Raw genomic sequence first — 55525 nt, forward strand, 5'->3', positions numbered from 1 at the left:
GCCGACGCGACCAGGTTCTTGCCCGGGGACGGGACGACGGTTCCGCCGCAGAAGCGGTAGTCGTAGCGGTCCGGGTAGTCGTTGCCCGCCTTCTGCGCCCAGTAGAAGGTGCCGACTTCCTTGATGCCCTTGAAGGTGTGCGAGGGCGAGCGCAGCATGCCCTCGCGGGGCGCCGCCTCCTCGTCGCTTTCCTCAGCCGCAGCGGCCTCGCGGGCCTGCTGCTCCTCGACCGGCTTGGCCTCGGCCATGCGCTCCGGCGTCCAGAACTTCTCGAGCTCGCGGGCCAGATCCTGGGCAGGGTCCTGGGACGGCGACTTCGAGGTCTCCGACGGCGACTTCGACGGGGTCGGGGTCGCCGACGGGGTCGGAGTCGCGGACGGAGTCGGACTCGCCGACGGGGTCGGCGTGACCGCGGTGGTGGGCGTCGGCGTCGGGTCCGGGGCGGACCAGGCCGGTCCCGCGGCGGCCCAGAGGGCGGCCGCGGTAGCAATCGCCGTCAGGGTGCGTTTCGTTCTCACAGTGGTGTTCCCCCACAAAAAACGGACCCCACTCATCCGGGGCCCGATTGGTACAGATCAATCAAGAAGGTACGTTACGCATAGATCGAACGATGTGTCGATTGGGGCGGTACTTGCTGCTTGCCCTGTAAGTGTTGTATTGCACCAGCTGGTTGATCGGAGAGACGCAGTGGGGAAGAGGACGCGTGCGGGAGCGCTCGCGGCGGGGGCGCTGCTCCTGACAGTGGGGTGTTCCGGAGGAGATGGGTCGTCGCGGAAGGACGGCCCGGACAACCCCAATCTGCTGCTCGGGTTCCGTACGTGGCTGAAGACGAATGACTCGAAGCGCGACGACGCCCTTGCGGGCCATGCCCGGAACGTCAGCCTCGACTACCGGTCCGGTGACCGCGACGGGGTCGTCGAGGTCCTCACCGACTACGGCCCCTGGGGCGGGGCAGAGGACCAAGTCGGCCCGCTCGCAAAGGCGTTCACGGAATGGTGGGACGAGGATCCGGCGGCCGGGAGCGCGCGCTTTCTCGGGCAGGGCGGAAAGACGGCGAAGAAGACCACACTGTACGACGGTGACAAGCCGTCGAACCTCCTGGAGGAATTCCGCTCCTGGGCCGCCAAGAACTCCCCGAGCGGCGAACGCCTCGCCCCGCACATCACCCAACTCACCATCGGATACGGGGCGAAGGGCTCCGGCGCCGTCACCGTCTCGACCGACTACCTCACGTACAAGGACAACAAGACCCAGCAGAATGTCGACGCTCTCAGCAAGGCATTCGCCGACTGGTGGGACGGCGACGAGGGTGCGGAAACCGTCACCGTGACCAGCGAGGACCAGGGCAGCCACGCCGAGAGGGAGCTGTGAACGGGACACCAGTGGTGGCCTGAACGAACTCGCACCAGACGATTTTCCCGGGATCGCGCTCCATGACCCCCCACTTGTCGGCCAGGGCCGCCACGAGCAGCAGGCCGCGCCCCGACTCGGCGGCGTCATCCCCTTCGCCGGCGAGTCGGGGCCATCCGTCGTCGCCGCTGTCATGCACCTCGACGCGGAGTACGTCACCGGCGAGGCTCAGCCCCAGCCGGAATCCGCGTCCGGGCGGGACGCCGTGCAGCAGGGCGTTGGTAGCCAACTCGCTTACACAGACGGTGATTTCGTACGCACGTCGCGCACCGATCCCCCAGTCCGCGAGCGCGGCGGTCGCGAAGGCGCGGGCGGCTGGGACGGACTGGCGTTCGCGCCGGTAGAGGCGTTCGCGTGGAGTTTCGTCGTTCACGTGACGAGGGTCACGCTCTGTGGCCATCATGAAGCAGTACGTGAACCCGTACAGCTGGGATGTACGGGTTCGCTGCGTGAAGGCACGGCCTCTGGTGGGGAGTTGGACCGCATGAGCAGCCCAAAGCGACGGTCACGGAGAAACGCGTCGGCGATGCGGATGGTGGGCGCGCTGCTCGCCGTCCACCGGGAGGCGGCCGGGTATACACAGAGGTCGCTGGCCGAGCGGTTCGTCATCGGCGAGGAGGCGATTGCCTCTATTGAGCAGGGGCGGCGGCCTCTGAAGATGGATCTGGCGGTGCAGTTGGACGAACTCCTGGGGACTAATAGGACGTTGGAGACTGCGGTCGACAATATGCCGGAGGTGGATTTGGTTCCTCGGTGGGCTGAGGAGTATCTGGATTGCGAGCGAGAGGCTATTGCGATCTCGTCCTACCAGAACCAAGTACTGCCCGGTCAGCTCCAGACCGAGGCATACGCGCGGGCAGTGTTTCGCAGCCGCATCCCGGTTCTCGACGCGGACGAGATCGAGCAGTACGTCGCCAAGCGCATCGAGCGACAGGAGATCCTGCACCGCAAGGTGCCACCAACCACCAGTTTCGTCATCTGGGAAGCGGTGCTGCACGACCAACTGGGCGGCCAGGAAGTGTATGTCGAGCAGCTGAGTCGTCTGCGCGAGTACGCCGAACTGCCGGGGCTCGCCCTGCAAATCCTGCCGTTCGGGCGCACCGCCCACTCCGCCCTCGATGGGCCGTTCGTACTCCTTGATACACCCGAACACCAAAGGCTCGCCTATACGGAGACCCAGCGCGGTAGCCACCTGATCGCCGATCCCGACGAGGTGGCGATCCTGACGCAGAGGTGTGCAATGCTGCGAACACAGGCCCTCAACGCCGAGGAAACCGAAGGCCTGTTGGACCGGCTACTAGGAGAGCAATGAGCGTCAGTGCCTCACTTGAGTGGTTCAAGTCGAGCTACAGCGGAAGCGACGGCGGCGACTGCCTCGAATTCGCCGCCCACCCCACCGCCGTACACATCCGCGACTCAAAGAACCCGGACGGCGGCCCGCAGCTCACCGTGGCGCCGGACGCCTGGACCGCCTTCCTGGCCCTCCCCCAGGACCGTGCCTGACCGCGCATGCGGTACTACCTCTACGTGTCCGGCGCCAAGCTGGACATGCTCTACGGGCAGATCCCGCAGAAGCTCCTGAAGCGGCTCGCAGTCGAGGCCAAGGTCGACCTCAAGGTGCTGAGCGTCGCCGTGCAGGCGCCGCGCGCGGAGGCCACCACGTATGACCAGCTCGACATCGTCGAGAAGTACCTGGAGCGGGAGTTCGACGTCAGCTGGATGACGGAGCCGAGACCCTGGTTCCGGGGTGATCTGGGGCTGCGGATCGCGGGGTACGGCACACCCGCCGGGCCGACGTTCATGACGGGGCGCGAGGGTGACACCGTCATCGCGCTCATCGGGTCGGCGCACCACCTGATCGGGCAGCGGACGGCCCTCGACACGATCCAGGCGTCCCACTCCAGCCTGCCCTCGCTGTTCCAGCTCCTGCGTGATGCTCCGGACCAACGGCAGACTGCGATCAGGTGGTCCCCTCAGGACCAAGTCCTCGAATTCTCTAAGTCGTTGACGGTGCCGCCCGTCTACAGCGACTTCCTCGCGCGGCTCCTGCTGCACGGCACCGTCACCGAGGAGGACGGGCGGGAGCTGAAGGTCGTCATCGGTACGCCGCTTTATGTGGCGATGTCGGACGGGGACCAGGGGCAGGGGGCCTGAATGGAGCAGGGTGCGGCACACGCCGACCTGGCCCGGATGCGGCTGGCCGGGGACGTGGAGGGCTTGTGCCGGGTCATGCGGTCCGGCGACTTCCACACGGCCCTACGGGCCGTCGAGCTGCTCGGTGACATCGGTGGTCCGCTGGCCACCGACGCGCTCCTCGACTGCCTGGAGCGACCGGACAGCTACCGCCAATACCTCTATATGGAGGCCCTTTCCTCCCTGGGGAGGCTGCGTGAGCGCCGAGCGGTCCCCTCGCTGCTGCGGCTGCTGCACGACGGGCGGCTGGAGCACTACAGCCAGCAGGAGAAGATGTTCCGGGCCCTGGGCGCCATCGGCGGGCCCGAGGTCGTCCGTGAACTGATCGACCGGCTGGCCGAGCCGCGCCTTTCATGGCTGGTGGTCGACGCGCTGGCCGAGCTGCGCCCGCCGGAGGCCGTGCCCGCGTTGCTGGAGGCGCTCTGGCCGTTGCCGCCCGGTGTCGAGGTGCACGCCGTCCGGGCGCTCGGTGCGATGCGTGATCCGCGTACGGGTGCGGCCCTGCTGTTCCTCGCGGCTGCGGAGGGAAGCTCTCCCGAACTGCGCAGGGCGGTGGTCGAGGCGCTCACAAAACTACCCGAGGAGTCCTGGCCGCCACCGGCCGGCCGGACGCCCGAGATCATGCTGCGGCGCGCCCTGCGCGATCCGGATGCCGCGACCGCGCGGCCCACGGCCGAGCTCCTCTCCAGGACCAAGACCGGCAGGGACGAGCTCCTGGGTGAACTGATGGATGCCGTGCCGGGGCATCCTCCCGCCCACCGGTCCCCCACCTGCGCCGCCGTGACGGTCTGCGCCTTCATCCAGGACCGCCCCGAACTCTTCGGCGAGGCACACGACTACCGGGACGTGCCGACCCTGATCAAGCTGCTCGACGAAGCGGTCGTGCCGACCCTGCGCAGGGCGGCGGCCTCGGCGCTCGGGGCCGTCGGGGGCGCGGAAGCGGCAGACGCATTGCTTGCCGTGCTCGGTGACGTACGGATCGGCGAGGCGGTCGCGCGGGCGGTGGCCCGGCTGCCGGAGCCGCCCGTGCGGGAGCTGCTCACACTGCTGTCCGGGAATGGCAGCGTGACCCAACGGCGTTGTTCCGCACTGGCGTTGGGGCTTCTGGGGTGCTTGGATGCCGCGCCGCCACTCCTTGCCGCCCTCGACGAAGAGAGCGCGCCGGGGCTGCGTACCGCCGCCGTCGACGCGCTCGCCGCGCTGCGCCACCGACCGGCTGCCGAACGCCTCGCGGCCCTGGCGGGAGACGAGGAGCAGCCCGGTTCGCTCCGGGCCCGCGCCCTGCACGCACTGGGTCTGGTCGGGGCGCGGGAGTCACTACCGGTGGTACTGGCCGCCGTGCGGGATCCGTCGAGTGCTGTGCGTCTCCAGGCGGCACAGGCTCTGGGCGCCTTCCCCGGGACGGAGGCGGCCGAGGCGCTGGGGGCAGTCGTCGCCGGGGACACGGACCGCGACGTCGCACGGGCCGCTGTCCGGGCCCTGGGCCGGATCGGCGCCCCTGCCGCACCGGTCCTCACCTCCCTCGCGCAACGCCCCCGGCAGGACGTCGTCAATGAGCTGATCACCGCGCTCGCCGGGTGCCCCGGACCCGAAGCGGTCGCCGGGCTCTGCCAGTTGGCGGGGGCGTCCCTGCCGGAGGACGACCACGTGGCGGTGGCCGAGGCGCTGGGCAGGAGGCGCGCGCCGGAGAGCGCCGGGGCGTTGGCGGCGCTGCTGGACGACGACCGCAGGTACGACTGTCGCGCGGCCGCCGTGCTCGCCCTCGCCGAACTGGGCACCGAGGAGGCCGACGAGTACGTGCTGGCGTACGACTGGACAACCGGCCCCGGGAGTGACGCGCAGCGTGCGGCCCTCACCGTCATCGCGGACCGCCGGAAAATCGAGCGCGCCCAGGGCCCCGGCCGACTACAGTCGCCCCCGTGTCCGTGACCAAGTAACTCCAGGTGCCCCACCCGCCCCGCGGCGGGTCCGTGGCACGGAAGCGTCCTGTCTTCCTCCGCCCCTGCCGCATCCCGGCTCGGGGCCGACCTGGAGTACCCGTACGTGAACACCTCTCTCCCTCCCCGGCGCACGCTCACGCTCGCTCTCCTCTCCCTCCTCCAGTTCCTCATCGCGATCGACGTCACGGTCGTGAATGTGGCGCTCCCCGCCATCGGGGAGCGGTTCAACGCCCGCCCGGCCGCCCTCTCCTGGGTGGTCACCGGCTACACCCTCATCGGCGGCGGCCTGCTGCTGCTCGGCGGACGGCTGACCGATCTGCTCGGCAGGCGGCGGATGTTCCTGCTCGGCGCCGCGCTCTTCGCCACCGCCTCGCTGGCGGCGGGGCTCGCGCCGAACCTGGAGACGCTGATCGCCGCCCGCTTCGCGCAGGGCGCGGGCGAGGCGCTCGCCTCACCCGCCGCGATGTCACTGATCGCGCTGCTCTTCCCCGGCCCCGAGGAGCGGGCCAAGGCGCTCGGCATCTGGGGTGCGATCTCGGCGGGCGGCCTCGTCGTCGGCGTACTGCTCTCCGGCGCGATCGTCCAACTCCTCGACTGGCGCTGGATCTTCGGCATCAATGTGCCGCTGACTGCGGCCGTCATCGCGCTCACGCCCCGCCTGGTGCACCCCGACGGCCGACGGGGACCCAACCACCACCTTGACCTGCCCGGCGCGGCACTCCTCACCGGCGGTCCGCTCGCCTTCGTGTACGGGGTACTGAGCGGCTCCGCGACGGCGGTGCTCGCCGGAGCGGCACTCATCGGCGCCTTCGTACTCGTCGAGGCACGCACCAAGAACCCCCTCGTACCACTCTCCTTCTTCGCGCACCGCACCCGCGCGGGATACGTCGCGGTGCAGCCGTCAGCTGCTCACCGCCGCCGCCCTCTCGCCCGACCCCTCATGCACTCCCACCCAGCGCCAACCGCAGCGGATCCCGCGTCCCCGCTCCCTCCGCGAAGGCCACCGCGTAGGCCCGCTCGCCGAGGGTGCGGCGTACCAGGTGCTCGGTCTCGACATGGGCCTCGTGGAGCGGCCGTAGGCCCGTGAGGGCGACGCCGGTCGTCCGCAGGAGCCGGTCCGCCGCCCCCAGCAGGCGGGCGGCTCGGCCGTGATCGCCGGTGGCGGCGACGGCCCAGGCCATGGCCTCCACGCCCCACACGGTGCCCCAGCGGTCGCCGATGGCCCGCTGCCGGCGCAGGGAGTCGCGGAACAGTTCCGCCGCCCGGTGCGGGTCGCCGTGCCGGAGTTCCGCGAGCGCCATGCCCCACAGGCCCCAGGAGTGTGCCCAGCCCGCGCCATGGGCCTCGGCCTCGGTCACGTACTCATGGCCGGCGGCGAGCGCGGGCTCCGGCTCACCGAGGAAGGACTCCGCCATGGACCAGAGCATGGTCGCCATGTGGGCGTCGCCCACCTGGCCCCCGGCCCGGAAACGCTCCCTGGCCCTCGCCAGGAGCGCGATGGACCGTACGTCCCCGTGGATGAGGAAGGCGAAGACGCCCTCCATGTAGGAGAGCACGCCCCGTGCTTCGCCGTCCGTGATCGATTCGCCCAGCCGCACGGCCTCGGCCAGGAAGCGCTCGGCGGCCGACTGGTCTCCCTGGCACAGTGCGATCCAGGCTGCGAGTGCCAGGCAGCCGATCCGCAGCGGTGCGGGGGCCTGGGGAGCGAGGTCGAGGCCGCGGGTCAGCCAGTGCCGCCCCTCCCCCAGTGAGCTGCTGAAGAACCAGTAGCGAGTACGGGTGAGGCCGGCGGCGATCCCGAGGGCGGCCGTGGCGTCGCCCTTTCCCGTGACGCAGAAGTCCAGGGCCGCCCGCAGGTTCGGCGACTCCAGGCGCAGCCGGGACAGCCAGGCGACCTCGTCGGGCCCGCACCACTGTTCCGCCGCCCGCGCCGCCATGTCCGCGTAGTAGGCGCAGTGGCGCCGCTGCAGAAGGATGTCCCGGCCGAGCTCCCTGAGCCTGCACTGCCCGTACTGGCGCAGGGTCTCCAGCATGCGGTACCGGGCCCGGGGGCCGGTGGTGTCGACGGTGAGCACCGACTTGTGTGCCAGCGCGGCGAGGACGTCCACGATGTCCTCGCGGGTCATACCCTCGCCCGGGCACACCGCCTCGGCCGCCGCCAGGTCGAAGCCGCCGGAGAACACCGACACCCCTGCCCACAGGCTCCTTTCGCGCTCGTCGCACAGGTCGTGGCTCCAGTCGACGACGCCGCGCAGGGTGCGTTGATGCCGAGGGCCGGTGCGTGCCCCGGTGTCGGAGAGGAGTCGGAAGCGGTCGTCGAGACGCTCCAGGATCTCCTCGGCCGAGAGCGCGCCGAGGCGCACTGCCGCCAGCTCGATGGCCAGAGGAATACCGTCCAGGCGGCGGCACAGGCGGCCCACGGCTTCCTCGTTGCGTGCGGTGATCCGGAAGTGCGGGGCGCAGGCCTCGGCGCGGTCGACGAGGAGGCGTACGGCCTCACAGCGCGTCAACGCCGAGGGTGCGCCCCGGTCTTGAGGGACCATCAGCGGCGGCACCGGCAGCAGGTACTCCCCCGGGACGCGCAGCCCTTGGCGGCTCGTGGCAAGGACCCGCAGGCCCGGGGCCGCGGCAAGGAGCGTGCTCAGGAGGTGGCCTGCCGCCTCGGCGACGTGCTCGCAGTTGTCGAGGACCAGCAGCAGCTGCCGCTCCCGCAGGTGCTCGACGAGCACCGCCGTGCCGGGGCGCAACGACTGGTCGGGGATGCGCAGCGCATCGGCGACCGCACGGTCCAGGAGCTGCGGCTCGGTCAGCGGCGCCAGGTCCGCGAGCCATGCCCCGTGCGGGAACGCCCATGAGGCCTCGGCTGCCGTGCGCAGCGCGAGGCGCGTCTTGCCGACTCCGCCGGGACCGGTGAGCGTGACGAGCCGGGCGTTCTCAAGCAGCTTCCGCGTTCTGCGCAGGATGCTCTCCCGGCCGATGAACGTCGTCGTCTCGGCGGGCAGGTTCCCCTCGGCCCGTGGACCATCCGGCGACGACGCCGGTGCGGTCAGGGACAGGTCCGCGGTGAGCACTCTCTGGTGCAGCTGCCACAACTCCGGACCCGGGTCGACGCCCAACTCGTCCTGCAGCAGGGCGCTGACGGTCCGATAGCACTCCAGGGCTTCGCCCTGCCGGCCCGAGCGGTAGAGGGCCAGCATGCGCTGCGCCCAGAAGCGCTCCTGCAGCGGGTGGGCGGCGGTGAGTTCACGCAGGCGCGGCAGTACGTCCGTGTGCCGTCCGAGCTGAAAATCGGCGTCGGTGCGCAGCTCCAACGCGCCGAGGCGGCGCTCGTTCAGCGCGGGAACGACCTCCAGGCGCAGGCACTCTGACGGAACGTCAGAGAACGGCTCCCCGCGCCACAGCGCCAGCGCCTCACCGAGGAGCGTCGAAGCCCGCTCCGCCGCCTGCGCCGTCGCGGCGGCGCGGGCCCGGGCGACAAGGGCATCGAATCGGTGCAGGTCCAGGGCCTCGTCGGGCACGTCGATGAGATAGCCGCCCGCGCAGGTGTGGATCGCGCCGCCGCCCAAGGTGCGGCGCAGCCGAAGCACGTAGTTCTGCAGGGCGTTGCGGGCCCCGTCCGGCGGCTCGTCCCACAGTCTGTCGATCAAGGTGTCGGTGGCCACGACCTTGTTGGCGTCCACCAGGAGCGCCGCAAGGAGGGCCCGCTGTTTGGCCGCCCGCATCGCCACGGGCCTGCCGTCGAACAGCACTTCAAGCGGCCCAAGAAGCCGGTACTCGAACTCCGCAACCCTCGCCCCAGTCACGTTGCGTAATGATCCCAGCACGAGAGGTGAGTGTCGAGTGACTATCGAGTGACCGGCGTGAGAGGGCGGCTCGGAAACATCAGAGCAGTGCCGATCGCGGGGCACGTCCGGTGCACCGCGACGGAGATCCAGAAGGAGAGCACACCATGAACAAGCCTCGCCGTCTCACCGGGCTCGCCCTCAAGCTCGCCTCGGTGGCGGCCGCCGCGCTGCCGGTGTTCGCCATCGCGCCGGGTGCATCGGCCGCGCAGCAGGCACTGGCCACTGCCGCCGGGGTTCTCGACTGCACCACGGACACCGACGGCTACTGGGGACACGCGCACTGCACCAACAACACTGGGGGCGAGGCGTCCTTCCGTGTCCGTGTGGTCTGTGGGATGTGGCCGGACGCATGGGGAGACTGGAAGAAGCTGGCTCCGGGTGCGACCGACGTGTCGAGTGCTCGCTGCTTCGGCGGCACGGGCGTCGGCAAAGTACTCGTAGAGGAGGGGTGACCCTCCCTCAGCGGTGATGACCGCCCACGGGAATTAGCTCGACAGAGCGATGTGGGACATCGCACTGCAGCACTACGCCTTCCTCATCTCCGAGGAAGAGTTCGACGCGGCGGCTGATAAGCGCCCCGTCAGGGGCGCGGGGAACTGCGCGACAAGCCCCCACGTAGCCGCAGACAAAAAGCACGAGGGCCGCACCCCCAGCAAAACGGGGGTGCGGCCCTCAACTGCCGTAAGGCTACTTACGGATCAGGCTGCGCAGCACATACTGCAGGATGCCACCGTTGCGGTAGTAGTCCGCCTCACCGGGAGTGTCGATGCGGACAACCGCGTCGAACTCCACCCCGGTGTCGGTGGTGACCTTGACCGTCCGAGGCGTAGAGCCCTCGTTCAGCTCGGTGAGGCCCGCGATGGAGAAGGTCTCCTCGCCGGTCAGGCCGAGGGCGTCGGCGGACTGGCCCTCCGGGAACTGCAGCGGGACGACGCCCATGCCGATGAGGTTCGAGCGGTGGATGCGCTCGTACGACTCGGTGATGACGGCCTTCACGCCGAGCAGGCTGGTGCCCTTGGCGGCCCAGTCGCGCGACGAGCCGGAGCCGTACTCCTTGCCGCCCAGGATGACCAGCGGGATGCCCGCGGCCTGGTAGTTCTGCGAGGCGTCGTAGATGAACGACACCGGGCCGCCCTCGACGGTGAAGTCGCGGGTGAAGCCGCCCTCGGTGCCCGGCGCGATCTGGTTGCGCAGGCGGATGTTGGCGAACGTGCCGCGGATCATGATCTCGTGGTTACCGCGACGGGAACCGTACGAGTTGAAGTCGCGGCGCTCGACGCCGTGCTCCGACAGGTACTTGCCGGCCGGGGTGTCGGCCTTGATCGCACCGGCCGGGGAGATGTGGTCGGTGGTGACCGAGTCGCCCAGCTTGGCGAGCACGCGGGCGCCGGAGATGTCCTGGACCGGGGCCGGCTCCATGCCCATGCCCTCGAAGTACGGGGGCTTGCGGACGTACGTCGACTGGGCGTCCCACTCGAAGGTGTTGCCGGTCGGGATCGAGAGCGCCTGCCACTGGGCGTCGCCCGCGAAGACGTCCTGGTAGGACTTGTTGAACATGTCCTCGCCGATGGAGTTGGCGACGACGTCGTTCACCTCGGCCTCGGACGGCCAGATGTCCTTCAGGTAGACGGGCTTGCCGTCCTGGTCGACACCGAGCGCGTCCTTGGTGATGTCCACCTTCATCGAACCCGCGATGGCGTACGCGACGACCAGCGGCGGGGACGCCAGGTAGTTCATCTTGACGTCGGGGTTGATGCGGCCCTCGAAGTTACGGTTGCCGGAGAGGACCGAAGTCACGGCCAGGTCATGGTCGTTGACGGCCTTCGAGACCTCCTCGGGCAGCGGGCCCGAGTTGCCGATGCAGGTGGTGCAGCCGTAGCCGACGAGGTTGAAGCCGACCTTGTCCAGGTACGGGGTCAGGCCCGACTTGTCGAAGTAGTCGGTGACGACCTTCGAGCCCGGGGCGAGGGTGGTCTTGACCCACGGCTTGCGGGTCAGGCCCTTCTCGACGGCCTTCTTCGCGACGAGCGCGGCGGCGACCATCACGTACGGGTTCGAGGTGTTGGTGCAGGAGGTGATCGCGGCGACCGTGACGGCGCCGTGGTCGATCTCGTACGTCGAGCCGTCGGGGGCGGTGACGGTGACCGGCTTCGACGGGGCGCCGTTGGGGTGGTTCACCGGGGCGTCGGAGGCCGGGAAGGACTCCTTGCCCGCCTCGTCGTCGTCCTCAACGTAGTTGCGCACGTCGACCGCGAACTGCTGCGCGGCGTTGGCGAGGACGATGCGGTCCTGCGGACGCTTCGGGCCTGCGATGGAGGGGACGACCGTGGAGAGGTCGAGCTCCAGCTTCTCGGAGAAGTCCGGCTCGGCGGCCGGGTCCAGCCAGAGGCCCTGCTCCTTGGCGTACGCCTCGACGAGCGCGACCTGCTGCTCGTCACGGCCCGTCAGGCGCAGGTACTTCAGCGTCTCGTCGTCGATCGGGAAGATCGCGGCGGTGGAGCCGAACTCTGGCGACATGTTGCCGATGGTGGCGCGGTTGGCCAGCGAGGTGGCGGCGACGCCCTCGCCGTAGAACTCGACGAACTTGCCGACGACGCCGTGCTTGCGCAGCATCTCGGTGATCGTGAGGACGAGGTCGGTGGCGGTGGTGCCGGCCGGCAGCTCGCCGGTCAGCTTGAAGCCGACGACGCGCGGGATGAGCATGGAGACCGGCTGGCCGAGCATCGCGGCCTCGGCCTCGATGCCGCCGACGCCCCAGCCCAGGACACCGAGGCCGTTGACCATCGTGGTGTGCGAGTCGGTGCCGACCAGGGTGTCGGGGTAGGCCTGGCCGTTACGGACCATGACCGTACGCGCCAGCTTCTCGATGTTGACCTGGTGGACGATGCCGGTGCCCGGGGGGACGACCTTGAACTCGTCGAAGGCGGTCTGGCCCCAGCGCAGGAACTGGTAGCGCTCCTTGTTGCGGCCGTACTCCAGCTCGACGTTCTGACCGAAGGCGTCGGCGGTGCCGAACTTGTCGGCGATCACGGAGTGGTCGATGACCAGCTCGGCCGGGGCCAGCGGGTTGATCTTCGCCGGGTCGCCGCCGAGCTCCTTCACGGCCTCACGCATGGTGGCGAGGTCCACGACGCAGGGCACGCCGGTGAAGTCCTGCATGATCACGCGGGCCGGCGTGAACTGGATCTCCTGCGACGGCTGCGCCTGGGAGTCCCAGTTGCCGAGCGCGCGGATGTGGTCGGCGGTGATGTTCGCGCCGTCCTCGGTGCGGAGCAGGTTCTCCAGCAACACCTTCAGGCTGTAGGGAAGGCGTGCGGAGCCCTCGACCTTGTCCAGCTTGAAGATCTCGTACGACTCGTCGCCCACGCGCAGCGTGCTGCGGGCGTCGAAGCTGTTCGCCGACACGACAGTCTCCTTCATATATGTGCGCGTTTCCGTCACATCCTGCCGCCACGACTCCTCGTCGATCCGCTAAGGTAAGGCTTAGTTAGGTAACCCTTACCGAGTGGCGGCTTCTGGTGCGCCTCGGCAGATATCTCGATGTCGAGATAACTCTAGTACATCACCCTGCGCCGCGACGAGGCGCGGGGTCTCAGACCTGCCGGGACAAGCACCCGGCCGGGCACTTCGGTCTGCGCTTCTTCGGCCCGCCCTCCTTCGATCAGGTCGACGAGCAGGGACACGGCCGTGCGTGCCGTGCGTTCCGGGTCGAGGGTCACCGTCGTGACGGGCGGCTCGGTCTCCGCGTACCCCGGATCCTCGCTCGCGCACACGAGCAGCAGATCGTCCGGGACCCGCAGGCCGTGCCGGGCCGCCGCCGCGAGGAGCTGGCGGCCGCCGGGGTCGTAGACGGCATGGACGGCGTCGATCCGTCCGAGCACCTCCCGTCCGAGCACCTCGTCGAAGGCATGACCTTCATCGTCGTACTCATCGAAGGGGACCACCAGCGGAGGCAGTGAGCGCTCCGCGCACCATGCCTCGTACGTCTCGGTCACCACGCGCGCGTAGTGCTCGCCGCCGCTGCCGGACTGCAGGGCGATACGGCGGGCGCCGGCCGCGGTGAGGTGGTCGAGGACCTCGTGGGTGGTGGCCACGTGGTCATTGTCGACCCAGCGGTCCGTGGGGTGCGGGTCGCCGGGGGCGCCGTCGAAGACGAGCGGGATGCCGCGGGCGCGCAGGGCGTGGACCATGGGGTCGCCACGCGGGCTGTCCATGATCAGCATGCCATCGACGGCGAGGCCGTGCCACGAGTCGTCCGCGGCACGGTCGGCGGGCAGCACAGTCAGCGCGTAGCCACGCGCGTGGGCCGCCGAGGTGGCCGCCGTGACGGCGCGCGAGAAGTAGGCGATCTCCGTGTAGTTCCAGGCTCTCGGATACGTGGTCACGGCTACGCCGATGGTCCGCGTGCGGGGCGTTGCGGCTGCGCTGTAGCCGAGGGCGGTGGCGGTCGCCCGTACCCGGCGGCGGGTCGATTCGCCCAGGCGGCCTGTGCCGTTCAGGGCGTGCGAGACCGTCGCGGTCGATACCTCCGCTGCGCGGGCTATGTCGGCGAGGGTGGGCCTTTGCACGCGGGGGATCCTACGGAATCCGTCGCGGGTGGGTGGTTCTGGTTAACGGGTTACTCGCGGAGTCTTTGTGCCGCCGCTGCGCGGCGGATCTTTCCCGCCCACCCACCCGATCACCCCGCGGGCCCATCATCGGCGCCCGAGGGGCCAGCCACTCAGGGAGTCTCCATGCCCTCTCCGCACACCTCCTCCCTCTCCCGGCGCGGGCTGCTCGCCGCCGCCGGGTCCGCCGGACTGCTGACCGCCGTCGGTGCACCCGCCGTCGCCGCTCCCACGCCCCGCCACTCCGCCGCCCTCGTCGTGCACAACGCCCGTGTCTTCAGCGGTACTCGGGGGCGCGGCCCCGCGCAGGCCGTCGCCGTGGGACGGGACGGAAAGATCCTTGCCGTCGGCCGTGACGCCGCGCTCAAGCGGTTCATCGGGCGGGACACCCAGGTGGTGGACGGGCGTGGCGGCACCCTCATGAGCGGGATCCACGACGGGCACGCGCACCCGACGGGCGCCGCCGACCGATCCCTGAAGCCCTCGCTCGCCGGGGCCGAGCAGACCGTCGAGGAGCTGCAAAAGACCCTCACGGGGTTTCTGAAGGACTCCTCCGACCAGGAGCCGGACGGGTGGCTCGTGGTGGAGGACTGGAATCCGGTCGGTCTGCTGCCGCACGGCACATCGCCGCACCACTCGATGCTCGACGCCCTGCCGACCCGGCGGCCCATCGCCCTGGTCGGCGGTGACGGGCACAACATCTGGGCCAACCAGCGGGCTCTCGACATCGCGGGGATCACCGCCGCAACCCCGGAGCCGCCCGGCGGAAAGATCGTCAAGGACAAGGACGGCAAGCCCAGCGGCGTGCTCAAGGACGACGCGCAGCCGCTGGTGACCCGGCACATCCCCGCACCGGACCGCGAGCAGCTCATCGCCGCCGCGAAGAAGACCTTCGCCGAGGCCGCCGCGTCCGGGATCACCACCTTCATGGAAGCGGTCGTCGGCGAGAACGAGTTGAGCCTCTATCAGGCGCTCTCCGAACGCGGCGCGTTGCCGCAGCGCATCGTCCCGGCGCTGCGGATCGACTCGGATCTGGCCAAGGACCCGGCGGCGGCCCTTGCGTTCGCGCGAGGGCTGCGGGACGACTTCGGCGGCGTACGCGGACTGCGGTTCGGCACGGTCAAGGTGTTCCTCGACGGAGTCATCGAGTACCCGGCGCAGACGGCGGCGATGCTCGATCCCTATCTGGACAAGGACGGGAAGCCGACCGACAACCGCGGTGAACTGTATGTGTCCGGCGCCGACTACGGCCGGCTGACCGCCGCCTTCAACAAGGACGGCTGGCAGATGCACGCGCACGCCATCGGCGACCGCGCCGTGCGCACCTCCCTCGACGGGTACGCGTACGCCCTGCGCAGGACCGGGATACGTGACGTCCGCAACACCACCGCCCACCTCCAGGTCGTCGACCCGGCCGACCTGCCCCGCTTCGCCGAGCTCGGTGTCATCCCCTGCATGCAGTTGCAGTGGGCCTCGCCGAGCACCTGGACCATGGAGGCGCTCCTGCCCTACATCGGTGCCGAGCGCCACCGTTGGCAGTATCCGGCGCGCAGCCTGGAGCGGCACGGGGCGCGGCTCGCCGGCGGCTCGGACTGGCCGGTCGATCCGCTCCAGGTGTGGAACCAGGTGCGCACGGCGGTCGACCGGTTCGGAGCGGAAGGCGAGGGCGATGGCGACCTCTACCGCGAGCAGGAAGGCATCAGCCGTACGTCGTCTCTGCTCATGCACACGCTCGGCACCGCGCGTCAGCTCCGCATGGACCACCTCTCCGGAACCGTCGAGCAGGGCAAGTCGGCCGATCTGGTGCTGCTTGACCGGGATGTGACGCGGTGTCCGGTGGCCGATATCAGCTCCGCCGAGGTGCGCCTGACGTTGACCGGGGGCACAGTGGTGCACGATGCCGAATCGTCGGCCGGGCGCGCTGCCGCCGCCCGGGTGACGCGGGCGGCGGCGGGACCCAGGCCCGACGCGCAGGCCGCGGTGCACGGCGGACGGCACGCTTCGTGCGGCTGCGGCTGACGCGCGTGCCGGAAAGGCGCAGGACGCACCAGAAGGGGAACTTCCGTACCCAATCGGCCGTTTCCCGTATGGCCTACCCCAGCGCGTTCGCCATCTCATATCTGAGATAACCTGCCCGCATGGCAGACGATTACCTCGTACGCATCGGCAAGCTCATCCGTGACGCCCGGCAGCACCGGGGCTGGACACAGTCGCAGCTCGCCGAGGCGCTCAGCACAAGTCAGAGCGCCGTGAACCGCATCGAGCGGGGCAACCAGAACATCAGCCTTGAGATGATCGCGCGGATCGGCGAGGCGCTCGACAGCGAGATCGTGTCGCTCGGGTACGCGGGACCGATGCACCTGCGGGTGGTCGGTGGGCGCCGTCTTTCCGGCTCCATCGACGTCAAGACGAGCAAGAACGCCTGTGTGGCGCTGCTCTGCGCTTCGCTCCTCAACAAGGGCCGCACGGTGCTTCGCCGGGTCGCCCGCATCGAGGAGGTCTACCGTCTCCTCGAAGTCCTCGGCTCCATCGGCGTACGCACCCGCTGGATCAACGACGGCATCGACCTGGAGATCGTGCCGCCCGCGGAGCTCGACATGGAGGCGATCGACGCCGAGGCCGCGATCCGGACCCGCTCGATCATCATGTTCCTGGGTCCGCTCCTTCACCGCATGGACCACTTCAAGCTGCCGTACGCGGGCGGTTGCGACCTCGGCACCCGCACCATCGAGCCGCACATGATCGCGCTGCGCCGCTTCGGGCTCGACATCGCGGCGACCGAGGGGCTCTACCACGCGCAGGTCGATCGGGACGTCACCCCCGACCGTCCGATCGTGCTGACCGAGCGCGGCGACACCGTGACCGAGAACGCGCTGCTCGCCGCGGCACGCAGCGCAGGCACGACCGTCATCCGCAACGCCTCGTCGAACTACATGGTCCAGGACCTGTGCTTCTTCCTGGAGGCGCTCGGCGTGAAGGTCGAGGGCATCGGCACCACGACCCTCACCGTGCACGGCGTGCCGACCATCGACGTCGACGTCGACTACTCCCCCTCCGAGGACCCGGTCGAGGCGATGAGCCTGCTCGCCGCCGCGGTCGTCACGGAGTCCGAACTGACCGTCAACCGCGTCCCGATCGAGTTCCTGGAGATCGAGCTCGCGGTCCTGGAGGAGATGGGGCTCGACCACGACCGCACGGCGGAGTACTTCGCCGACAACGGCCGTACGCGCCTGATCGACCTCACGGTCCGCCCCTCCAAGCTGGAGGCGCCGATCGACAAGATCCACCCGATGCCGTTCCCCGGTCTCAACATCGACAACGTCCCCTTCTTCGCGGCCATCGCGGCGGCGGCGCAGGGCAAGACGCTGATCCACGACTGGGTCTACGACAACCGCGCGATCTACCTGACGGACCTCAACCGCCTCGGCGGGCGCCTCCAACTCCTCGACCCGCACCGTGTGCTGGTGGAGGGCCCGACCCGCTGGCGCGCCGCCGAGATGATGTGCCCGCCGGCACTGCGGCCCGCCGTGGTCGTGCTGCTCGCGATGATGGCCGCCGAGGGCACGTCCGTCCTGCGCAATGTGTACGTGATCAATCGCGGGTACGAGGAGCTGGCCGAGCGGCTCAACTCCGTGGGCGCGCAGATCGAGACGTTCCGGGATATTTAAGGGCAGGGCCCGCTGATCGTCGCCCGCTACGACTGGGCAACGATCGGCAGCCGTGCCTGGAGTCGGGCGAGGGCGCGGTGTTGGGGTGGGCGCATGACAGACCGCACCTTCGTCCCCGGCACTCGCGCCCTCGTCGTATGCGCCGCACTCGCCCTCTTCGCGGCGGGCTGCGGCGACGGGACGGCGACGAAGGACAAGTCGTCCTCGCCGTCCCGCGACGGCAACCCCGTGTCGACTCCGTCCGCGGGCGGCCCGCCGCCGTCCGGCGGCAAGGGCTCCAAGGACCCGGACGACATCAACGGGGACGGGCATCGGGATCTGCTCCTGCCGGTGCCGTCCCGCGACAAGAACGGAGAGCCGCGGACCGGCGTCGTCTTCGGCTCCGCCAAGGGGCTCGATCCGTCGACGCATCAGGTGTACGACTACTACCCGGGCAGAGTCACCACCGCCGACCTCGACGGCGACGGCTACCCCGACTTCGTCTCCAGTGACACCGAGCAGCTGACGGGCGTGGCCTGGGGCGGGCCGAACGGGCCGAAGCCCGGGGCGGAGTCGACCCGGTTCCAGATACCGGGCGGCGGCTCGGGTGCGGGGCTGGGGCTGACCGGGCCCGTGCGGGGCGACTTCGACGGGGACGGGCACCACGACATCGCGGCTCTGCGGCAGGACGGGTCCGTGACCCTGCTGTACGGCCCGTTCACCCGCTCCGGCGCCCCGGCCCGCACCGACTCCCGGACGGGCAAGGGGAGTTGGCTGGCCGCGGACGACATCGTCCCGTCGGGCAAGCCGCGCGCGACCGGTCTCCTCGTCCATGAGGGCGACGACGGCGAGCAGACGGGCGGGATCCTCTATCCGGCAGCCGCGGGAAGCGGCCTCTCCCGCACCCCCGTCGAGCTGCGCGACGGCAACGCGGTGGCCTTCGGCGACTACGACGGTGACGGCGTCCGCGATCTGGCCATCGGTGACAACGGGAGCCGCAACAACGAGCCGGGCACGGGAGAGGAGCCGGAGGTGGCCGCCTCGCTCGCGGTCTACCCCGGCAAGGGCGGCGACCCGGTCACGCACAAGATCCCGAAGAGCACCAACTCCTACTACGGGCCCGGCGATTACACGTCCGCGGACCCGGACGGCGACGGCAAGGACGGCATCCTCGTCGCCACGGACGACGGCGCGCTGCTGATCGACGGCGAGCGGGACCGCACCGAGGTGCTCCGGGAAGGGCCCGCCCGAGTGAAGGGCAAGAAGACCCCGGCGCGGTGGCGGCACGCGCGCCCGTACGCCGCCGCCGACTTCGACGCCGACGGCAAGGAGGAGCTGATCCTGAACTGGGGCACGGGGACGCTCTTCGGTCTGTATGGCGAGGAGCCGACGCACTGGTGGATCACGGACGGCACGTCGTCGCGGGACAAGGCCGCGTTCACGACGGCGTCGTTCCCGCGGCCGAACTAGGGCCTGTCCGATGGGTCAGGCCGGTCTTCGCGCCGGGTGCCGATTCAGCAGGGCCGAGCGGGCCCTGGTGCGTGCAGCTGCAAGGCGGAGGAGGGCGACAACGCGGAGCGTTGGCAACCGACGACAACGCGGGAGGGGGCACCTCCCTGCTCGAGCGAAGCCGAGAGCTTGGGGGAGTGCGTGCCAGGGGTCGCGACCCCTGGCAGGACCCATCGGACAGGCCCTAAGCGCCCGCGCGGCTCAGTCGAGGACCGCGACCCCGTCCAGCTCCACCATGCACTGCTCGTCCCAGAGCCTGACCGCACCGATGACGGCCATGGCGGGGTAGTCCCGCCCCGCCAACCTCCGCCAGATCCGGCCCAGTTCGTGGGCCTGCTCCCGGTAGTCGGCGATGTCCGTGGCGTAGACGGTGACGCGGGCGAGGTCGGCGGGGGTGCCGCCTGCGTGGCGCAGGGCCGTTAGCAGGTTGGCGAGGGCCTGCTCGAACTGTTCGGGGAGGGTGGTGCCGACGATTTTGCCGTCGGCGTCGAGGGCGGTCTGTCCCGCGAGGAAGACGATCCGGCCGCCGGTGGCGGTGACGGCGTGGGAGAAGCCGGTGGGCGGGGAGAGTTCGGCGGGGTTGAGGCGGTGGAGGGGCATCGGGGGTACTCCTTTGCGTTGCGGCTGAGGGTTGTCTGCGGTCCGTTGCGCCTGCAGCGGGCTAAATGAGCTGCGGCCGGGCTGGAAGACGTACCGACGGGATGGGTCACCCGTCTGCAGCCGCACCCGCATACAAATCCTTCGCGATGATCCCCCGCTGCACCTCGCTCGCCCCCTCATAAATCCGGGGCGCCCGCACCTCCCGGTAGAGGTGCTCCAGCAGATGCCCGCGCCGCAACGCGCACGCGCCATGCAACTGCACCGCCGCGTCCACCACGAACTGCGCCGTCTCCGTGGCCAGCAGCTTCGCCATCGCCGCGCGGCGAGCCACGTCCGGCTCGCCCCGGTCGTACGCCGCCGCAGCCGCGTACACCATAAGGCGGGCCGCCTCCGTCCGCATCGCCATCTCCGCGACCTGGTGCGACACCGCCTGCAGATCGCTCAACTTGCCGCCGAACGCGTCCCGTTGAGCCGTGTGAGCGAGCGTCGCGTCCAGCGCGGCGCTCGCCATGCCCACCGCGAACGCGCCCACGCTGGGGCGGAAGCGGTTCAGCGTCGTCATCGCGACGCGGAAGCCACGGTCCGGCTCGCCGAGCAGGTCATCGGTCGTGACGCGTACGCCGTCGAAGGCGAGGGCGCCGATCGGGTGCGGGGAGAGCATGTCGAGAGGGGTGCCCGAAAGACCCGCCCGGTCGGCGGGGACCAGGAACGCCGTGACGCCGCGCGCGCCCGCGTCCAGGGTCGTCCGGGCGAAGACCGTGTAGAAGTCGGCCTCGGGGGCGTTCGAGATCCAGCACTTCTCCCCCGTAAGCCGCCAGGACGACGTCCCGTCCCGCGACGCCCGCAGCGCCAGCGCCGCCGCGTCCGAGCCCGCGCCCGGCTCCGAAAGGGCGAACGCCGCCACCGCTCGCCCGGCGCGGGCCGGGGTGAGCCACCGCTCCCGCTGGGCCGCCGACCCGTACTCGGCCACCGGATGCGCGCCGAGCCCCTGCAGGGCAAGCGCCGTCTCCGCCTCCGTGCAGGCGTGGGCGAGCGACTCGCGGAGGAGACAGAGGCCCAGGGCGCCGCCGCGCGCGGGTCCGTCACCCGCGGGTCCTTCACCCGTGCCGAACAGGCCGTCCAGCAGGCCGAGTTCGCCGAGGGCCGCCACCAGTGGACGGTTCACCCGGCCCGGCTCGCCCTTCTCCGCCAGGGGCCGCAATCGCTCCGCGGCCAGCGCACGCAGCTCCGTACGCCAGGCGATTTGTTCTGGATTGAGCGAGAATGCCGTCATGCCGGGCCCCTCCTCTATCGCGGACCGTTGACTGTCGTCACCATCACGATACGCTCGTTGTGCGAGCTCACCACAAGCCCGAACGGCAACCCGAACGGCAAGGGGGCGACCCGCTGTGGACGCCAAGAGTGCACCCCGACTCCACCCATCGGCTCACGTCGACACCTTCGCCCGCGACCATCTCCCGCCGCCGGCGCAGTGGCCCGCGTTCGTCCACGACCGGCCCGAACTGCACTACCCGCAGCGTCTCAACTGCGGCGCCGAGCTCCTGGACCGTACGGTGGAACGACTGGGCGCGGGGCGTACGGCGTTCCGTTCGGGGTCCGGCGAGGCCTGGACGTACGGCGAGCTGCAGCGGCACGTCGACCGGATCGCGCACGTCCTGACGGCCGAGCTCGACGTGCTGCCGGGTCATCGCGTCCTGTTGCGCGGGCCCACCACACCCTGGCTCGCGGCCTGTTGGCTCGCCGTGATGAAGGCGGGGGCGGTCGCGGTGACGGTCCTGGCCCAGCAGCGCTCGCAGGAGCTGGCCACGATGTGCGAGATCGCCCAGGTCAGCCATGCGCTGTGCGACGTCCGCGCCGTGGACGATCTGATCAAGGCCGGGATTCCGGGGCTGAGCGTCACCACCTTCGGGGGTGAAGGCGATGACGATCTGCTGGCGCGCGCGGGCCGGCAGCCCGATGTGTACGAGCCCGTCGACACCTCCGCCGACGACGTCGCGCTCATCGCCTTCACCTCCGGCACCACCGGGCGCCCCAAGGGGTGCATGCACTTCCACCGTGATGTGCTCGCCATCGCCGACACCTTCGCGCGGCATATCCTGAAGCCGGGGCCCGACGACGTCTTCGCGGGCAGTCCGCCGCTCGGTTTCACCTTCGGGCTCGGCGGCCTCGTCATCTTCCCGCTGCGGGTCGGCGCCTCGTCGCTGCTGCTCGAACAGGCGGGCCCCAAGCAGTTGCTGCCCGCCGTCGCCGAGCACGGTGTCACCGTTCTCTTCACCGCCCCGACCGCGTACCGCGCCATGCTCGACGAGCTGCGCAAGCCGGACGCGTGCGACATCTCCACGCTGCGCCGGTGCGTCTCCGCCGGGGAGAATCTGCCCGCCGCCACCTGGCAGGCGTGGCACGAGCGCACCGGGCACCGCATCATCAACGGCATCGGCGCCACCGAGCTCCTGCACATCTTCATCTCCGCCGCGGACGAGGAGATCAGGCCCGGCGCCACAGGGCGGCCCGTCCCCGGGTGGCACGCGCGCGTGGTCGACGATTCGGGGGCTCCGGTACCGGACGGCGAGCCGGGGCTGCTCGCCGTGCGCGGGCCCGTCGGGTGCCGGTATCTGGGCGACGAGCGGCAGTTGCAGTACGTACGTCATGGCTGGAACGTCACCGGCGACACGTACGTCCGTGACGCCGACGGCTACTTCCGGTACGTCGCGCGCGCGGACGACATGATCATCTCTGCCGGGTACAACATCGCGGGCCCGGAGGTCGAGGAGGCGCTCCTGCGGCACCCTGACGTCCAGGAGACGGCGGTGGTGGGGCGGCCCGACGAGCTGCGCGGCCAGATCGTCGTCGCGTACGTCGTGGCGCGCGCGGGCACGGCACGCGACCCCGAACGGCTGCGCGAATTCGTGAAGGGTGAGCTGGTGCCGTACAAGTGTCCGCGCGAGATCGTCTTCCTGGACTCGCTGCCGCGTACGGCGACGGGCAAGCTCCAGCGGTTCCGGCTGCGGGAGCCCGGGCACGTAGAGTGATCACGTGTCCGAGCAGCACACTCCCCGGTCCCTGATCGTCACCTTCTACGGCGCCTACGGGCGCGCGGCCCCCGGCCCGGTGCCCGTCGCCGAGCTGGTCAGGCTCCTCGCCCCCGTCGGCGTGGACGCCCCGTCCGTGCGCTCGTCCGTGTCCCGGCTCAAGCGGCGCGGCCTTCTCGTGCCCGCGCGGACGGCGGCGGGCGCCGCGGGGTACGCCCTCTCGCCCGACGCGCGGCAGCTCCTGGACGACGGCGACCGCCGCATCTACGCGAATCCCCCGGCCGCGCGGCAGGGCGGCGGCTGGGTGCTCGCCGTGTTCTCCGTACCGGAGTCGGAACGCCAGAAGCGGCACGTGCTGCGCTCCCGGCTTGCCGGGCTCGGCTTCGGGACGGCCGCTCCGGGGGTGTGGATCGCCCCGGCGCATCTCTACGAAGAGACCCGGCACACCCTGGAGCGCCTCCAACTCGCCGGGTACGTCGACCTGTTCCGCGGCGAGCACCTGGGCTTCGCCCCGACGTCCGAAGCGGTGGGCCGGTGGTGGGACCTGGCGGCGATCGCCAAGCAGCACGAGGCATTCCTCGACCGCCACGAGCCGGTGCTCCGCTCCTGGCAGGGCCGCACGGACACGCCCCCGGACGCGGCCTACCGGGACTATCTCCTTGCCCTGGACTCCTGGCGTCGGCTGCCGTACGCCGATCCGGGCCTGCCGGCCGATCTGTTGCCGCACGGGTGGCCGGGCGAGCGGTCCGCCGAGGTGTTCGCGGCGCTCGACGAGCGGCTTCGGGCGGCGGGGGCGCGGTTCGTCAACCCCCCAGCGTGAGGCGGGGCTTGGGCGCGTCCGTACGTCCCGTCTGCGGGCGGCGGCTGCCCGCCCGGTACTGCTGCGGCCAGCTGACGCCCGGTCCCGAGTAGCCCTGCTCGGCCGCCGCGTGCAGCGTCCAGTGGGGGTCGTACAGGTGTGGCCTCGCCAGAGCGCACAGGTCCGTACGGCCCGCCAGGATCAGGGAGTTGACGTCGTCCCAGGAGGAGATGGCGCCGACCGTGATGACGGGGATGCCGGTTTCGTTGCGGATGCGGTCGGCGAACGGGGTCTGGTAGGAGCGGCCGTACGCGGGGCGCTCGTCGGAGACGACCTGGCCGGTGGAGACGTCGATCGCGTCGGCTCCGTGGTCGGCGAAGGCGCGGGCGATCTCGACGGCCTCTTCGGCGGTGGTGCCTCCGTCGGCCCAGTCGGTGGCGGAGATGCGGACGGTCATTGGTTTGTCGTCAGGCCACAACTCCCGTATCGCGTCGAAGACTTCGAGGGGGAAGCGCAGCCGGTTCGTGAGCGAACCGCCGTACGCGTCGGTGCGCCGGTTGGTGAGCGGCGAGAGGAAGCCGGACAGCAGATAGCCGTGCGCGCAGTGCAGTTCGAGCAGGTCGAAGCCGCTGTGTTCCGCCCGTCGCGCGGCGGAGGTGAACTGCTCGCGGATCTCGTCGAGTCCGGCCCGGTCCAGCTCGAGCGGGCGTTGGCTGTTCTCCTTGTACGGGAGCGAAGAGGGCGCCACCAGCGGCCAGTTGCCGTCGTCGAGGGGGTCGTCGATGCCTTCCCACATCAGCTTCGTCGAGCCCTTGCGACCCGAGTGGCCCAACTGGACACCGATCGCGGTGCCCGGCGCCTGGTCGTGCGCGAAGTCGGTGATCCGCCGCCAGGCGTCGGCCTGTTCATCGGTGTAGATCCCGGCGCAGCCCGGCGTGATGCGGCCCCGCTCGCTGACGCACACCATCTCGGTCATGACGAGGCCTGCACCGCCCAGCGCCCTGGCCCCCAGATGGACGAGGTGGAAGTCGCCGGGGACGCCGTCCTCGGCGGAGTACATGTCCATCGGCGACACGACCACGCGGTTGCGCAGGGTCAGATCGCGCAGCCGGAAGGGCGTGAACATCGGCGGTGTGCCTTCGGGGCAGCCGAAGTCGCGCTCGACGGCCTCGGTGAAGTGGGCGTCGCGCAGCCGCAGATTGTCGTGGGTGACGCGGCGGCTGCGGGTGAGCAGGTTGAACGCGAACTGCCGCGGCGGCTGGTCGAGATAGTCGGGAAGCCGCTCGAACCACTCCAGGCTCGCGCGGGCGGCGCGCTGCGTGGACTCGACGACGGGGCGTCGCTCCGTCTCGTACGCGGCGAGGGCCTCAGGGATTCCGGGCTGCTCCTGGAGGCAGGCGGCGAGTGCGAGGGCGTCCTCGACGGCGAGCTTGGTGCCGGAGCCGATGGAGAAGTGGGCGGTGTGGGCGGCGTCGCCCATGAGCACCGTATTGCCGTGCGACCAGCGCTTGTTGACGACGGTGCGGAAGGTGGTCCAGGCGGACTTGTTGCCGCGCAGAGCCCGTCCCCCGAGCGCGTCGGCGAAGATCTTGGCGCAGCGTTCGGTCGACTCCTGCTCGTCGAGCTCCGCGAACCCGGCGGCCTCCCAGACCTCTTCGCGCATCTCGACGATGACCGTGGAAGCGTCGGAGGCGTAGGGATAGCCGTGCAGCTGCATCACGCCGTGCTCGGTCTCGGCGATCTCGAAGCGGAAGGCGTCGAAGGCGAAGTCGGCGGCGAGCCAGATGTAGCGGCAGCGGTGCGTCTCGATGCTCGGCGCGAAGACGTCGGCGTACGCATCGCGGGTGAGGCTGTGCACGCCGTCGGCCGCGATCACCAGGTCGTACGCGGCGGAGAGTTCGGCCGCGGGCGGCGCCTCGGAGCGGAAGCGCAGGTCGACGCCGAGGTCGCGGCACCGCTCGTGCAGGATCTCCAGGAGGCGGCGCCTGCCGAGGGCCGCGAAGCCGTGCCCGCCGGAGGTGTGGCGGCCGCCCCGGTGCACGATGTCGATGTCGTCCCAGCGGACGAACTCGGCCTGCAGCGCGGCGTACACGACGGGGTCGGCGTGCTCGATGCCGCCGAGGGTCTCGTCGGAGAGGACTACTCCGAAGCCGAAGGTGTCGTCGGGGGCGTTGCGCTCCCAGACGGTGATCTCGCGCCGCGGGTCGAGCCGCTTGAGCAGGGCGGCGGAGTAGAGCCCGCCGGGCCCGCCGCCGATGACGGCGATGCGGTGCGCCGCGGGCGGCGTGGGCGGTGTGGGCGGTGTGGGCGGTGTGGACCTCCAGGCCGATGTGGGCGCTTCGGCGGAGCTCCCCGGCATCCCGGGCGCGGCCCCTGCGGCGAGCGTGGGTACCTCGGCCTGCTTGGGTGCCTCGACATGAGCGGCTGCCTCGGTCCGCGTCGGCCCGCCGCCCTTCGGCGTGCCCACGCTCATCGCCCCTGCCACTTCGGCGGGCGCTTCTCGGTGAAGGCGGCGTGGAATTCCTTGTAGTCCTCGCCGTTCATGAGCAGCGCCTGGGTCGCCGCGTCCAGCTCGACGGCCGCCGCGAGGGGCATGTCGAGTTCCGAGGTGAGCAGCGCCTTGGTCTGTGCGTACGCGAGGGCAGGACCGTCGGCGAGGCGGCGGGCGAGGGTCGCTGCGGCCTCGGCGGCCCTGCCCTCGTCGGTCAGCTCGCTGATCAGGCCGATCCGCTCGGCTTCGGGGGCGCGCACCGGCTCTCCCAGCATCAGGAGCCGCGTCGCGTGACCGAGGCCGACGACGCGCGGCAGCAGGTAGGCGGCCCCCATGTCGCCGCCCGACAGGCCCACCCGCGTGAAGAGGAAGGAGAACCGTGCCGAGGGGTCGGCCACCCGGAAGTCGGCGGCGAGCGCGAGGACGGCGCCCGCACCGGCGGCCACCCCGTGCACGGCGGCGATCACGGGGAAGGGGCACTCGCGGATCGCGCGCACGACCTGCCCCGTCATGCGGTTGAAGTCGAGCAGCTGCGCGGTGTCCATGGAGAGGGTCGCGCCGATGATCTCGTCGACGTCACCACCCGAGCAGAAGCCCCGCCCCTCTCCCCCGAGGACCAGGGCGCGCACGGATTTGTCGCGGGACAGCTCGGCCAGGAGATCGCGCAGGTCGGCGTAGGCGCCGAAGGTGAGTGCGTTGAGTTTGTCGGGGCGGGCGAGCGTGACCGTGGCGACCCCGTCGTCGACCTCGTACCGCAGGTGCTGCCAGTCGGGGGTGCGGGGCGCCGATCCGGTGAAGGGACTCATCAGGTGCGGCCTCCTCGGCCTGGGGCTGGAGTTCGCTACCCTTCGAAGTTATCACCGATCTGTGACTGTCGTCATGAGTGCGCGATAAGACCGCCGCCTCTCCCGTCCCACTGGGAACGAAGGTCACGAAATGCACGTCTTTTCACTCGGAGTCGCCTGGAGAACCCCAGGGTCGGACGTCCCGGATATGCCCGACCGACGACCCTGTCGTCATAATGCTTAAGATTCGTACGGTTGAAAGCAGGACCTCCTGCTGCCTGAACGGACCACCCGCCTTGCACGAATCTCCCGCTCCCGCCTCGTGGCGCATCGCGCTGCCGCACACCACGGCAGCCGTGCCGATTGCCCGCGCGCTGGTGCGTACGGCCCTCGCGGAGATCGAGTCGGCCGCGGACACCGACACCGCGGAGCTGCTCACGGCGGAGCTGGTGGCCAACGCGGTGGAGCACACGGCGGGGGATGCCCCCATAGAGCTCGTCATCGAGCTGCTTCCGAACGGCTGCCAGGTCGAGGTGCACGACTCCAACCCGCAGCCGCCCGGCGACCTCACGGCCCCCGCGCCGAACTCGGAGCCGGACCCCTGGCAGGAGCACGGGCGCGGACTGCTCCTGATCCGCACCCTCAGCTCGTCCTGCGGACACCGCCCCACCGACTCCGGCAAGGCGGTCTGGTTCACACTGCCTGCGGCGTAGGCACCTCGGCCTCGGTCTCAGCATCGGCCTCTGCCTGTGCGGCCGCCCTGCCGAGCCGCGAGTGCCCGCGGCCGTACAGCGCGTACACCAGAGCGCCCACCACGAGGAACACGGCGAACTGCACCCACGTCGTCCAGCCCGTGCCCCAGATCAGATAGAGGCAGAAACCCACGCCGAGCACCGGGCTCACGGGGTACAGCGGCACCCGGAAGGTGCGCTTCAGGCCGGGGGCCGAGCGGCGCAGCGCGATCACCGCGACATTCACCACGATCATGATCGCCAGCGTGCCGATCGTCGTCAGGTTCACCACCGCGTCCAGCGACGAGAAGGCGGCGGGGACGGCGAAGACCGCCGCGACGATCCAGGTGTTGGCGACGGGCGTCGACGTCTTCGGCGAGACGCGCTCGAAGACGCGCGGGACGAGCCCGTCCCGGGACATCGACATGAGGATGCGGGTCTGCCCGTACATCACGGCGAGTACGACGGACGCGATCGCCACGACCGCGCCAAAGGCGATGATGCCGCCGCCGACGGCCGAATCGGTGACGTGGTCGACGACCAGCGAGAGCGCGGCGGGCTTGTCGGCGACCGCGTCGCCGCCGAGCGCGCCGATCGCCCCGAGCGCCACGGCCACGTACAGCAGGGTGACGACACCGATGCAGATCATGATCGCGATCGGGATGTTCCGCCGCGGGTTCTTGACCTCTTCGCCGGCTGTGGTGATCGCGTCGAAGCCGATGAAGGAGAAGAAGGCGAGCGACGCGCCCGAGGTGATTCCGGCGACGCCCGCGCCCGCGAAGGGCGTGAGGTTGCCGTCCTTGAACGCGGTGAACGCGATCGCCAGGAAGAGCAGCAGGATCCCGATCTTGAGCACGGCCATCGCGGCCGTCGCCCCCGCGCTCTCGCGGATGCCGCGCACGAGCAGGGTCGCGGCGAGCAGGATCACGACGATGGCGGGCAGGTTCACGACGCCGCCCTCGCCCGGTCCGGCGGAGAGCGCGTCGGGCAGCTGCCGGCCGGTGAGGCTGTCGAGCAGCTCGTTCAGGTACTGGCTCCAGCCGACCGCCACGGCCGAGACGGAGACGCCGTACTCCAGGAGCAGGCACCAGCCGACCAGGAACGCGGTGCGCTCGCCTAGCGAGCCGTACGCGAAGGAGTACGAGCTGCCGGACACCGGTATCGCGCCGCCGAGCTCAGCGAACGAGAACGCGGTGAAGATGCAGGTCACGGCCGCGAGGACATACGAGACGGCGACCGCGGGGCCCGCCTCGGCGACGCTGTCGGAGAGGCCGACGAAGATGCCGGTGCCGACGATGGCGCCGACGCCGAAGCAGACCAGCTGGAAGAGGCCCATGGTCCGCTTCAGACCGTGCCCCTCCAGGTCTGCGCCCGATTCGGCGACGAGAAGTTCGGGGGACTTGATGCGGAGCCCTGCCGGGCCGGTCGAGCGCATGCGGTGGTTCTCATTTCGGTGGTGCTGGAAGCGGCGGGGGTGATGCCGCAAAAGAAGCGGGACCGGGGGAAGGTGTTCCCCGGCCCCGCTGGATCGAGCAGCAGGTCAGGCGAGCGTGGCGACGAGGATCGCCTTGATCGTGTGGAGCCGGTTCTCCGCCTCGTCGAAGACGACGGAGTGCGCCGACTCGAAGACCTCGTCGGTGACCTCGAGAGAGCTTAGACCGTGCCGCTCGTGGATCTCGCGGCCGACCTTCGTGCCCAGGTCGTGGTAGGCGGGCAGGCAGTGCAGGAACTTCACGTCGGCGTTGCCCGTGGCGCGCAGGACGTCCATCGTGACGGCGTACGGAGCCAGTGCCGTTATGCGCTCGTCCCAGACCTCCTTGGGCTCGCCCATGGAGACCCAGACGTCGGTCACGACGAAGTCGGCGCCCGCGACGCCCTCGGCGACGTCCTCGCTGAGCGTGATCCTGGCGCCGCTGGCCTCGGCGAGCTCACGGGCCCGGGCGACGATCTCGTCGGCGGGCCAGTAGGCCTTCGGCGCGACGATGCGTACGTCCATGCCGAGGAGCGCGCCGGTGACGAGGTAGGAGTTGCCCATGTTGAAGCGGGCGTCACCGAGGTAGGCGAAGGAGATCCCGGTGAGGGGCTTGCTGCTGTGCTCGGTCATCGTGAGCACGTCGGCGAGCATCTGCGTGGGGTGCCAGTCGTCGGTCAGACCGTTCCAGACGGGCACGCCCGCGTAGGCGGCGAGCTCCTCGACGGCGTCCTGGCTGTCCCCGCGGTACTCGATGCCGTCGAACATCCGGCCGAGCACCCGGGCGGTGTCCTTGACCGACTCCTTGTGCCCGATCTGGGAGCCCGACGGGTCGAGGTACGTGGTGGAGGCGCCCTGGTCGGCGGCGGCGACCTCGAAGGAGCAGCGCGTGCGCGTCGAGGTCTTCTCGAAGATCAGCGCGATGTTCTTGCCGCGCAGACACTGGGTCTCGGTCCCCGCCTTCTTGGCCGCCTTCAGCTCGGCGGCCAGATCGATCAGGCCGCGGAACTCCTCGGCGGTGAAGTCCAGCTCCTTGAGGAAGTGGCGGCCGGTGAGGTCGATGGCCATGGGGGCGCTCCAGGGGTACGCGTACGGGGGACACTGGAAGTCTATACGACGCTCCACATTTCTATACAGGCTGGATTTCCCTGCGGAACAGGCCTGGATTTCCCTGTGGCCCGCCGCCCCGCTCACTCCTCAGTCGACGGGATCCCGCTCCACGGGGCAACTCATGCACCGGGGCCCGCCCCGGCCCCGGCCGAGCTCGCTCCCCCGGATCTCGATGACCTCGATGCCCTCCTTGCGCAGATAGGTGTTCGTGGTCGAGTTCCGCTCGTACGCGACCACGACACCCGGCTCGACCGCGAGGACGTTGCAGCCGTCGTCCCACTGCTCGCGCTCGGCCGCGTGCACGTCCTGGGTGGCGGTGAGCACCCGGATGCGGCTCAGCCCCAGGGCCGCCGCGATCGCCCGGTGCATGTGCTCGGGCGGATGGTCGGTGACCTTCAGCTCGCGTCCGTCGACACCCGGCTCGATGGTGTACGAGCGGAGCATGCCGAGCCCCGCGTACTGCGTGAAGGTGTCGCCGTCGACCATCGTCATCACCGTGTCGAGATGCATGAACGCGCGCCGCTTCGGCATGTCGAGCGCCACGATCGTCTGCGCCGAACCCGCGGCGAACAGCTTGTGGGCGAGCATCTCGACGGCCTGCGGGGTGGTGCGCTCGCTCATCCCGATGAGCACCGCGCCCTGGCCGATCACCAGGACGTCGCCTCCCTCGATGGTGGAGGGGTAGTCGGACTGCCCCTGGGACCAGATGTGGAAGTCCTCGGCGCGGAACAGCGGGTGGTACTGGTAGATCGCCTCGAAGTGCACGGTCTCGCGCTGCCTGGCCGGCAGGCGCATCGCGTTGATGGAGACGCCGTCGTGTATCCAGGCCGAAGTGTCGCGCGTGAAGAGGTGGTTGGGGAGCGGACCGAGCAGGAAGTCGTCCAGATCCATGCAGTGGAAGCGTACGGACGTCGGCTCCGGATGCCGCTCCAGGAACTCCCGCTTGGTCATCCCGCCGACCAGCGCCTCGACAAGATCGGCGGAGGGCATCGTCTCGAACGCGGCCCGCAGATGGTCGGTGGCGAGCGGCCCGTACTCCTTCTCGTCGAAGACCCGGTCCAGGACGAGAAGGCGGGCCGCCGGTACGTCCAGGGCCTCGGTGAGCAGGTCGCCGAAGAGGTGGACGGTCACATCACGGTCCCGCAGCACATCCGCGAATCCGTCGTGCTCCTGGCGGGCTCTGCGGACCCACAGGACGTCGTCGAAGAGCAACGCGTCCTTGTTGGTGGGGGTGAGCCGCTTCAGCTCCAGATCAGGGCGGTGCAGTATCACGCGGCGCAGCCGCCCGGCCTCGGAGTCGACACGGAAGGTCATGAACTCAGCCTGCCACGGCGGGGCGGCCGGGACACCAGGACCGGCCATACCGCTCCCGGCACAGCACTTCCCCGACGATTTCTTCCAGTTCGCCATCCGCAGCTCCCGATCAGCCCCGCTCCGGCTCCCGTTAGGCTGGCCGGGCCATGCGACTCTCCTTCCGCCCGTTCCCCGCGCCGCAACGAGCCGCGGTCCGTGCGGCCGTGGCCGTCGTCGTCGCCGGAGTGGCCGGAGTCGCCGCGCTGACCGGATGCGCCGCGCAGAACGGCGGGGTCGAGGACAGGGGCGTCGCGCCGAGCCTCTCGGCGCCGGTCAGCTCATCGCCGCTGTGGCCGGACTACACGTCGCCTCCGTCCGAGGGCAATGGCCTGGACCCCGGCCCCACCAAGCCCTACCTCCCCGTCAAGGGAGTGTCGGTGCCCGCGGGAGGCCTGCGGAAGGTGCCCCTGGAGAAGCTGCTTTCGCACGACCCCAACGTGCCCGGGGTGGTGAGCGTCATGCCGAAGGCCTGTCCGGGAGCGAAGTGCGGCATCCGCACCCCCGCCTACCGTGACCTCACCGGGGACGGCGCCGACGAACTCGTCGTGGCCGTCGACGATCCGGGCACCGCAAGCACCGTCGTCGTGGTCTACCGGGCCACCGGCCACACCGTCCGGCCCATCCTCGTCTCGTACGGCCAGCTGGGGCTCACCGGCGAGACGCTCGGCCGGGACCTCGTGCTGACCTGGGCCGGCGCATCCGGCGAGTACATCACCCGCTACCGATGGAACGGGAAGGGAATGGCGCCGTACCTGCAGGACGACGAGCCCGGCCGCCCCGCCGCAAGCCCCAGCATCGCCCCCGAACCGCAGCGCCCCACGGCCACTCCCAGCGCCGGCCCCGACCCGCAGCGCCCCGCGAGACCCGACCCGAGGCCCACGCCATGACGACCCCCCACTCAGCTTCACCGACGCGGCCCGCGCCCCGCCCCGCGGCCGAGGCCCACCTCCTCCTGGTCGAGGACGACGAGGTCATCCGCAACACCGTGCGGATGGTGCTGGAGCGCTACGGCTTCACCGTCTCCACGGCCGCCGATGGCCTGACCGGGCTTGAGATCTTCCGCGAGAGCCAACCCGACCTGCTCCTCCTCGACGTGATGCTCCCCGAGCTCGACGGCATCGGTCTCTGCCGCCGGGTCCGCGAACTCAGCCTCGCGCCCATCCTGATGATGTCCGCGCGCGGCGACTCCCTCGACGTGGTCTCGGGACTTGAGGCGGGCGCCGACGACTACGTCGTGAAGCCCATCGAGAGCGCCGTGCTGGTGGCCCGGATACGTTCCCTGCTGCGCCGCTCCTCCTTCTGCCCCGCCACCGCGGGCCTTCCGGAGGCCGCCGACACCCCGGACGTCGTCCTGGTCTTCGGTGAGCTGACCATCGACACGAAGGGCATGGAGGTGCGGCGGGCCGGGGAGCCGCTCGCGCTGACCCCGACCGAGCTGCGGATGCTCCTGGAGTTCGCCGCATCGCCCGGCGTCGTCCTTGAGCGCCGGACCCTTCTCAGCCGGGTGTGGGACCACGCCTGGCACGGCGACACCCGCGTGGTCGACCTGCACGTGCAGCGGCTGCGCGCCAAGATCGGCGCCGAACGGATCGAGACGGTCCGCGGCTTCGGCTACAAGCTGCGGCGCTGACCATGGCATTGCGCTGGCGGATCGTCGCACTCGTGGCCGCTGCCATCTGCACCGTGGCCGCGGCCGTCGGCGTGCTCGTGCACAACGCGTCCCGTGCGCGGGAGCTGTCCCAGGCCCGCGACGCCGCGAGCACCACCCTCGACAGGGCCGCCGTCACCTACGCCCGCACCGGAGTCGTTCAGGGGTCCGGCGCCGCGCTCGACGCCCGCGACCTGCCCGCGGGATTGCGGCGGCTCGTCCACAAGGGGCGGCAGGGTACCGAGTTCACCGGCGGCCCCGGCGGACCCGCGATGTGGGCCGCCCGGCCCGCGGGCGGCCGGGTCCTCTCCGTACACATCGACATGTCGGCCAGCATGCGCAACATCAGCGCCCTGGACACCAACATCGTGCTCGCCGGTCTTGTCGTCACCGCCGTGGTGCTTCCGCTCGGGGTGCTCACCGCGGGGCGGATGAGCCGCCGCCTTCGGATGGCCGCGGGCACCGCGCGCCGGATCGCCGCGGGCGACCTGGACGCCCGGATCGCCTCCCGGCCGCGGCCGCGCGACGAGATCGCCGAGATCTCCGGTGCCGTGGACTCGATGGCTTCCGCGCTGCAGGAGCGGCTCCGCGCCGAGCAGCGCTTCACCGCCGACGTCGCGCACGAGCTGCGCACCCCGCTCATGGGCCTGGTCACCGCGGCGGAACTGCTGCCCGACGACGACGAGGCCGTGGGGTACGTACGGGACCGGATCCGGGTCCTGAGCACCCTCGTCGAGGACCTGTTGGAGATCTCCCGGCTCGACGCGGGCGCCGAGCAGGCCGACCCGTCGCCGTGCCCGGTGGCACCGCTGGTCGAGGCGGCGATAGCCCGTACGGAGCTGCCCGCGAGCGTGCGGGTGGACGCCGCGCCGGAGCGTGCCACGGTCTGGACCGACCCGCGGCGGCTCGAGCGCATCGTGGCCAACCTGCTCGTCAACGCGCACCGCCACGGCCACCCCCCGGTCGAGGTCACCGTGGCCGCGGACGGCAGGACCGTGACCGTACGCGACCACGGCGGCGGCTACCCCGATGAACTCCTCGATGACGGCCCGCAGCGGTTCCGCACCGGCGTCCGCGAGCGCGGCCGGGGCCACGGTCTGGGGCTGACCATCGCCCGTGGCCAGGCCGAAGTGATCGGCGCCACCCTTGAGTTCGGCAACGCGCCGGACGGCGGAGCCGTCGCCACCCTCCGCCTTCCCGCCGGATCCGAGCCGCGGCCGATACACAGCTGATACAACCCCGCGCCTCGGCCGACACCCCGCTTTGAGCCGCCCAAGATCTTCTCTGCCGAAGATGCCGTCATGCGTATCAGGCAGGCAAAACGAGAGCCACGGGACGCGGAGGAGGCGGAGGTGGCGGCTGGCGAAACCGCCGCCGGCCGTAGGCGCCGGCACGCGACCGTCCGCCCCAAGAGCCGCCTCCGCCGCCTCTTCAGCTGGAAGAGGATCCTGATAACGGCGCTCTCCTTCGTCCTGCTCGTCGTGGGCGGCTTCACCGTCCTGTACTTCGCCATCGACGTCCCGCAGGGCAACGCGCAGGCCAAGGCGGAGAGCAACGTCTACCTGTACAGCGACGGCACCCTGCTGGCCCGCACCGGCGACGTCAACCGCGAGTCCGTCCCCATCAGCCGGGTGTCGAAGCCTGTCCGGCACGCCTTCGTCGCGGCCGAGAACAAGTCGTTCTACGAGGACTCCGGCATCGACCCTGCCGGGCTCACCCGGGGCCTGCTCAGCACGGTGTCCGGCGGAGGCACCCAAGGCGGCTCGACGATCACCCAGCAGTACGTCAAGAACTACTACCTCAGCCAGGAGCAGACCCTCACCCGCAAGGTGAAGGAGATGGTCATCTCGCTCAAGGTCGACCGGCGCGAGTCCAAGGACGACATCCTCGCCGGGTATCTCAACACCAGCTACTTCGGCCGCGTCGCGTACGGCATCCAGGCGGCGGCCCGCGCGTACTACGACACGGACGTCTCGGACCTGACCGTCGAGCAGGGCGCGTACCTCGCGGCACTGCTGCAGGCCCCCAGCCAGTACGACTGGGCGGTGGCCGGGCCCACCGCCCGGCGGCTGGTCAAGGCCCGCTGGAACTACGTACTGGACAACATGGTCGGCCAGGGCTGGCTCGACAAGGCCGAGCGGAAGCGGATGCGCTTCCCCGCACCCAGGGAGCCCCGGCCCACCCCCGGCCTCGACGGACAGGCGGGCTATCTGGTCGACGTCGCCAACCGCGAACTGGCCGCCACCGGCATCAGCGAGCAGCAGCTCGCGGCGGGCGGCTGGACCATCACGCTCAACATCGACCGGAAGCGGCAACGGGCCCTGGGAACAGCCGTCGACGCGGGCCCGCGCGGGCCCGGCACCCAGTCCGGCGCGGTGTCGGTCGACCCCAGGGACGGCCGCATCGTCGCCCTGTACGGCGGCCGCGACTACACCAAGCACTACCTCAACAACGCCACACGCTCCGACTACCAGACGGGCCCCGCCTTCCTGCCGGTCGTCAGCGCGGGCAAGATGGAGCATCACGCGGACCGTCCCGATTCGCCCTCCCGAGAACCCTTCGCCGGGGTCGAGAAGACCGCTGTGGACCTCGGCATCGACCCGCACGCCGGCGACTTCGACGACCCCGAGGCGATGTCCCTCGGCCTGCTCGGCACCAGCCCGCTCGAACTCGCCGGTGTCTACGCCACCCTCGCCCACCACGGCAAGAAGGTCACCCCGTCGATCGTGAAGTCCGCCCACCGCGACGACGAACACGCCGACCTGCGCAGCCCGGTGGGCGGGCAGACGGTCTCCCGCACCACCGCCGACACCGTCACCGCCGACCTGCAGACGGACTTCGACGGGCTGTTGGCCGCCCAGGGCACCGCCTCCGACTCCGCCCCCCGCTCAGCGGCCACCGTCCAGCAGCCCGTGGCGGGCGTCTCGGGCGCATCCGACGACGACAAGGCGGCCTGGCACATCGGCTACACACCCCAACTCCTCACCGCCGTCGGCCTGTTCGGCGAGGACCCCAAGAGCGGCAAACAGGCCCGCCTGGCCGCGGACGGCGAGAAGCGCGCCGGGCAGATCTGGACGGACTACATGAGCCAGGCACTACAGGGTGAGCCCCCGGCGCAGTTCGAGCTGGAGTGGGGGCAGTACTGACGGACGCCTGTGCAGAGGCGGAGGGCGGGGAGTCCTTGGTGGCCCGGGCCAGGACGAGTGCGCCGAGCATCGTGCACAGCCGGGCGATGCCGTCGACGGGCTCGCCGCCCGCCGCCGAGTGATCGCCTTCGACAACCGCGGAGTCGGTGCGTCAGGCGGCTCGACGCCCAGGTCATCGCCGCGAAGGAACCCCGCCTCGTACGCAGGATCATCCGCGCCGCTCTCAAGGGCGCACTGACGCGCGAGGATCCGAAGCAGTTCCTCTTCTTCACCGACACCGAGGACGGCCGACGGTGGGCGAGGCCGGCGGAGAAAAATCCCTGACTGTGCATCCGGTGTTCGCTGTACGTTGTAGAGGCGCGCCCGAGGGACGGCGTGTCCCCAGCTCAGATCCCGTTTCGAGGACCCACCGTGTTCCTGACCATCAGTACCACCGGCACCCCTGAACGCCCCGCGACCGACCTCGGGTTCCTGCTGCACAAGCATCCCGACAACGCGCAGCGTTTCTCCACATCGCACGGCACGGCGCACGTCCTCTACCCCGAGGCGACCGCCGAGCGCTGCACCGCGGCGCTGCTGCTCGAGGTGGACCCCGTGGCGCTCGTGCGCCGCGGCAAGGGCAAGGGGCGCGGCGGCGCGGCGGACGCGGCACTCGCGCAGTACGTCAACGACCGGCCGTACGCCGCGTCCTCGCTGCTCTCCGTCGCGATGAGCACGGTCTTCAAGAGCGCGCTGCGCGGGGTGTGCAACGCGCGCCCCGAACGGGCCGCGGCCCCCATGCCGTTGCGTATCGAGGTGCCCGCGCTGCCCGCGCGCGGCGGCGCCGATCTGGTGCACAAGCTGTTCGGTCCCCTTGGCTGGGACAGCGTGAGCGCCGAACCGGTCGCCCTCGACGAGCAGTTCCCCGAGTGGGGCGACTCGCGTTACATACGCCTTGTCCTGGAGGGCGAGTTGCGGCTCGCCGACGCGCTGCGGCAGCTGTATGTGCTGCTGCCGGTCCTCGACGACGCCAAGCACTACTGGGTGGCGCCCGACGAGGTCGACAAGCTGCTGCGGGCGGGCGAGGGATGGCTGGCCGAGCACCCCGAGCAGAAGCTGATCACCAGCCGCTATCTGTCGCGCCGCTGGGGTCTGACCCGGCAGGCGATGGAGGCCCTGGAGCTGGTGCGGCTCGCGGAGGCCGACGACAGCGAGGTCGAGGAGATCGACAACGCGGTCGACGAGACGACGGACACCGAGGAGAAGCCGGTGCCGCTCGCGGTCCAGCGGCGCACGGCGATCGTCGAAGCCCTGCGCGCCGCCGGGGCGGGCCGGGTGCTCGATCTCGGCTGCGGGCAGGGGCAGTTGGTGCACGAGCTCCTGAAGGACGTGCGGTTCACCGAGATCGTCGGCGTCGACGTCTCCGTGCGGGCGCTGACCATCGCCGCGCGCCGGCTGCGGATCGAGCGGATGGGCGAGCGCCAGGCGGACCGCGTGCGGCTTGTGCAGGGCTCGCTCGCCTACACCGACAAGCGGCTCAAGGGGTACGACGCCGCTGTGTTGAGCGAGGTGATCGAACACCTCGACCTGCCCCGTCTCCCCGCCCTGGAGTACGCCGTGTTCGGATCCGCCAGGCCTCGGACCGTGCTCGTGACGACGCCCAACGTCGAGTACAACGTCCGCTGGGAGACGCTCCCCGCCGGGCATGTGCGCCACGGCGACCACCGCTTCGAGTGGACGCGCGAGGAATTCCGCACCTGGGCGGGCGAGGTCGCCGAACGGCACGGATACGAGGTGGAGTTCGCCCCCGTCGGGCCCGACGACCCCGAGGTGGGGCCGCCCACCCAGATGGCCGTGTTCACGATGATCGCCGACACAAGCAACACCAACGACAACACAAGCAACACCAACGACAAGCAGACCGCGAAGGAGGCGAAGGCCGCATGACCAGTACCGAAACCAGCACGGGTGCCAGCACGAAGCGCACTCTCCCGGTGACCGACCTCTCCCTCGTGGTCCTCGTCGGCGCCACCGGATCCGGCAAGTCCACGTTCGCGCACCGGCAGTTCAAGGCGACCGAGGTGATCTCCTCGGACTTCTGCCGCGGGCTCGTCGCCGACGACGAGAACGACCAGAGCGCGAGCCGGGACGCCTTCGACGTCCTGCACTACATCGCGGGCAAGCGCCTCGCCGCCGGACGCCTCACCGTGGTCGACGCGACCAATGTGCAGGCCGAGAGCCGCAAGCAGCTCGTCCAGCTGGCCCGGCAGTACGACGTGCTGCCGATCGCGATCGTCCTCGACCTGCCCGAGGACATCTGCGCCGAGCGCAACGCCGCGCGCCCCGACCGGGCCGGCATGCCCCGCCATGTCATCTCACGCCACCGCCGCGAGCTGCGCCGTTCGCTGCGCGGTCTGGAGCGCGAGGGCTTCCGCAAGGTGCATGTGCTGCGCAGCGTCGATGAGGTGGAGAACGCCGAAGTCGTCCTGGAGAAGCGGTACAACGACCTCACCCACCTGACCGGTCCTTTCGACATCATCGGCGACATTCACGGCTGCAGCTCCGAGCTGGAGACCCTGCTCGCCAAGCTGGGGTACGTCGACGGGGCGCACCCCGATGGCCGCACGGCCGTCTTCGTCGGCGACCTCGTCGACCGCGGCCCCGACAGCCCCGGCGTCCTGCGCCGTGTCATGTCGATGGTCGCCGCAGGCAACGCCCTGTGCGTGCCCGGCAACCACGAGAACAAGCTCGGCCGCTACCTCAAGGGCCGGGGCGTCCAGCACACCCACGGCCTCGCCGAGACCATCGAGCAGTTGGAGAAGGAGGACGCCAAGGACCCGGACTTCCGGGAGCGGGTGCGAGAGTTCATCGACGGACTCGTCAGCCACTACGTCCTCGACGGCGGCAAGCTCGTCGTCTGCCACGCCGGCCTGCCCGAGAAGTACCACGGCCGCACCTCGGGCCGGGTCCGCTCGCACGCCCTGTACGGGGACACCACCGGCGAGACCGACGAGTTCGGCCTGCCCGTGCGCTACCCGTGGGCCGAGGAGTACCGGGGCCGGGCGACGGTCGTCTACGGCCACACGCCCGTGCCGAACACCAGCTGGATCAACAACACCATCTGCCTGGACACCGGCGCCGTCTTCGGCGGCAGGATGACCGCACTGCGCTGGCCGGAGCGTGAACTCGTCGACGTACCCGCCGAGCAGGTCTGGTACGAGCCCACCCGGCCCCTGGCCACCGAGGCACCCGGCGGCCACGAGGGACGCCCCCTCGACCTCGCCGACGTCAGCGGCCGCCGGACCGTGGAGACCCGGCACTCCGGCCGCGTCGCCGTGCGCGAGGAGAACGCCGCGGCCGCCCTGGAGGTCATGAGCCGCTTCGCGGTGGACCCCCGGCTGCTCGCCTACCTCCCGCCCACCATGGCCCCGACCGCTACGTCCCGGGTCGACGGCTACTTGGAGCACCCGGCCGAGGCCTTCGCCCAGTACCAGGCGGACGGCGTCGCGAAGGTCGTGTGCGAGGAGAAGCACATGGGCTCGCGAGCGGTCGCCCTGGTCTGCCGCGACGCGGACGTGGCGCGCGAACGCTTCGGCGCCGAGGGCCCGACCGGCGCGCTCCACACCCGCACCGGACGCCCCTTCTTCGACGATGCGTCCGTCACCGAGGAGATCCTCGGCCGACTGCGCGCCGCCGTCGCCGAGGCCGGGCTCTGGGAGGAGCTCGACACCGACTGGCTGCTGCTCGACGCCGAGCTGATGCCCTGGTCCCTCAAGGCGTCCGGCCTGCTGCGCAAGCAGTACGCCGCCGTGGGCGCCGCGTCCCGCGCCGTCTTGCCCAGTGCCCTCGCCGCCCTGGAGGCGACCGCCGCCCGCGGCATCGACGTCGGGGACCTGCTCGCCAAGCAGCGGGACCGGGCCACCGACGCGGCCGCGTTCACCGAGGCCTACCGCCGCTACTGCTGGCCGACGGACGGCCTGGACGGCGTACGCATCGCGCCGTTTCAGCTGCTCGCTGTCCAGGGCCGCTCCCTGGCGGCCGTACCGCACGACGAACAGCTCGCCTGGCTCGACCGCCTCGTCGAGCACGACCCGACCGGTCTGCTCCAGACCACCCGCCGTCTCGTCGTCGACACCGGCGACGAGGCATCGGTCCGGTCCGGCATCGACTGGTGGCTCGAGATGACCAGCCGCGGCGGCGAGGGCATGGTCGTCAAGCCGCTCCAGGCGCTCGTGCGCGACGGCAAGGGCCGACTCGTCCAGCCCGGCATCAAGGTGCGCGGCCGCGAGTACCTGCGGATCATCTACGGTCCCGAGTACACACGGCCGGACAACCTGGACCGGCTGCGGCAGCGCTTCCTGAACCACAAGCGCTCGCTCGCCCTGCGCGAGTACGCCCTCGGCCTCGAGGCCCTGGACCGGCTCGCCGACGGGGAGCCGCTGTGGCGCGTCCACGAGGCGGTCTTCGCCGTCCTGGCCCTGGAGTCGGAGCCGGTCGACCCGAGGCTGTGAGGCTCCGCCCGCCAACAGCGCCGTCGGCAGTGGCACTTACCGTGCCACTGCCGGCGGCGGCAACACGAATGGTCCAAGACTGAAACCGGATCCCGTATCCGGGCAAGATGGCTTTATGGACCTTCGAATCTTCACCGAACCGCAGCAGGGTGCGACCTACGAGACGCTGCTCCGCGTCGCCAAGGCCACCGAAGACCTCGGCTACAGCGCCTTCTTCCGCTCCGACCACTATCTCGTCATGGGCTCCTCCGACGGTCTGCCCGGCCCCACGGACGCCTGGATCACCCTCGCCGGACTCGCCCGTGAGACCCGGCGGATCCGCCTTGGCACGCTGATGACCGCAGGCACCTTCCGGCTGCCCGGCGTCCTCGCGATCCAGGTCGCGCAGGTCGACCAGATGTCGGGCGGCCGCATCGAACTGGGCCTCGGCTCGGGGTGGTACGAGGCGGAGCACACCGCCTACGGAATCCCCTTCCCGAAGGAGAAGTTCGGGCGCCTGGAGGAGCAACTCGCCATTGTGACGGGCCTGTGGGAGACGCCGGTCGGCGACCGCTTCTCCTTCGACGGCACGTACTACCAACTCTCCGATTCCCCCGCCCTTCCCAAGCCCGCGCAGTCGAAGGTGCCCGTCCTCATCGGCGGCCACGGCGCCAAGCGGACGCCGGCCCTCGCGGCGCAGTACGCGACTGAGTTCAACATTCCCTTTGCCTCTCTTACCGATACCGAGCAGCAGTTCAAGCGGGTGCGCGCCGCCGCCGACGAGCACGGCCGCAAGGCCGACGACCTCACCTACTCCAACGCCCTGGTGGCCTGCGTCGGCAAGACGGACGCGGAGGTGAAGCGCCGCGCTGCCGCCATCGGCCGCGAGGTGGAGGACCTGAAGGCGAATGGGCTCGCCGGGTCGCCCGCGGAGGTCGTCGAGAAGATCTCCGCCTACCGCGCCGTCGGCTCGCAGCGCATGTATCTGCAGATGCTCGACCTCGACGACCTGGACCACCTGGAGCTGATCTCCTCGCAGGTCATGCCGCAGCTGGCCTGAGCGACCTGCCGCCACCTCACGGCGTATCCGGGCGGGCCTGAACCGCAGGACCGCACAGGCCCAGGCCCGCTCGAACGTCCGTCAACTCCACCGGTCCCGCCGGTCCTCCCCCGCCCCGGCCGGGTGAAAATCCGTCAACCCGGAATCCGCCGGGCGCCCTCCCCAGTGACCCGCCGCCGCACGTGATCGTTGGCTCGGGCGGAGCCGGACCGCCCGGCACCCGCACCGGCGGTCGCTGCCGGCGCGTCGCCCGCACCAACTGCCCTTCCGCACCGGAGGGGCGAGGGCCGAGGAGGCCGTCATGTCCCACGAAGCCGTACCCGAGCAGGAGGCCGCGCGCGAACCGTCCGTGCCCGAGCAACAGGGCGCACCCAAGGGCCTGTTGCAGCAGATGGAGGAGCTGATGGCAGCGCTCAACGCCGATCTGACCCAGCTCGACGCCGACCTCCAGCAGTCCACGTCGACCGGGACCATGCCCCCTGGGCCCCCTGGCGGCAACCCACCGGCCGGCGAAGACCACCGCTCCGTGTGACGCACCCCGGGTCATGACGACCCCGCCGCCGAGTCGGGCTCGGGCAGGCTCTGTTCGCGCACCGCGAGCCTGCGCAGCATCTCGAGCACCCGGTCCCTCGACTCGTCGGCGGCGTCGATGGCTTCCATGCACTGCCAGTACACCCCCTCGTCGTCCGCGCCCATGGCGACACCGACGAGGGCGATGCCCACCTCGCCGAGCAGCTCGTCGAGTCCGTGCAGAACCTGCTGGGCATCGCCGATACCCGTCAGCCGCGCCGCCCGTATCCCCTCGCTCCCGAGCGACGGTGCGTCCAGGACCCCGCAGCCCCTGCCGCCGACCTCACTCAGGCCGAGCGCCTCCCCCCGTAACTCCGGCGGCCCCGCGACCGCGAGCCGGCTGCCGATCGCCTGTGCCAGGGCCTGGGACTGCCACACCTCCGCCACGATGTCCGGCGGTTCCTGGCTCTGCGCCAGAGCGTGCCTGCTCGCCTCGATGAGCCGCATCGCCTCCATGCGCACCCCCATCCATCCCGCGCGCACTCGCCGCACGTCGCCCGAACTCCCTTATCCACTACCTAGAGTGACTTCCATCGGAACGAAAAGCCAGAGCATCTCGGAAATCTGTGGACAAGCTATCGACTGTGGACAGCGCGTCCACTCCGGAGAGTGACGGATCTAGAGACGTGGCTGTGGCGGATCCAGCGGCGTGACCGTGACGGATCCAGCGGCTAGGTGCCCTTCACGGGAAAGCGCCGCTCGTTCCGGTCGATCTTCGCGTCAAGGGCCGCCAGCGCGTCGATGCCCAACACCTCGCAGAACTGCAGCAGATAGGCGAGCACGTCGGCGACCTCGTCCGTCACCCGGTGTGCCGAATCCGGGTCGTCCATCACCCGCGCCGACTCGTCGGGCGTCAACCACTGGAAGATCTCGACCAGTTCGGACGCCTCGACGCTGAGCGCGGCGGCCAGGTTCTTGGGCGTATGGAAGGGCTGCCAGTGCCGCGCCGCCGCGAACTGGGCGAGCCTGCGCTGGAGTCCCGCTACATCAAGTTCTGTCACGGCTCCAGGTCTACCACCGAGGCGCCGCCCTCCTCGGCGGCCCACGACGCGTCGCTCACCGCCGCCACCAGGCGGATGTGCCCGCGCTCGCAGGTGCGCGCCGCGAGTTCGGCGAGCGCGCGGCGCTGCCGCTGGTCGAGACAGTGGTCGAAGCCGTCGGCGAGCACGGTGAGGGTCTGGTACGCCGACGGCACCTCGGCCACCGGGTCGACCTCCAGCACTCCGGGGCCGGTGAGCAGCACAAGGGCGAGGGCCAGATACCTCAACTCGCCGTCACCGAGCCGTCCGACGGGAGAGCGGAATCCGCCGCCCCGGTCGATGAGCGCGCGCACCGACCCGTCATCCGCCACCTCCGAGAGGACATCGGCAACCGGCCCCGCGCACCCGGCGCGCACCACCTCCACCAGCCGAGCGTGCCGGTTGCCGCACTCCTCACGCGTACGCAGGAGCACTTCGGCGAGGTTGTCGCAACTGCTCAACAGGCGCCCCGCGCCGACGAGTCCGGGCGGCACCGGCAACCGCATGAGGCGCGGCGCGGGCGCGCACGGGAAGACCGAACGCAGCGCGACCACCACCTGCTCGGCCGCCGCGAGCACCAGGCGCTGCCCGTCCGTCTTGCCCGCCACCCGCAGCGGAAGCAGCGCGGTGCCGAGCCGGTCGTCCGGCAGCGGGCCGCGGGTGACCGGCGAGAGGCCCGCCGTGTGCCAGGCCGCCTGCACCGCGCGCCGCCCCGGGTCGCGCAGCGCCGTCTCGAACAGGGTGAGCCCGCCACGGGTCAGCCGCTCGCCGACGACGCGCAGTTCGGGTTCGGCCTGTACGGCGAGGTCCAGCCGCACCGCTCCGACGGGCCCCTCCACCGTGCAGCCGATGCGGAAGCCCCGCCGCCGCTGGCCGTCGGCCCGGGCCCGGTCGGGCACACAGGCCACCGGATCGGCGAAGACTTCGGTGAGTTCGTCCCCCGCGGCGAGCCGGGCGAGGGCCTCGTACGCAGCGAGCGCCGTCGACTTCCCGCTGCCGCTCGGCCCGGCCACGAACGTCAGCGGGCCGAGCGGCAGCACGGCGCCGCGGTGCGCGGCGAAGGCGGAGAGCCGGAGTTCGGTGACGCAGCTCCGGTCCGGGCCCGACGGTGGCCCGGCGGCCGCCCCCGGGTGGTGCACAGTCATGTCCGGACGGTAGGCGGCGGTGGGCCCGCCGAACCGTTCCGCCCTGGTGACCTTCCTACTAATGAGGGATTACCGCCGGAGCGGCCTCCCCCGCGGACCGGAGCGGCTATGCGCCCGGCCTATGCCTCGCAAACACGCCGTACGACTATGCCTGGAGACGCCTACGACTGGGCCGCCGCGACGAGCCCCTGCACCTCGGTGCCGGGCGGTGCGAGCAGGAAGACGTTCTTGTCGACCCGGTGCATCCCGCAGCCGAGGCCGAGGACCACGCCGCTGCTGAAGTCCAGGACGCGCTTGGCGACTTCCGTCTCGGCACCGGTGAGGTCGAGCAGGACCGGGATCTGGGCCATCACCGTCTCGGCGACCTCGCGGGCGTCCGCGAAGACATTGACCCGCATGACGACGAAGCGCCTTCGCGCCTCGGTCTCCGCGTCGGGCAGCGCGCGGTGACCGGGCCAGGAAGGCCATTCGTTGCGGCTGCGCAGCGGTACGACCTGGGCGAGCCCTTCCCACTGTTCGTCGGTGACGTCGTGGCTGTTCAACGCCCCACCCCGTCCTGACTCGCCTTCGGTATCTGCACCGGCCAATTCTTACGCGACCTCACCCGTTCAGCCCAACAGCGACACGGGCGGCTCAAGTCTGGCAGGGCTCCAGTGGCGGCGTCGAGAACGGTGCGCGCGGCCTGGGCGGCGGCTCGGCGGACGGCAGTTCAGCGGGCCAGCAAGGACGCCAGGCCGTCGGCGAGGCAGCCGCGCCAACAGGCGTGATCATGACCGCCGTTGTACGCGTTCCAGGTCACCGGGTAGCCACGGGAACGCAGTGCCTCGTACAGCCCACGGGTGTGGTCGACCAGGGTGTCCTCGTGCAGTCCGACGTCGATGTGCACGGTGATGGCGCGCCGTTCGGCGGCGTCGAAGCGTGAGATGAGCCACGGATTCTGCGCCGGCGGCACCTCGGGAACGCCCGGCGGAAGTCCGGGGCGCCACCACAGCGACGGGGACTGGGCCAGGACGTTGCCGAACCGCTCCGGGCGCAGGAACCCCGCGTACAGAGAAGTCAGTCCACCCAGGCTCTGGCCCGCGACGACGGTGCGCGCGGGGTCGGTGGTCAGCGGCCAGCGACCCGCGGCCCAGGGCAGCAGCTCGTCGGCGAGGAAGCCCACGTAGCCGTCGCGGGCGCCGAGTTCCCGCTGCCGCGTGGCGTTGTCGACGGCGTCCGGAGCGAGGACGGCGAGCGGCGGCAGGGCGCCGTCGACGACGAGGGCGTCCAGCGTGTCCTGGAAGCCGAGCCGCCCGAACCACATGTCGCCGTCGCACAGCACGAGTACCGGCAGATCGGCCGGCAGATCGCCCGGCAGATCGGCCGTGTCGGCGCCCGGCGACAGATACACCCATACGTCGCGCTCGGCACCGAGCACACCCGCGGGCAGCCGGTGCCGCTCGACCCTCCCCCGGGCCGCCTTGGCGCGCGGCTCGGCCCACGGCTGCGCGGGGGCCTGCGGGAGCGCGAAGACGGAGCTGTCGCGGGCGAGCCAACGCCCGGGCATCCGGCTGGAGTTGAGCGGATCGGGAGCGGCGTACGCGGACAGGGAGCGCAGCCGCTCCTGGAGGAGCGCGGCGGAGGCGGGCGGCCGACCGGGCGAGATGTCGGCGGCCATGCGGTACGAGCCACGGTGATCGGCGCGCAGCCGGTAGCCGACGTACCAGATGTCTGTGCCCGGCAGCAGGCTGAGGCGGGAGGCGGCGAGGTCGGCCGGGTCCCCGATGCGGTTGGCGAGCAGCAGTACCTGCCGGGTGACGCGGTGGCCGCGCCACAGGAACGTCACCGCGCGGTGCTCCGGGTCGCCGTCGACGGCCTCGACCAGGGGCGTGCCGCGGCGCCCGGCCTCCGCCCAGAACTCATCGAGCAGGGCGGCGCGTTCAGCGCTGAAGCCGCCGGATCCGCCGAAGCCGCCCGAGCCGCCCGAGCCGTCAAAGCCCTCGGCCCCATCGAGACCCCCGGAGGAGTCCGCGAGCCCCGCAAGCCGCGCGGCGATTCGCTCGATACAGGGCGTCGGCCCCACGATCCGGCGGGGCGTCACATCCGCCGTGAGCACGCCCGTGTCCGCGCTCGCCCCGGCATCCGTGCTCATCCGCACACGAAGAGGACCCGCATCGTTCCCCGCCTTCCTGGCCCGCCGCACCACACCATCATCACAACATCAACTTAGCTAAGCCTAACCTTATCTCAACGGGCGGAGGGCAGTGGGGACGCCTCGTCGAGTCGGCAAGTCGTCGAGTTCGTAAGTCGGCAAGTCGGCTGCTGGGCAAGGCACTCGACGGACACGGGCATCATGCGAACCGGCAGACTGAGGCCCATGGATTTTCTTCAGACGGACGCCTACCTGCGTCGCATCGACGCCGAGCGCCCGGCCGCGCCGACCACGCGGGCCCTGCACGATCTGCACCTCGCGCATCTGCGGGCCGTCCCCTTCGAGAACCTCTCCATCCATCTCGGCGAGGACATCGAACTCACCGACGATGCCCTCGTCGCGAAGATCGTGGACCGGCACCGGGGCGGGTTCTGCTACGAACTCAACGGCGCCTTCGCGGCGCTGCTCACCGCCCTCGGCTTCGAGGTGACGCGGTTGCAGGCCCGGGTGTACGAGCCGTCGGGGCGCCCCGGGATCCCCTACGACCACATGGCCCTGCGCGTACGCACCAGCGACGGGGGCGACTGGCTCGCCGACGTCGGCTTCGGCACCCACAGCCACTTCCCGCTGGCTTTCGGCGAGCGCGGCGACCAGTCGGATCCCGGCGGCACCTTCCGCGTCGAGGAGACCGAGGGGAGCGAGGAGAGCGAGGGGAGCGAGGAGAGCGGGAAGACCGCCGAGGGCGATCTGGACGTCCTGCGCGACGGCAAGCCGCAGTACGTCCTCGAACGCCGCCCGCGCGCCCTGGCCGACTTCACGATCGGCGCCTGGTGGCACCGCACCTCGCCGCTGTCCCACTTCACCCGGTCGCTGGTCTGCTCGCTGCTCACCGAGACGGGGCGGATCACCCTCAGCGGCCGCACCCTCACCACCACGGTGGCCGGTGAGCGCGAGATCGCAGAGCTGGCCACGGACGCCGATGTGCTCGCCGCGTACGCGACGCATTTCGGGATCATGCTGGAGCGGGTCCCCGAGGTGAAGAAGCCGGTGCCCAAGGCCGACTGAGAGGGCGCCGACCAGGCGAGGCGGCCTCTCGGGCCTTCCTCCAAGGAGAGTGGCATCTGCCATGGAGATTCGCCCAGATGTGTTGTAAATGCCAGGTGAGGTTGCCTATCGTGTCGCGTATGCAGTCCTACACCATCGGGCAGGCGGCCCGTCTGCTCGGCGTCAGCCCCGACACCGCACGTCGCTGGGCGGACGCCGGACGGGTCGCGACCCACCGGGAGGAGGGCGGCCGTCGGCTCATCGACGGGCGCGATCTCGCCGCCTTCTCCGTGGAGGTCGGTCAGGGGCAGGCGGGCGGTGACGAGGACGACGTCTCGTACACCTCGGCCCGCAACGCTTTCCCCGGCATCGTCACCGCCGTCAAGCTCGGCGACGTCGCGGCCCAGGTCGAGATCCAGGCGGGCCCGCACCGGCTCGTCTCCCTCCTGACCAGGGAGGCCGTCGAAGAGCTCGGCCTGGAGGTCGGCATGCAGGCCACCGCCCGCGTGAAGTCCACCAGCGTGCACATCGACCGCACCTGATCTCCGCTCCCCGGGGCCACGGCCCCGGGACCCACCTTGCGGCGTCGCCCCTCCCCGAGCTCGACTCCCGACGCGGCCCACCACCATCCGCCCGGACGGCACCGCCGACCGCGTCCCCAAGGAGCACCCCGCCATGTCCATCGCCCTCACCCCCGCCGTGCGGCGCACGGCCGCCGCAGTGCTGACGGCCGCCCTGCTCGTCCCGCTCTCCGCCTGCGGCAGCGACGACAAGACGGACGGCAGTGAGAACGCGGGCGCCGCGAAGGACGCCGCCCCGAAGGCCGAGTTGACCGTCCTCGCTGCCTCCTCGCTCACCGATGTGTTCGAGACCGCGGGCGCCGCGTACGAGAAGAAGAACCCGGGCACGAAGGTGAACTTCTCCTTCGCCGGATCGCAGGAGCTCGCCGCGCAGGTCAACCAGGGCGCCCCGGCCGACGCCCTGGTCACCGCCGACACCAAGACCATGGACGGCCTGACGTCGGACACCGGCAAGCCGACCGTCATCGCCAAGAACCGCCTGGTCATCGCGGTCGGCGAGGGCAACCCGAAGAAGGTCGCCGCCCTGAAGGACCTCTCGGACTCCGGCCTGAAGGTCGTCCTCGCCGCGTCCGAGGTCCCGGTCGGCCGCTACAGCAAGCAGATCCTGGACGCCCAGGACGTCGACGTGAAGCCGGTCTCCGAGGAGCCCAACGTCCGCGCGGTCCTGAGCAAGGTTGAGCTCGGCGAGGCCGACGCCGGTCTCGTCTACAAGACCGACGCCGCCACCTCCACCAAGAAGACCGACGCGGTGAAGATCCCCGACGCGCAGAACGCGATCGCCGAGTACCCCGCCGCCACACTGAAGACGTCGCAGCACGGCGAGGCCGCCGCGGCCTTCGTGAAGTGGCTCTCGACGCCCGAGGCGCAGAAGATCCTTCAGGACGCGGGCTTCGAGAAGCCGTAGCCGCCCGTCGCACCACTGCACCACTGCACCACTGCACCGAGGGAGCACCAGGGACCACCGATGAAACGCCTCCGCGCCCGCGCCCCTGGCCCTCGCACCCCCGTCGCCCTGGCCGTCCCCGCACTGCTCGCCGTCGCGTTCCTGATGCTGCCGCTGCTCGGGATCCTCACCCGTACGGAGTGGGGAGACCTCGGGGCGCATCTGAGCAGTGACGGGACGACCCAGGCGCTGCAACTCTCCCTCGTCGTCTCGTTCTGGGCGCTCGGGCTCTCGCTGCTGCTCGGTGTGCCGCTGGCCTGGCTGCTCGCCCGGGTCGACTTCCCCGGCAAGGCGATCGTCCGTTCCCTGGTCCTGCTCCCCATGGTGCTTCCGCCCACCGTCGGCGGCGTCGCGCTGCTGCTCGCCTTCGGGCGGCGCGGGCTGCTCGGACCGTGGCTCGAGGACGCGTTCGGGATCACGCTGCCGTTCCACACCTCCGGCGCGGTGATCGCGGCGACGTTCGTCTCCATGCCGTTCCTCGTCATCAGCCTGGAGGGTGCGCTCGGCGGACTTCGCCCGCGTTACGAGGAGACCGCGGCGTCCCTGGGGGCCTCTCCGGTACGGGTGTTCCGCACCGTCACGCTGCCGATGGTCGCCCCCGGGCTCATCGCCGGGGCGGCGCTGACCTGGGCGCGGGCCCTGGGCGAGTTCGGCGCCACCATCACCTTCGCCGGGAACCTGCCGGGCACCACGCAGACGCTGCCCCTCCAGGTGTATCTGCTGCTCCAGGACTCCCCCGAGGCCGCGACGTCCGTGTCGCTCCTTCTGCTCGCCATCGCCATGGCCGTACTGATCGCGCTGCGCGGCCGGTGGACGGGGCTGCCGGGTGACCGCGCACGGCAGCCGAAGCCGGTGCCGGACGACACGGCTGCGGGCGCGCCCGGGTACCCGGCGGACGAGGTGCCTTCCGAGGCCGGGGCCACCCCTGAGCTCTGGTCCCTGCGGGCCGATGTCACCGGCTTCAACCGGCTGACGCTGGACGCCGAACCCGGCACCACCATCGCCGTGGTGGGCCCCAACGGCGCAGGCAAGACCACCCTGCTGCGCGCACTCCTCGGCCTCACACCGCGCGCCCACGCCGAACTCCGCCTCGGCGGCACCGACGTCACCGACCTGCCGCCGCACCGCCGCCACGTCGCCTGGGTCCCGCAGGACGGCGCCCTGTTCCCGCATCTGAACGCCCTCGCCAACACGGCGTACGGTCTGCGCGCCCACGGCGTCCCGCGCGCCGAGGCCCGGCGCACCGCGCAGGAGTGGCTCGACCGGCTCGGCGTCGGCCACCTCGCGCACCGCAAACCGGCGCAGGTCTCCGGCGGGCAGGCCCAACGCATCGCGCTGGCAAGGGCGTTGGCCGCGCGACCCCGGCTGCTGCTGCTCGACGAGCCGCTCGCCGCGCTCGACCAGACGACCCGGGCGCAGGTGCGGCACACGCTGCGTACGCATCTGGAGACCTTTGGCGGCGTCTGCCTGATCGTCACGCACGACCCCGTCGAGGCGGTGTCCCTCGCCGACCGGGTCCTTGTCCTCGACGAGGGCCGTGCCGTCCAGGACGCACCGCCCGCGGAGGTCACCAGGCATCCACGCTCCACCTGGGTGGCCCGCATGCTGGGCCGCAACGCCTGGCCCGGCACGGCCTCCCCCGACGGCCTCGCACTGCCCGGCGGCGGCACCCTCGTGGTCGCCGATCCGCTCCCCGAGGGCGCCGACGCACTGGCGATCATCGCGCCGGAGGCGGTCTCGGTGCACCGGGACAGGCCGACCGGCAGTCCGCGCAACGTCTGGCCCGGCACCGTCCGCGAGATCACCACGAGCGGCAGCAGGCTGCGCCTCCTGATCACCTCGCCCCAGGCGCCCGACCTCGTCGCGGAGATCACCCCGCAGGCGGCCGCCGAGCTGGGCCTGACGGACGGCACGTCGGTGTGGACCAGCGTCAAGGCGACGGAGGCCACGGTCGTGACGCTGTGACAGCCACAGCCAAAGCCGCAGCCACATCCACAGCCACAGCCACAGCCGCGGCCTAGGACAGGCGCGACCCGCGGGCGACCCCGAAGCGGTCGTGATCGGCGAGGACCGCTTCGATCACGCGCCTGCACACGGCGGCCTGTACGGGATCGGTGTCGATGCACTCGGTCAGCGTCAGCAGGGTCTTCCACAGCGACCAGCCGCGCGCCCGCGCCCAGGTGTCGTCGTCCTGGCCGACCGCCTGCCGGAAGGCCTCCCGGCTTTCGCCCGAGAACATCCCCCACGCGATGACCAGGTCGCAGGCCGGGTCGCCGACCCCCGATGTGCCGAAGTCGATGACGGCGGTCAGCCGGCCGTCGGCGACCAGGAGGTTGCCCGACGCGATGTCGCCGTGGAACCACACGGGCGCCCCGCGCCACTCCGCGGCGAGGGCCGCGTCCCAGACGGCGGTGGCCCGGCCGATGTCCACGCCGCCGGTGTCCACGCCGCCGGTGTCCACGCCGCCGGTTTCCACGCCGCCGGTGCCGGCTCCGCGCTCGGCCCGGCGTTCGAGGGCGGCCAGGCAGCGGCGCGTCTCGTCGTCGTAGTGCGCCGGTGACGCGCCCCGCCACCAGCTGTGCGCACCGGCGGCCGGACCGCCGGTGGCGTCGCAGCTCTGCAGGGCGACGATGAACTCGGCCACCGAGACGGCGAAGCGCGCCATGTCGTCGATGCGGTCGTGCGCGGCTGTCTCGCCGTCCAGCCAGCCGCGGACGGACCACGGGAAGGCGTAACCCTCGCCCGGTTCGCCCTGGGCCAGGATCGGCGGAACGGCCACCGGCAGGCCCGGCGCGAGGCGCGGCAGCCAGTGGTTCTCCTTGGCGACCGCGGGGGCGTAGCCGGCGGCGGTGGGCAGCCGGGCCGTCATGGCGTCGCCGAGGCGGTAGGTGCGGTTGTCCCAGCCGTCGACCTCGACCGGCCGCACGGGCAGTTCGCTCCACTGCGGAAACTGGGCGGCGATCAGGCGCTTCACCAGGGCGGCGTCGATTCCGGCGCGGCCGTCGGGGGGATTCGGGGCCATGGGCCGATCATCGCCTCGGCCGATCGTGCGCCGCAACGCGATTTCGATCTGCGGGAACGTCCTGCGGGAGTCCTGCGGGAACGTCCTTACTCCGAGGGCAAGTTGGCAGAACCCGTGCACGCCGGGCGCCCTTAATGATCACGCGTACTGATCATGCGGACCGACCCGAACCCGACGGGAACGACTTCGGACAACTGCGATCAGCACGGGCACGGCCCCGTCACCGCCCCTAGGGTCTGCCCTCATGGACGCCAGCTCCGCGACCCGGACGGTCTCCGTCACCCGTATGAACGCCGGGGACCACGCCTGCCTGGGGTTCGACGACGACGAAGACCGCTGGGAGCTCCGCGCCGCCTACACCGACATCGGCCTCTCACGGGGCGAGCAGGTCATGCTCTTCACCGACCCGGCGACCACCCCGGCCGTCGCGGCGGAGCAGTTACGCATCCGCGGCTTCTCCTTCGAATCGGCCTTCTGCGAGGGCCAGTTGGTCGTGATCAACGAAGTGCCGGGTTACGACCCGGACAGCGGCTTCGACGCGGTCGAGCGGGCCCGTACCTGGGTGGAGCTGACCGAACAGGCCCGGCACAAGGGCTTCTCGGGGCTCCGGGTGGTCGGCGACATGGGCTGGGCCGCCGAACCGGGCGTCGACCACGACCTGTTGGTCGCCTACGAGACCGATCTCTCTCCGCTCTTCGCCGAGATCGGCTTCACGGCCATCTGCGAGTACGACCGGCGCAGGTTCGACGACGACCTCCTGGACCGCATCCGCCGGGCCCACCCCAAGAAGGTCCTGCACCGGCTCGGCGCCCTGGAAGTCACCCGCACCCACGGCGAGTTGCGGATCGCCGGCGATGCCGACCTCTGCACGCGCGAGGAGTTCGCCACGGCCCTCACCCACGCCCTCACCGCCCCCGGCCGACCGGGGGCGCTCGATCTCTCCGAGCTCTGCTTCATCGACGTACACAGCGCCGCTCTGCTGGTACGGCTCGCGCGCGGACTCCCCCGCGACCAGCGGATCACGGTCCGCGTCCGACCCGCGCAGAGCAAGGTGATACGGCTCTGCCGAGCCGCCGAAGTCCCTCAACTCGTCCTGGCTGAAGGGTGATCCGCGCAGTGATCCTCAACCGCGGCATCGACAGCGACGGCAACGGGGGCGACCGCGGCCCCCGGACGAACCCCCGTGACCCCGCTCAGGACCGACCGCCGCCGCTGGAACTCCCCTTCACCATCGGCGACTTGGCGCGGCTGCGCCATCAGGTGACCCGCAGGGCCGAGAACGCGGGCCTCTGCGACCCCCGGCTCGGCGACTTCGTGCTCGCCGTGCACGAAGTCGCGAGCAACGCGATCGTGCACGGCGGCGGCAAGGGCCATGTCCACCTCGACCACACGGACGACGGCCTGCGCTGCGTCATCACCGACAACGGCCCGGGACTCGCCCGTCCGCTGGACGGCACCGGCATCGACACCGGCACCGGCACGAACTCCTGCATGGACGACGAGGCCGAGAACGGCCGCGGCCTGTGGCTCGCCGAGGCCCTGGCCGACCGCCTCGACATCACGGTCGGCGACACCGGCACCACCGTCACACTGGTGGCGCTGCTGCCCTGATCGCCAACTCCTCAGGGGTGCGCGGCCCGTCGTCGGCCTCGGCAAGCAGCCCGTGCGCGTGCAGCAGATCGCGCACGGCGATCCCCCACGGCAGGTGGAGGCCCGCCTGGGACAGCAGGTCGCGCCGGGCCAGCGACTGCGCCACGGGCCCGGTGCGCACCCCCGAGGGGGTGAGCAGCGCCGCGTCGTCCGCCCAGCGCAGCGCCAGGTCCACGTCGTGGGTGGCCATGACGACGGTCGTCCCCGCGTCCCGCAGGCGTTGCAGGGTGGCGAGGAGGCGTTCCTGCCCGTCGGGGTCGAGCCCCGCGGTCGGCTCGTCGAGGATCAGTACGCGCGGGCGCATCGCCACCGCACCGGCGATGGCGGTCCGCTTGCGCTGGCCGTAGGAGAGCAGATGGGTGGGGCGGTCGGCCAGGGCGTCGATGTCCAGTGCGTCGAGCGCCTCGGCGACCCGTGCGCGGACCTCCGTGTCGGGCAGGCCCAGGTTCAACGGGCCGAAGGACACGTCCTGTTCGACCGAGGCGGCGAACAGCTGGTCGTCCGGGTCCTGGACGACCAGCTGAACGGTCGTACGCAGCCCGGTCAACCCCTTGCGGTCGTACGTCACTCGACTTCCGTCGACGGTCAACTCGCCCGAATCCGGGCGCAGTCCACCACTGAGCAGCCGCATCAGTGTGGTCTTGCCACTGCCGTTGCGTCCAAGGAGCGCCAGTGCACGCCCCTCGACGATGTCGAAGTCCAGGCCGTCGAGCACGGTGGGCCCGTCCTCGTACGCGTACGAAGCCGCGCGCAGAGCCACCAGGGAATCGCCCGGCGGTGCGGGAGGAGCGCTCGGCTCGCTCATGGAAGAAGCCTTTCGAGTACGAGGGTGAGGGCCACCAGGGCCACGAGAAGTGCCGCGCTCGCGGTCACGAAGGGCCGGGAGACCCGGGCCTCGGGCACAAGGACCCGCAGCGTCCCGTCGTAGCCCCGTCCGGCGAGGCCCGCCTGCAGCCGGCTCGCCCGGTCGAAGGCCCGCACGAACGCGGTGGCGCCGAGCCCGGCGAGCGACCGCCAGGTGGCGGCCCGGGTGGTGTGCCCGAGCCGTGCGGCCTGCGCCTGCCGGATCCGGGTCATGGAGTCCAGGAGCAGAAAGCTCATCCGGTACGTGACGAGCGCCACGTCCACGACCGGCGCCGGCACGCCTGCCTTGACCAGGCGGGGCAGCAAGTCCGACATCGGCGTGGTGAAGGCGAAGAGCAGTACGCCGAGCGAGGCCGCCGAGGTGCGCAGGAGCAGACCGCCCGCGCGCGCCGGGCCGCCGTCGGCGAGCGTGACGAACCCTCCCGGGCCGCCGATCTGGATGAGCAGGGTCAGGGCTCCGGTGACGCAGAAGCCGAGCGGTACGCGGTAGGCGCGCCACAGCTTGCGGGGTGGCACGCCCGCCGGGCCGAGCAGCACGGCGAGCGCGGCGACCAGGACAAGGGCGGCGCCCGGCCAGGGCGGCAGGGAGACCGCGAGGGCGGTGAGACCGAGCCCGAGCACGGCCTTGTCCTGGTCGCCGCGCTCGCCGTGCTTACTACCTCTCGGTCCATCTCAACCCGCAGGTCGCCGGGCAGTTCGGCAAGGACCCGCTG

45 protein-coding genes and 2 pseudogenes (1 of these 47 only partly in view) are annotated in these 55525 nt (G+C 71.1%); 27 read left to right on the forward strand and 20 right to left on the reverse strand.

Translation table 11 applies throughout. The annotated features are described in order from the left end of the window. Window positions 1-518, reverse strand: partial view of a trypsin-like serine protease gene (locus AB0O76_RS12820; protein ID WP_365488794.1) — the beginning only. It extends 1495 nt beyond the left edge of the window; 518 of the gene's 2013 nt are visible here — the first part of the coding sequence; its start codon is at window positions 516-518; its stop codon lies beyond the left edge, outside the window. Window positions 519-687: 169 nt separating this feature from the next. On the opposite strand from AB0O76_RS12820, the gene AB0O76_RS12825 reads away from it, so the two are divergent. Then, window positions 688-1371 carry a hypothetical protein gene (locus tag AB0O76_RS12825; protein ID WP_365488797.1) on the forward strand — a complete coding sequence of 228 codons (684 nt, stop codon included), beginning with the start codon at window positions 688-690 and terminating at the stop codon, window positions 1369-1371. On the opposite strand, the gene AB0O76_RS12830 is transcribed toward AB0O76_RS12825, so the two are convergent. Continuing rightward, window positions 1322-1783 carry an ATP-binding protein gene (locus AB0O76_RS12830; protein WP_365488800.1) on the reverse strand — a complete coding sequence of 154 codons (462 nt, stop codon included), beginning with the start codon at window positions 1781-1783 and terminating at the stop codon, window positions 1322-1324. The genes AB0O76_RS12825 and AB0O76_RS12830 overlap by 50 nt on opposite strands. Window positions 1784-1894: 111 nt before the next feature. Between AB0O76_RS12830 and AB0O76_RS12835 the strand changes: the two genes are divergently transcribed. From AB0O76_RS12835 to AB0O76_RS12855, 5 genes are all read left to right on the forward strand, one after another. Beyond that, window positions 1895-2722 carry a helix-turn-helix transcriptional regulator gene (locus tag AB0O76_RS12835; RefSeq protein WP_365488803.1) on the forward strand — a complete coding sequence of 276 codons (828 nt, stop codon included), beginning with the start codon at window positions 1895-1897 and terminating at the stop codon, window positions 2720-2722. Continuing rightward, complete coding sequence (locus AB0O76_RS12840) at window positions 2719-2913, forward strand: DUF397 domain-containing protein (RefSeq protein ID WP_365488806.1); 195 nt, start codon at window positions 2719-2721, stop codon at window positions 2911-2913. The genes AB0O76_RS12835 and AB0O76_RS12840 overlap by 4 nt, the downstream gene beginning before the upstream one ends. Window positions 2914-2919: 6 nt before the next feature. Beyond that, a complete protein-coding gene (locus AB0O76_RS12845; protein WP_365488809.1) occupies window positions 2920-3564 on the forward strand; it encodes an SAVMC3_10250 family protein in 645 nt (214 codons plus the stop codon). Next, window positions 3565-5532: a HEAT repeat domain-containing protein gene (locus tag AB0O76_RS12850; protein WP_365488812.1), complete on the forward strand. Its 1968-nt coding sequence runs from the start codon at window positions 3565-3567 to the stop codon at window positions 5530-5532. A gap of 114 nt (window positions 5533-5646) precedes the next feature. Continuing rightward, window positions 5647-6630 carry an MFS transporter gene (locus tag AB0O76_RS12855; RefSeq protein WP_365488815.1) on the forward strand — a complete coding sequence of 328 codons (984 nt, stop codon included), beginning with the start codon at window positions 5647-5649 and terminating at the stop codon, window positions 6628-6630. A gap of 1990 nt (window positions 6631-8620) precedes the next feature. Here AB0O76_RS12855 and AB0O76_RS12860 read toward each other — a convergent pair. Beyond that, window positions 8621-9265, reverse strand: a pseudogene (locus tag AB0O76_RS12860) (AfsR/SARP family transcriptional regulator); the annotation flags it as partial. Between the two features lie 227 nt (window positions 9266-9492). Between AB0O76_RS12860 and AB0O76_RS12865 the strand changes: the two are divergent. Further along, window positions 9493-9840: a hypothetical protein gene (locus tag AB0O76_RS12865; RefSeq protein WP_365488818.1), complete on the forward strand. Its 348-nt coding sequence runs from the start codon at window positions 9493-9495 to the stop codon at window positions 9838-9840. Window positions 9841-10075: 235 nt separating this feature from the next. Here AB0O76_RS12865 and acnA read toward each other — a convergent pair whose 3' ends face one another. Together acnA and AB0O76_RS12875 are read right to left on the reverse strand one after the other, a co-directional pair. After that, window positions 10076-12793, reverse strand: coding sequence for an aconitate hydratase AcnA (gene acnA / locus AB0O76_RS12870; RefSeq protein ID WP_365488821.1), 2718 nt, complete (start codon window positions 12791-12793; stop codon window positions 10076-10078). 149 nt (window positions 12794-12942) lie between these two features. Next, window positions 12943-13956 (reverse strand): LacI family DNA-binding transcriptional regulator, encoded by a 1014-nt coding sequence (locus tag AB0O76_RS12875; protein WP_365488824.1) that lies wholly within the window; start codon window positions 13954-13956, stop codon window positions 12943-12945. A gap of 165 nt (window positions 13957-14121) precedes the next feature. Here AB0O76_RS12875 and AB0O76_RS12880 point away from each other — a divergent pair, with 165 nt between their 5' ends. From AB0O76_RS12880 to AB0O76_RS12890, 3 genes are all read left to right on the forward strand, one after another. Next, window positions 14122-16014, forward strand: coding sequence for an amidohydrolase (locus AB0O76_RS12880; RefSeq protein ID WP_365488827.1), 1893 nt, complete (start codon window positions 14122-14124; stop codon window positions 16012-16014). Window positions 16015-16133: 119 nt separating this feature from the next. Further along, window positions 16134-17663: a UDP-N-acetylglucosamine 1-carboxyvinyltransferase gene (locus AB0O76_RS12885; RefSeq protein ID WP_365488830.1), complete on the forward strand. Its 1530-nt coding sequence runs from the start codon at window positions 16134-16136 to the stop codon at window positions 17661-17663. Window positions 17664-17756: 93 nt separating this feature from the next. Then, window positions 17757-19112 (forward strand): VCBS repeat-containing protein, encoded by a 1356-nt coding sequence (locus AB0O76_RS12890; protein ID WP_365488832.1) that lies wholly within the window; start codon window positions 17757-17759, stop codon window positions 19110-19112. A gap of 240 nt (window positions 19113-19352) precedes the next feature. Here the strand turns inward: AB0O76_RS12890 and AB0O76_RS12895 are convergent, their stop codons facing one another. Both AB0O76_RS12895 and AB0O76_RS12900 read right to left on the reverse strand, forming a co-directional pair. Continuing rightward, window positions 19353-19751, reverse strand: a complete 399-nt coding sequence (locus AB0O76_RS12895) for a RidA family protein (protein WP_365488835.1) — start codon at window positions 19749-19751, stop codon at window positions 19353-19355. 106 nt (window positions 19752-19857) lie between these two features. Beyond that, window positions 19858-21024: an acyl-CoA dehydrogenase family protein gene (locus AB0O76_RS12900; RefSeq protein WP_365488838.1), complete on the reverse strand. Its 1167-nt coding sequence runs from the start codon at window positions 21022-21024 to the stop codon at window positions 19858-19860. A gap of 115 nt (window positions 21025-21139) precedes the next feature. Between AB0O76_RS12900 and AB0O76_RS12905 the strand changes: the two genes are divergently transcribed. Then, the gene (locus AB0O76_RS12905) at window positions 21140-22780 is read left to right on the forward strand and encodes an AMP-binding protein (RefSeq protein ID WP_365488841.1); all 1641 of its coding nucleotides are present in this window, start codon (window positions 21140-21142) and stop codon (window positions 22778-22780) included. Window positions 22781-22784: 4 nt separating this feature from the next. After that, window positions 22785-23600: a PaaX family transcriptional regulator C-terminal domain-containing protein gene (locus AB0O76_RS12910; RefSeq protein WP_365488844.1), complete on the forward strand. Its 816-nt coding sequence runs from the start codon at window positions 22785-22787 to the stop codon at window positions 23598-23600. Here the strand turns inward: AB0O76_RS12910 and AB0O76_RS12915 are convergent. Both AB0O76_RS12915 and AB0O76_RS12920 read right to left on the reverse strand, forming a co-directional pair. Then, entirely contained in the window at window positions 23584-25938 is a 2355-nt protein-coding gene (locus AB0O76_RS12915; RefSeq protein WP_365488961.1) for a bifunctional salicylyl-CoA 5-hydroxylase/oxidoreductase, read from the reverse strand. The two genes, AB0O76_RS12910 and AB0O76_RS12915, sit on opposite strands and share 17 nt — an antisense overlap. Before the next feature lie 110 nt (window positions 25939-26048). Then, on the reverse strand, window positions 26049-26876 hold the full coding sequence (locus tag AB0O76_RS12920; RefSeq protein WP_365488847.1) for an enoyl-CoA hydratase family protein: 828 nt from the start codon (window positions 26874-26876) through the stop codon (window positions 26049-26051). Between the two features lie 215 nt (window positions 26877-27091). On the opposite strand from AB0O76_RS12920, the gene AB0O76_RS12925 reads away from it, so the two are divergent. Further along, complete coding sequence (locus AB0O76_RS12925) at window positions 27092-27568, forward strand: ATP-binding protein (RefSeq protein WP_365488850.1); 477 nt, start codon at window positions 27092-27094, stop codon at window positions 27566-27568. Here the strand turns inward: AB0O76_RS12925 and AB0O76_RS12930 are convergent. The 3 genes from AB0O76_RS12930 to AB0O76_RS12940 all read right to left on the reverse strand — a co-directional run bounded on the left by AB0O76_RS12930 (window position 27549) and on the right by AB0O76_RS12940 (window position 31481). Beyond that, a complete protein-coding gene (locus AB0O76_RS12930; RefSeq protein WP_365488852.1) occupies window positions 27549-29021 on the reverse strand; it encodes an amino acid permease in 1473 nt (490 codons plus the stop codon). The genes AB0O76_RS12925 and AB0O76_RS12930 overlap by 20 nt on opposite strands. 105 nt (window positions 29022-29126) lie before the next feature. Next, the gene (gene argF, locus AB0O76_RS12935) at window positions 29127-30125 is read right to left on the reverse strand and encodes an ornithine carbamoyltransferase (protein WP_365488855.1); all 999 of its coding nucleotides are present in this window, start codon (window positions 30123-30125) and stop codon (window positions 29127-29129) included. Window positions 30126-30254: 129 nt separating this feature from the next. After that, window positions 30255-31481, reverse strand: a complete 1227-nt coding sequence (locus tag AB0O76_RS12940; RefSeq protein ID WP_365488859.1) for an arginine deiminase — start codon at window positions 31479-31481, stop codon at window positions 30255-30257. Between the two features lie 146 nt (window positions 31482-31627). On the opposite strand from AB0O76_RS12940, the gene AB0O76_RS12945 reads away from it, so the two are divergent. From AB0O76_RS12945 to AB0O76_RS12980, 8 genes are all read left to right on the forward strand, one after another. Beyond that, window positions 31628-32407, forward strand: coding sequence for a hypothetical protein (locus tag AB0O76_RS12945; RefSeq protein ID WP_365488862.1), 780 nt, complete (start codon window positions 31628-31630; stop codon window positions 32405-32407). Next, window positions 32404-33150, forward strand: coding sequence for a two-component system response regulator CseB (gene cseB / locus AB0O76_RS12950; RefSeq protein WP_365488865.1), 747 nt, complete (start codon window positions 32404-32406; stop codon window positions 33148-33150). Before AB0O76_RS12945 ends, cseB begins: the two co-directional genes overlap by 4 nt. A gap of 2 nt (window positions 33151-33152) precedes the next feature. Further along, on the forward strand, window positions 33153-34400 hold the full coding sequence (locus AB0O76_RS12955) for a HAMP domain-containing sensor histidine kinase (RefSeq protein ID WP_365488868.1): 1248 nt from the start codon (window positions 33153-33155) through the stop codon (window positions 34398-34400). Window positions 34401-34520: 120 nt separating this feature from the next. Continuing rightward, window positions 34521-36314: a transglycosylase domain-containing protein gene (locus AB0O76_RS12960; RefSeq protein WP_365488871.1), complete on the forward strand. Its 1794-nt coding sequence runs from the start codon at window positions 34521-34523 to the stop codon at window positions 36312-36314. 411 nt (window positions 36315-36725) lie between these two features. Then, the gene (locus tag AB0O76_RS12965; protein WP_365488874.1) at window positions 36726-38240 is read left to right on the forward strand and encodes a 3' terminal RNA ribose 2'-O-methyltransferase Hen1; all 1515 of its coding nucleotides are present in this window, start codon (window positions 36726-36728) and stop codon (window positions 38238-38240) included. Continuing rightward, on the forward strand, window positions 38237-40804 hold the full coding sequence (locus tag AB0O76_RS12970; RefSeq protein WP_365488877.1) for a polynucleotide kinase-phosphatase: 2568 nt from the start codon (window positions 38237-38239) through the stop codon (window positions 40802-40804). The genes AB0O76_RS12965 and AB0O76_RS12970 overlap by 4 nt, the downstream gene beginning before the upstream one ends. 115 nt (window positions 40805-40919) lie before the next feature. Further along, the gene (locus AB0O76_RS12975) at window positions 40920-41843 is read left to right on the forward strand and encodes an LLM class F420-dependent oxidoreductase (RefSeq protein ID WP_365488880.1); all 924 of its coding nucleotides are present in this window, start codon (window positions 40920-40922) and stop codon (window positions 41841-41843) included. A gap of 301 nt (window positions 41844-42144) precedes the next feature. Next, a complete protein-coding gene (locus tag AB0O76_RS12980; protein ID WP_365488883.1) occupies window positions 42145-42375 on the forward strand; it encodes a hypothetical protein in 231 nt (76 codons plus the stop codon). A gap of 11 nt (window positions 42376-42386) precedes the next feature. Here the strand turns inward: AB0O76_RS12980 and AB0O76_RS12985 are convergent, their stop codons facing one another. The 5 genes from AB0O76_RS12985 to fes form a co-directional block, all read right to left on the reverse strand. Continuing rightward, on the reverse strand, window positions 42387-42869 hold the full coding sequence (locus AB0O76_RS12985) for a DUF6099 family protein (protein ID WP_365488964.1): 483 nt from the start codon (window positions 42867-42869) through the stop codon (window positions 42387-42389). A 215-nt stretch (window positions 42870-43084) separates the two neighbouring features. Next, window positions 43085-43414 (reverse strand): nucleotide pyrophosphohydrolase, encoded by a 330-nt coding sequence (locus AB0O76_RS12990; RefSeq protein ID WP_365488886.1) that lies wholly within the window; start codon window positions 43412-43414, stop codon window positions 43085-43087. Next, the gene (locus AB0O76_RS12995) at window positions 43411-44577 is read right to left on the reverse strand and encodes an ATP-binding protein (RefSeq protein WP_365488889.1); all 1167 of its coding nucleotides are present in this window, start codon (window positions 44575-44577) and stop codon (window positions 43411-43413) included. Before AB0O76_RS12995 ends, AB0O76_RS12990 begins: the two co-directional genes overlap by 4 nt. A gap of 161 nt (window positions 44578-44738) precedes the next feature. After that, complete coding sequence (locus AB0O76_RS13000; protein WP_135331289.1) at window positions 44739-45119, reverse strand: cell division protein SepF; 381 nt, start codon at window positions 45117-45119, stop codon at window positions 44739-44741. A gap of 167 nt (window positions 45120-45286) precedes the next feature. Continuing rightward, the gene (fes, locus tag AB0O76_RS13005; RefSeq protein WP_365488893.1) at window positions 45287-46708 is read right to left on the reverse strand and encodes an enterochelin esterase; all 1422 of its coding nucleotides are present in this window, start codon (window positions 46706-46708) and stop codon (window positions 45287-45289) included. A 225-nt stretch (window positions 46709-46933) separates the two neighbouring features. On the opposite strand from fes, the gene AB0O76_RS13010 reads away from it, so the two are divergent. The 4 genes from AB0O76_RS13010 (at window position 46934) to AB0O76_RS13025 (ending at window position 51241) form a co-directional block, all read left to right on the forward strand. Next, on the forward strand, window positions 46934-47773 hold the full coding sequence (locus AB0O76_RS13010) for an arylamine N-acetyltransferase (protein WP_365488895.1): 840 nt from the start codon (window positions 46934-46936) through the stop codon (window positions 47771-47773). A 119-nt stretch (window positions 47774-47892) separates the two neighbouring features. Further along, a complete protein-coding gene (locus AB0O76_RS13015) occupies window positions 47893-48294 on the forward strand; it encodes a helix-turn-helix transcriptional regulator (protein ID WP_365488898.1) in 402 nt (133 codons plus the stop codon). 133 nt (window positions 48295-48427) lie between these two features. After that, window positions 48428-49237, forward strand: a complete 810-nt coding sequence (modA, locus tag AB0O76_RS13020; protein WP_365488901.1) for a molybdate ABC transporter substrate-binding protein — start codon at window positions 48428-48430, stop codon at window positions 49235-49237. Window positions 49238-49297: 60 nt separating this feature from the next. After that, window positions 49298-51241: an ABC transporter permease gene (locus AB0O76_RS13025; protein WP_365488904.1), complete on the forward strand. Its 1944-nt coding sequence runs from the start codon at window positions 49298-49300 to the stop codon at window positions 51239-51241. A gap of 52 nt (window positions 51242-51293) precedes the next feature. On the opposite strand, the gene AB0O76_RS13030 is transcribed toward AB0O76_RS13025, so the two are convergent. Beyond that, window positions 51294-52298, reverse strand: coding sequence for an aminoglycoside phosphotransferase family protein (locus AB0O76_RS13030; protein ID WP_365488907.1), 1005 nt, complete (start codon window positions 52296-52298; stop codon window positions 51294-51296). A gap of 244 nt (window positions 52299-52542) precedes the next feature. Here AB0O76_RS13030 and AB0O76_RS13035 point away from each other — a divergent pair, with 244 nt between their 5' ends. Then, window positions 52543-53406, forward strand: coding sequence for an MEDS domain-containing protein (locus AB0O76_RS13035; protein ID WP_365488910.1), 864 nt, complete (start codon window positions 52543-52545; stop codon window positions 53404-53406). An 8-nt stretch (window positions 53407-53414) separates the two neighbouring features. Beyond that, a complete protein-coding gene (locus tag AB0O76_RS13040; RefSeq protein WP_365488913.1) occupies window positions 53415-53909 on the forward strand; it encodes an ATP-binding protein in 495 nt (164 codons plus the stop codon). Here AB0O76_RS13040 and AB0O76_RS13045 read toward each other — a convergent pair. Both AB0O76_RS13045 and cbiQ read right to left on the reverse strand, forming a co-directional pair. Continuing rightward, window positions 53884-54753 carry an ATP-binding cassette domain-containing protein gene (locus AB0O76_RS13045; protein ID WP_365488916.1) on the reverse strand — a complete coding sequence of 290 codons (870 nt, stop codon included), beginning with the start codon at window positions 54751-54753 and terminating at the stop codon, window positions 53884-53886. The genes AB0O76_RS13040 and AB0O76_RS13045 overlap by 26 nt on opposite strands. Continuing rightward, window positions 54750-55442, reverse strand: a pseudogene (cbiQ, locus tag AB0O76_RS13050) (cobalt ECF transporter T component CbiQ); the annotation flags it as partial. The pseudogene cbiQ and the gene AB0O76_RS13045, both read right to left, overlap by 4 nt. Window positions 55443-55525: the final 83 nt, after the last annotated feature.

The sequence above is a fragment of the Streptomyces sp. NPDC086554 genome (genome assembly GCF_040686095.1).
Lineage (GTDB): Bacteria > Actinomycetota > Actinomycetes > Streptomycetales > Streptomycetaceae > Streptomyces.

Bases quoted from the DNA above. Each gene is read 5' to 3' on its own strand.
- AB0O76_RS12885 (WP_365488830.1), top strand. From the start codon at position 16,134: ATGGCAGACGATTACCTCGTACGCATCGGCAAGCTCATCCGTGACGCC.
- AB0O76_RS13015 (WP_365488898.1), top strand. From the start codon at position 47,893: ATGCAGTCCTACACCATCGGGCAGGCGGCCCGTCTGCTCGGCGTCAGC.
- AB0O76_RS12940 (WP_365488859.1), bottom strand. From the start codon at position 31,481: ATGACCTTCCGTGTCGACTCCGAGGCCGGGCGGCTGCGCCGCGTGATA.
- AB0O76_RS12945 (WP_365488862.1), top strand. From the start codon at position 31,628: ATGCGACTCTCCTTCCGCCCGTTCCCCGCGCCGCAACGAGCCGCGGTC.
- AB0O76_RS12925 (WP_365488850.1), top strand. From the start codon at position 27,092: ATGCTTAAGATTCGTACGGTTGAAAGCAGGACCTCCTGCTGCCTGAAC.
- AB0O76_RS12970 (WP_365488877.1), top strand. From the start codon at position 38,237: ATGACCAGTACCGAAACCAGCACGGGTGCCAGCACGAAGCGCACTCTC.
- AB0O76_RS12835 (WP_365488803.1), top strand. From the start codon at position 1,895: ATGAGCAGCCCAAAGCGACGGTCACGGAGAAACGCGTCGGCGATGCGG.
- AB0O76_RS12995 (WP_365488889.1), bottom strand. From the start codon at position 44,577: ATGACTGTGCACCACCCGGGGGCGGCCGCCGGGCCACCGTCGGGCCCG.
- AB0O76_RS12915 (WP_365488961.1), bottom strand. From the start codon at position 25,938: ATGCCGGGGAGCTCCGCCGAAGCGCCCACATCGGCCTGGAGGTCCACA.
- AB0O76_RS12890 (WP_365488832.1), top strand. From the start codon at position 17,757: ATGACAGACCGCACCTTCGTCCCCGGCACTCGCGCCCTCGTCGTATGC.
- AB0O76_RS13025 (WP_365488904.1), top strand. From the start codon at position 49,298: ATGAAACGCCTCCGCGCCCGCGCCCCTGGCCCTCGCACCCCCGTCGCC.
- AB0O76_RS13030 (WP_365488907.1), bottom strand. From the start codon at position 52,298: ATGGCCCCGAATCCCCCCGACGGCCGCGCCGGAATCGACGCCGCCCTG.
- AB0O76_RS12980 (WP_365488883.1), top strand. From the start codon at position 42,145: ATGTCCCACGAAGCCGTACCCGAGCAGGAGGCCGCGCGCGAACCGTCC.
- AB0O76_RS12975 (WP_365488880.1), top strand. From the start codon at position 40,920: ATGGACCTTCGAATCTTCACCGAACCGCAGCAGGGTGCGACCTACGAG.
- AB0O76_RS12865 (WP_365488818.1), top strand. From the start codon at position 9,493: ATGAACAAGCCTCGCCGTCTCACCGGGCTCGCCCTCAAGCTCGCCTCG.
- modA (WP_365488901.1), top strand. From the start codon at position 48,428: ATGTCCATCGCCCTCACCCCCGCCGTGCGGCGCACGGCCGCCGCAGTG.
- AB0O76_RS12880 (WP_365488827.1), top strand. From the start codon at position 14,122: ATGCCCTCTCCGCACACCTCCTCCCTCTCCCGGCGCGGGCTGCTCGCC.
- AB0O76_RS12895 (WP_365488835.1), bottom strand. From the start codon at position 19,751: ATGCCCCTCCACCGCCTCAACCCCGCCGAACTCTCCCCGCCCACCGGC.
- AB0O76_RS12845 (WP_365488809.1), top strand. From the start codon at position 2,920: ATGCGGTACTACCTCTACGTGTCCGGCGCCAAGCTGGACATGCTCTAC.
- AB0O76_RS13010 (WP_365488895.1), top strand. From the start codon at position 46,934: ATGGATTTTCTTCAGACGGACGCCTACCTGCGTCGCATCGACGCCGAG.
- fes (WP_365488893.1), bottom strand. From the start codon at position 46,708: ATGAGCACGGATGCCGGGGCGAGCGCGGACACGGGCGTGCTCACGGCG.
- argF (WP_365488855.1), bottom strand. From the start codon at position 30,125: ATGGCCATCGACCTCACCGGCCGCCACTTCCTCAAGGAGCTGGACTTC.
- AB0O76_RS13035 (WP_365488910.1), top strand. From the start codon at position 52,543: ATGGACGCCAGCTCCGCGACCCGGACGGTCTCCGTCACCCGTATGAAC.
- AB0O76_RS12930 (WP_365488852.1), bottom strand. From the start codon at position 29,021: ATGCGCTCGACCGGCCCGGCAGGGCTCCGCATCAAGTCCCCCGAACTT.
- AB0O76_RS12955 (WP_365488868.1), top strand. From the start codon at position 33,153: ATGGCATTGCGCTGGCGGATCGTCGCACTCGTGGCCGCTGCCATCTGC.
- AB0O76_RS12900 (WP_365488838.1), bottom strand. From the start codon at position 21,024: ATGACGGCATTCTCGCTCAATCCAGAACAAATCGCCTGGCGTACGGAG.
- AB0O76_RS12840 (WP_365488806.1), top strand. From the start codon at position 2,719: ATGAGCGTCAGTGCCTCACTTGAGTGGTTCAAGTCGAGCTACAGCGGA.
- AB0O76_RS12985 (WP_365488964.1), bottom strand. From the start codon at position 42,869: ATGGAGGCGATGCGGCTCATCGAGGCGAGCAGGCACGCTCTGGCGCAG.
- AB0O76_RS13045 (WP_365488916.1), bottom strand. From the start codon at position 54,753: ATGAGCGAGCCGAGCGCTCCTCCCGCACCGCCGGGCGATTCCCTGGTG.
- AB0O76_RS12850 (WP_365488812.1), top strand. From the start codon at position 3,565: ATGGAGCAGGGTGCGGCACACGCCGACCTGGCCCGGATGCGGCTGGCC.
- cseB (WP_365488865.1), top strand. From the start codon at position 32,404: ATGACGACCCCCCACTCAGCTTCACCGACGCGGCCCGCGCCCCGCCCC.
- AB0O76_RS12920 (WP_365488847.1), bottom strand. From the start codon at position 26,876: ATGAGTCCCTTCACCGGATCGGCGCCCCGCACCCCCGACTGGCAGCAC.